This window comes from Streptomyces brasiliensis, assembly GCF_014647875.1.
GTDB lineage: Bacteria > Actinomycetota > Actinomycetes > Streptomycetales > Streptomycetaceae > Streptomyces > Streptomyces brasiliensis.
The window spans coordinates 1-56709 of the sequence record NZ_BMQA01000036.1 but is presented as its reverse complement, the minus strand read 5'-3'; the positions used below and the strand labels follow the sequence as shown (position 1 = coordinate 56709).

Sequence of the window (56709 nt, the reverse complement as noted above, 5' to 3'; positions counted from 1 at the left end):
GATGTGGTCGTTGATCCATACACATCCCGCCTTGATCTCCCGGGTGGCACGGTTCGCCCGGTAGACGTCCCGGCTCCACGCGGAGGCAGCCAAACCATACGGGGTGTCGTTGGCCAGCTGGATGCCCTCGTCATCACTGTCGAACGGCAGGACGACCAGCACCGGACCGAAGATCTCGGACTGGACGACCTCGCTGTCCCGGGGCGCGTCGGCGATGAGGGTGGGCCGATAGTACGCGCCGTTCTTGAGCTCCTCCTGTGGGGCCTCGCCGCCGGTCACCACGCGCGCGTAGGCACGCGCACGGTCGACGAAGGCGGCGACCCGGTCGCGCTGGACGTGGGAGATCAGGGGACCGAGGTCGGTGCCGGGGGCGAACGGGTCGCCGAGCCGGACCGTGGCCATGAGGGCGGCCGTCTTCTCGACGAACGCCTCATAGAGCGGACGTTGCACGTACGCGCGCGTGGCGGCCGTGCAGTCCTGCCCGGTGTTGATGAGCGCGCCCGCGACCGCGCCGTTGACCGCCGCCTCCAGGTCGGCGTCGTCGAAGACCACGAAGGGCGCCTTGCCGCCAAGTTCCAGGTGGAGGCGCTTGACGGTGGCGGTGGCGATCTCGGCGACGCGCCTGCCTACGGCAGTGGAGCCGGTGAAGGAGGTCATGGCGACATCGGGGTGGCCGACGAGATGCTCACCGGCCTCCCTTCCGGTGCCGGTGACGATGTTGATCACCCCGTCCGGGATGCCCGCGTCCGTGGCCGCCTCGGCGAACAGGAGCGAGGTGAGCGGGGTCAGCTCGGCGGGCTTCAGCACGATGGTGTTGCCCGCGGCGATCGCCGGGAGGATCTTCCAGGCGGCCATCTGGAGGGGATAGTTCCAGGGGGCGATTGACCCGACGACACCGATCGGCTCACGGCGGACGTACGACGTGTGGTCCCCGGAGTACTCACCGGCGGACTGCCCCTGCAGATGCCGTGCGGCGCCGGCGAAGAACGCGGTGTTGTCGATCGTCCCCGGGACGTCGAACTCGCGCGTGAGCTTCAGCGGCTTGCCGCACTGGAGGGACTCGGCGCGGGCGAAGTCCTCGGCGCGGTCGGCGAGGACGGCGGCGAACCGGTGCAGCGCGTCCGAGCGCTCGCCGGGGGTGGTGGCGGACCAGCCCGGGAAGGCGGCGCGAGCGGCGGCGACGGCCGCGTCCACGTCGTCCGGGCCGGCCAGCTCGTACGTGAACACGTCCTCGCCGGTGGCCGGGTCGATCACGGCATGGGTGCGGCCGGAGGTGCCCTTGACCAGGCGTCCGGCGATGTACTGCGCGCCGCCCGCGAAGCGCTCCTGCGCCGGGAATCGTTCCGGGGTGGCGGTGCCCGGGTTGTGCATGTCGCTCTCCTCCGCCGTGCGTCCCGTCCGGGGGGCGGGTGGCGTGGCTCCAGCTCGATTTGAGTGCCGATCCTGACAGAGCCAAGGGACTCCAACAAGTGATTCCGTTGTTGCCTTTTGGTTACGCGACGGAATCTGTCGACCAGGTGTCGAGTCGGCGCGGAAAAGGGAGGACGGAGTGTCAGTGGTGACTGCGACACTGGCGTGCATGGGGAAGATCGATTCGGTGGAGTCCCTGATCAGGGAGGTCCACGCGGGGGAGCGCGTCAGGTATCTGCACTTCTGGGGGCACCGGCCGCGGCCCGACGGACGGGTCGGGGCGAGCTGTCTCAGCCAGTGGTGGCCGTCGCCGTTCACGGTCGACGGGGTGGAGTACGCGACGGCGGAGCACTGGATGATGGCCGGAAAGGCGCGGCTCTTCGGGGACGCGGAGGGGGAGCGCCGCGTGCTCGCCTCCGGTCATCCCGCCGAGGCGAAGAAGGCGGGGCGTCTGGTGCGCGGCTTCGACAACGCGGTGTGGGAGCGGGAGCGCTTCGGGATCGTCGCGGAGGGCAGCTTCCACAAGTTCGCGGCGCACGCCGGGTTGCGTGAGTTCCTGCTGAACACGGGCGAGCGCGTCCTGGTCGAGGCGAGCCCGGTCGACCGCGTGTGGGGCATAGGCCTCGCGGTGGACGACGACGCGGCGGAGACACCCGAGCGGTGGCGGGGGCTGAACCTGCTGGGGTTCGCACTGATGGAAGCGCGGCGGCGATTGCGGGAGGGCTGAGACGGGGGGGCGAACCGGGGGCCGCGTCGGCCGAAGGCGCGGGCCGCCCTCCGCACCGGTCGGAGGCCCGCGCCGTCCCCGTCAGTCCTGTGCGGGCAGCGGGGTCGAGATGCTGGGTGCCGAGTTGTAGTAGGGGTCGTCGTAGTCCGAGGTGTCGTCGCCGTGCCGGACGGCGTACACGATGCTGAAGACGATCAGGGCGATCGCGGCGAGACCGACGACGATTCCGATGATGCCGGTGACGAGGCCCGCCTGGGCCTGGCCGCGGTTGGTGGCCTCGCCGCGCTCGGCCCGCTTCTTTCCCTTGACGCCGAGGATCACGGCGATGACACCGAGCACCACGGAGACCACGCCGTAGAGGCAGAACAGGCAGATGGACAGGATGCCGAGGACCATCGCCGCGGTGCCCATGCCGTTCTGCGGCGCCATCGGCATCCCCGGCCAGCCGTAGCCCTGCGGGTAGGCGGGGTAGCCGTATCCGCCGGGTCCCGGTGTGCCGGGGCCGGCGGGGCCTATCGGCGGGGGCGGCACCGCGCCCTCGGCCCAGCCCTGGACGGGCGCCTGTCCCTGGGGCGGGGTCCCGGCCGGCGGGCCGAAGCCGGGGGACGGCATGGCCGCCATGGTCGCCTGATCGTGCACGGAGGGAGGCTGCTGCGTCGGGATCTGCTGGTCCTGCGCCGGAGGCTGCCACACGGTGGCCGACGGCTGGTCCTGCGGAGCGGGCTGCCACCCCGGCTGCGGGGACTTCTGCAGCGACGGCTTGTCCTCGGGGGCCGCCCACGGATCGAAGCCCGCTCCCCCGCTGCCACCCGGTGGCTGCGTCTGATCCGTCACGTCCCCATCCCCCTCCATCGACCGTCACGCCATCGTAAAGCGTCCTCGCCAGGCCTCTCCGTCCGGGACAGCGGCGACTCCCCGGACCGCAGCCGACGCAGATCGGAAGCCGACGCCGACGCCGGTCCGGGTGCGGCCTACGATGACTGCCGACTCACCGATCAGCCGATCACCCGCGCCCGGACTCCGGTCCGCCGGCGCCGTTCCGGGGAGGAACCCTTGACCGACTTCGCCGCCCGCGATCCGCACCCCTTCATCGCCGGACTGCCCAAGGCCGAACTGCACGTCCACCACGTCGGCTCCGCCTCCCCCCGGATCGTCTCCGAACTGGCCGCCCGTCACCCCGACTCCAAGGTCCCCACCGACCCCGAGGCCCTGGCCGACTACTTCACGTTCACGGACTTCGCCCACTTCATCGAGGTGTACCTGTCCGTCGTCGACCTCATCCGCACCCCGGAGGACGTACGGCTGCTGACGTACGAGGTGGCGCGCGACCTGGCCCGGCAGCAGGTGCGCTACGCCGAGCTGACCATCACGCCGTACTCCTCCACCCGGCGCGGCATCGACGAGCGCGCGTTCATGGACGCGATCGAGGACGCGCGGAAGGCGGCCGAGGCGGAGTTCGGGACCGTGCTGCGCTGGTGCTTCGACATCCCCGGCGAGGCCGGGCTGACGGCGGCTGAGGAGACGGCACGGCTCGCCACCGACGACCGGATCCGTCCGGAGGGCCTGGTCTCGTTCGGCCTCGGCGGACCCGAGATCGGCGTGCCCCGGCCGCAGTTCAAGCCCTACTTCGACCGGGCCGTCGCCGCCGGGCTGCGCTCCGTCCCGCACGCCGGTGAGACGACCGGTCCGGAGACGGTGTGGGACGCGCTGAACGACCTGCGCGCCGAGCGCATCGGGCACGGCACCAGCTCCGCGCAGGACCCGAAGCTGCTCGCGCACCTCGCCGAGCACCGCATCCCGCTGGAGGTCTGCCCGACCTCCAACATCGCCACCCGCGCCGTGCGCACTCTCGAGGAGCACCCGATAAGGGAGTTCGTCGGTGCCGGAGTCGTGGTCACGATCAACTCGGACGACCCGCCGATGTTCGGCACCGACCTGAACAACGAGTACGCGGTCGCCGCCCGCCTCCTGGATCTCGACGAGCGGGGTCTGGCCGACCTCGCCAAGAACGCGGTCGGGGCCTCCTTCCTGGACGCGGCCGGCAAGGCCCGGATCACCGCCGAGATCGACGCGTACACCGCCCAGTGGCTCGCCCCCTGAGAGCATGGGCACCATGCAGACCGTGACCGCCGTGGCCCACCGCGGCGACCCCTACCTTTTCCGCGAGAACACGATCGACTCACTGCGGTCCGCGCTCGACCGGGGCGCGGACGCGGTGGAGTTCGACGTACGGCTCACCCGTGACGGCGTACCCGTGCTGCTCCACGACGAGACGCTGAAGCGGCTGTGGGAGCAGGACCGGCCGCTGCGCTCCCTGTCCGCCGACGAGGTGCGTGGGCTCACGGAGGGCGGGGTGCCGACGCTGGCGGAGGCGCTCGCCGCGACGGACGGCGCCCGGGCGATGGTCGACCTGCCCGGGCGGGTCGACCGGCGCACCGCCCGGACGATCGTCGACACGATCGAGCAGTGCGGTGCCGCGGACCGCGTCTACTACTGCGCCGGCGCCGAGGCGATGCTCGCCGTCCGCGCGGCCGACCCGTCCGCCGAGATCGCCCTGACCTGGACGACGCTGGCGCCGCCGCGCCCTGCCGTGCTGGAGGCGGTGCGGCCGCGCTGGCTCAACTACCGCTTCTCCCTGGTGGACCGGGTCCTCGCCGAACGGGTTCACCTCGGCGGTCAGCTGCTGTCCGTCTGGACCCCGGACACGCGCCGCTCGATGCGCCGCCTGATCGACCTGGGCGTCGACTCGATCACCACGAACCGCATCGACACGCTCTGCGCGCTGCGCAAGGCCTGAGAGTCATCACGTAATTCACGTGACGTCCGATGGTGGGGCAGAACGCTCCGGCGTGGGCCTTGTGCCGCGTGGTCGCGGGTCGGGTCTCGTCCGGGGTTGTGCTGCTTCCCTGTCGGATGTGCCGGGCAGAGGCTGCTGTCACCGCAAGTGGAGCAGCTGCCGCGGCCGGCAGCCCGAAGGTGTGCCGTGGCATCGCGGTTGACTCGACGGGGCCTCTTGCAGCCCCGGAGAGATCCTACGGCGACCGTCGTCCGACTATCGGACACTTTCGCAATTACGTGACGACTCTCAGGCGGCTCTCGGCCCCGAGAACTCCAGGGGCGGCGCGATCGCCTGTGCGTCCGCGCCCTCCCCGACCCACAAACCGATCAGCAGTGCCGCCGTCGCCTCCAGCAGGCCGGCGCGGTCGAGGCCCCCGGCGGCCAGCGGTGTGCAGCCGAGGTCGCGGACGAGACGGCGTACGGCCTGCACCGCGTCCGCGTCGTCACCGCACACGGGTACCGCGAGCGGGCGGCCGGCGAAGACGGGCGGGGTCAGCCGCCAGACGTCCTCGTGGCAGAGGTTGAAGGCCTTGACCACGTGGGCGGTGCGCGCGGCGGCCGCGATGCGCTCGGCCGCGGAGGGGCCGCCCGACGTGAGGAGTGCGAAGCCGGGTCCGACCGGGTTGGTGCAGTCGATCAGCACCCGCCCGCGCAGCTCTGCCGCGAGCCCGGTGACCACCTCGACGACGGCCGGGTAGGGAACCGCCAGCAGCACCGCGTCCGTGCCGAACGCCGCCGCCTCACGCAACCCGCCGGACGAGCGGCTGCCGGCGAGGACCTCGTGCCCCGCCCGGCGCCACGCCGTGCCGAGCGCGTCCGACATTCCGCCCGTGCCAAGAATTCCGATGCGCACAAGTCCTCCCAATGGTCCGGCCGTTCGAACTCCGACGACAGTAGGCGTCCGCTCGGGCACCATTCGGTACGTGACCAGCGACCCCGTGTTCCTCGCCGACTGCCGCGCCCGGCTCGCCTTCGACCTGCTCGCCAACACCTGGAACTGCGTGGTGCTGTGGGCATTGAAGGACGGTCCCAGACGCCATGGCATCCTGCGTGAGCACATCGGCGGGATCAGTCAGAAAGTGCTGACCGAGACACTGCGGCGGCTGGAGTTCGACGGACTGGTCGCACGCCGGGTGTACGGCGGTTCGCCGCCCCGCGTGGAGTACGAACTCACCGGCCTGGGGCGGACGTTGCTCGTCCCGCTCGACACCTTCGGCGCCTGGGCGTTCGAGCACGGTGACGAGGTGATGGCGGCCCAGGACCGTTACATCCGCGATCACTGAGCGGCGGTGGTCGCGGGCGCCGTCCCGGTCAGCGCCTCCAGCCGCTTGATCTTCTTGCGTACGACGTACAGCGGGATCACGCCGAACACCCCGAAGGACATGTCGATCAGGGTCCACCAGAACGGGATGTCGCGAATCGGGCCCCAGACCAGGGCGAGCGGGATGATGCCTGCACAGGCGATCATCGCGAACTCGACGACCCAGATGTTGCGGACGGGGTCGCGGTAGGGGCCGTAGAAGGCGATCGCGATGACGAGGTGGGCGAACGCCAGCCAGTCCGTGCCGTAGAGGACGAAGGGGTACTGGGTGTCGGCGGCGTCCAGGCCCTGTCTCACGCGGGTGATCCAGGCCATCAGGGCCGGCAGGTGGTCCGGCACGCACAGGGACCTCAACACGTCCTCCGTCCAGCGGAGTTCGTGCACGAGCGGGAACGCGGTGGCGCCGCTGAGGACCAGACACACGACGAAGAAGACCAGCCAGACGCGGATGCCTTTGAGGAGGGCGGCTCTGTCGCTCATGGCAGGAGCGTACGCCTGGAATTGAACATGTTCAAAAGTGGTGGCCGGGGCGGGGTGGACACCGTGGAGACTGCGCATGTAAGGAAGTTGACGTCCCGGGCAGCGCGCGCACCGGTGGTCCGCAGGGGACCGCTCTGGCGGGGCTCGTCGACGAGCGGGACGAGCAGGGGCTCGTGTTGCCGCCGTATCTGCTGGACCTGGAGGCGGCCGGACTGTCCCGGCGGCCGGCGACCGGCCGCCGGTCTTCTGTCCCAACGCCGACCAGCCGCCGGGCGAAGCCCGTTCCGTCCCGCCGTGCTCCTGGAATCGGCAGGACGGCTGTCGCCGTTGCGACATGTCCCACCTGTGCCACGGGAATCCCTGGCACCCGGATCACGGTCACCGGATTCTGTCGAACGTGTGAACTGCACCCCGCGAACGAGAGAAGGCACGGGACTGATGAGACGTAGACGCCTGTTGGCGGCCATATCCACGGGCCTCGCGCTCACGGCGGCGGCCGTGGCACCCGTGTCCGCCCGCCCGGCTGCCGCGGGCGGTGCCGAGGCCGCCCCCGCCGGCAGCCCGGCGACGGTGCGGCTGATCACCGGTGACCGAGTGACCGTGACCAGGGAGTCCGACGGCCGCCAGCTGGCCGCCGTGGAACCCGGGCCGGGACGCAGGGGCATCGTGTTCAGGACGGTCGAGCGGAACGGACATGTGACGGTGCTGCCGTCCGACGCGGCACCGCTGGTCGCGGCCGGGCAGGTGGACCGGGCGCTGTTCGACGTGACCGCTCTGCTGGCACAGCGCTACGACGAGGCCCACACCGACGCGCTGCCCCTGATCGTGGGCCGGACGGGCAGCGCCTCGGCCAGGGAGGTCAACGCCCTGACGGCACTGGCCGGTGACGGCTCCCCGGTCCGCACGCTCGGCAGCATCGACGCGCGGGCCCTACGGGTCGCGCCGCAGGACCTCGGCCGCTTCTGGAAGGAACTCGCCCCGGCGGACGGGCAGTTCAAGGCCTCCTCGCTCTCCGCCACCCCGCGCGTGTGGCTGGACGGCCGGGTGGACGCGGCGCTCGACCGCAGCACCGCGCAGATCGGCGCGCCGGATGTCTGGGAGAAGGGCTACCGCGGCGAGGGCGTCAAGGTGGCGGTCCTCGACACGGGCGTCGACCAGACGCACCCCGACCTCGCCGGCCGGATCGCCGAGGCGAAGGACTTCACCGACAGCTCGGGCACGGGTGACGTGTTCGGGCACGGTACGCACGTCGCGTCGATCGTCGGTGGCACCGGCGCCGCCTCCGCGGGCAGCCGCAAGGGCGTCGCGCCCGCCGCCGAGCTGCTGGTCGGCAAGGTGCTGGGCGACGACGGCTTCGGCACCGAGTCGCAGGTCATCGCCGGCATGGAGTGGGCGGCGGCGCAGGGCGCCAAGGTCGTCAACATGAGCCTCGGCTCCGACGACGCGACCGACGGCACCGACCCGATGAGCCTGGCGCTGAACGAGCTGAGCAAAAGCAGCGGCGCCCTGTTCGTGGTGGCCGCGGGCAACAGCGGTGAGGCGGGCACGGGCACCGTCGGTTCGCCGGGCGCGGCGGACGAGGCGCTGACCGTGGGCGCGGTGGACCGTGACGACTCCCTCGCCCCCTTCTCCAGCCGTGGCCCGCGTCTGGGCGACGACGCGGTCAAGCCCGACGTGACCGCGCCCGGCGTCGGCATCGTGGCGGCCCGCGCGGCCGGGACCACGCTGGGCGACCCGGTCGATGAGCACTACACCGCCGCGTCCGGCACCTCGATGGCCACCCCGCACGTGACCGGTGCGGCGGCGCTGATCGCCCAGCGGCACCCCGACTGGAGCGGCGAGCGGATCAAGGACGCGCTCGTCAGTACCGCGCACACGGTGACCGGTCAGCTGGTGACCGAGCAGGGCGGCGGACGCATCGACCTGCCGGCCGCGGCCCTCGGTCCCGTCACGGCCACCGGCGGCCTCACCCTCGGCTCCTTCGAGACCGGAGCGGCCGCGCGCACCAGCACGCTGACGTATTCCAACTCCTCGGACAAGGACGTCACGCTGACGCTCCAGGCGCACCTGGCCACCGCGGGCGGTCAGACCGCTCCGGCCGACGCCGTGCGGCTGGGCGCCGCCTCGGTGCGCGTTCCCGCGGGCGGCACGGCCGAGGTGCCCCTCACCGTGGACCCGGCCAAGGCCGGGCGCGGCAAGTACTACGGCTACGTCACCGGCACGGACGCTGCGGGCACGGTCTCGGTCCACACCACGCTCAGCCTGGTGGTGCACGGCCCGGTGCACCGGCTGACCGTGAGGACGTACGACAAGGACGGCAACCGGATCCAGGCCCTGCCGACCATCTGGGGACCGGACGGCTTCGTCGGCTACACGGACGCCGACGCGGCGGTGGCCGAGGTCGAGGAGGGCACCTACCAGCTGAACGAGACGTTCCTGGACACCGCGAGCGACGGCCAGGAACTGCGCGAGGTGGTGCTGCCCGAGGTGAAGGTCACCAAGGACACGACCGTCACCCTGGACGCCCGCGCCACGCGTCAGGTCCAGATCCGCACGCCCGAGCCGGCCGAGCAGCGCGGCATCCTCAGCTACCAGACGTACCGCGAACTCGACGGCCAGAGCCTGCTCCAGGGCACGATGTACTTCGACCTCGCGAAGCGGCTGTACGTCAGCCCGACGTCCCGAGTCCACGACGGCACCTTCGAGTTCGTCTCGCGGTGGCAGCTCGTCGCCCCGCTCCTCGATCTGACGTCCCCCGACGGCAAGCTGAACGCCTACTACATGCCGGCGTCCCCACTGCTCGACGACGGCGCGCGGACCCTGACCGCGGTCGACGCGGGCGACGCGAGCGCGCCCGACTTCACCAAGGCGCGCGGCCGGGTCGCCGTGCTGACCAACGAGCAGAACGTGTACGAGAAGGACGTGATGGCACAGGCCGCGGCGGCCGGTGTTCGAGCGGTCGTCCTCGTCCACTTCGCCGACATCTCGTGGACACGCTGGAGCCCCGACGGCGACCGCTGGGCGGTCCCGGCGATCCGCATCGGCAACAGCGCGGGGGCCGCACTCCTCGACAGGATCCACCACCGGACCACCGAGCTGACCTTCCGCACCACGGCCCGCAGCCCCTACCTGTACGACGTCGAGCAGGTGGCCAAGCAGCAGATCCCCCAGCAGGTCGTGTACACGGTGTCCGAGCGCAACAGCACGGTCGTGCACACCACGTACGCCGACAACGGCGGCACGGGCTGGGCGAGCGAGCAGCGCTTCGGCTGGCGGCCGAGCCAGCAGACGGCCTGGCTGCAGTACACCCGCTACGTGCCGACCGGCTTCGAGCGCACCGAGTACGTCACCGCCGGCGACACGACCTGGCAGCACCTCGTCCACCACACGACGACGTTCGACGTCGACATGCCGCTCAACGCGGGCATGCGGGACGAGCCGCGCAGCTACCGGGCGGGCGCCCAGGAGCACGAGACGTGGCAGGGCTCGGTCGTACGGCCGTCGATCCCGGCCGGTACCGCGACCCCGACGGTGCGCAACGGCGACGTGCTGCGCCTGCGGATCCCGGAGTTCACGGACTCGCAGCCGGGCCACTGGTCGCGCCTCGAGGCCGGGAGCGGGGACGGCGGCGTCGGCGGCTTCGGCGGCCGGGCGGCCGAGCCCGCCGGTGACTCAGCCACGGCCACGCTGTACCGCGACGGCACCCGGCTCGCGGATCTCGGCAACGCCTGGACGGACGCCCTGGTGCCGTCGGCCGCGGCGAACTACCGCCTGGAGCTGACGACTTCACGCAACCTCCCGGGCTGGACGTACGGCACGGCCACCGAGACGTCGTGGTCGTTCCGCTCGGCCAGGACCGACAAGGCCATGCCGCTCCCCCTCCTCCAACTCGACTACGCACTCCCGGTCGACGCGCACAACACGGTCGGCAAGGAGGGCGGGTACGGCCTCGACGTGTCGGTCCGCGCCCAGCAGGGACTGCCGGCTCCGCGAGGGCTCCACGTCCAGGTGGAGACGTCGTACGACGACGGGAAGACCTGGCACACGGCGTCCGTGCGCGGCCGGGACGCCGACTCCTTCCGGGCCTCCGTGCAGGGGCTGCCGAAGGGCCGTAGCAGCGCGTACGTGACGCTGCGCGTCACCGCCGAGGACGGCTCGGGCAACAGCGTCCGGCAGACGGTCCGACGGGCCTGGCTGCAGCGGTCGTGATCCGGTGAAGTCCGGTGGGCGGGCGGGCCGTACCCGGCCCGCCCGCCCGTCGGCCTCCCCCTGTAGTACCGTCTTCAACCGCCCGGGCCATGGCGGGCGGGGAGGACGGCCGAGATGCTCGAAGCAGCTGGGGTCTCGCATGTGCAGGAGTCGGTGTACCGGCTCCTCGTGACGTCCGGCCGGGCGACGGTCGACGACATCGTCCAGCGCACGTCCCTGTCCCGCGACGAGACCGTACGGGTCCTCGACACGCTCACCACGATGGGCCTGGCCAGCCACACCGACGGCGCGCCGCGCGTGTTCCGTGCCGTACCGCCCGACGTGGCCCTCCTGCCCCGCATCAAGAGCGGCGCCGACGCGCTGGACCTCGCGCGCGTGGAGGCGGCGCGGCTCATCGAGACGTACCAGGACACGATGCGGCGGCACGACGCCGGGCAGCTCCTCGAAGTCATCACGGGCGCCGAGGCGCTGCGCCGGCTTCTGCGGCAGATCCAGACGAACGCGCGGGACGAGATGCTCTGGTTCTGCAAGGCGCAGTACGTCGCGATGCCGTCCGGCACCAACCGCGAGGAGTTCGAGGCGCTGGCCCGGGGCGTCACCTACCGCGTGCTGTACGAGAAGGCGTTCTTCGACGACGAGGGAGCCGTTGACAACGTGGTCGCGGGCGTCCGCGCGGGTGAGGTCGCCCGCTCCGTCCCCCATCTCCCGCTCCGCCTGGCCGTGGCGGACCGCTCGGTCGCGATCTTCCCGCTGGTGCCCGGCGGCCCCAACGGCAGCCCCGACGAACCGACCACTGCCCTGGTCCGCGACAGCAACCTCCTCAGCGCCCTGATAGCCCTGTTCGAGAGCCACTGGGACGACGCGGTCCCCCTGGACGTCGACGACACGGGCAGGTTGGAGGCGGACGACACCAACCCGTCCGCGCCGCTCTCCCCGACCGACCGCAAGGTGCTGTCCCTGCTGGTGGCCGGAGTCGCCGACAAGGCGATCGCGTCCCAGATGGGCCTCAGCCGCCGCACGGTCCAGCGCCACATACAGCGCATGATGGAACACGCCGGAGCGGGCACCCGCATGCAACTGGCCTGGCAGGCCGCGCGGCGCGGCTGGCTGTGAGACTGCTCGGTCCGCCCCGTCGGCGGCTCCGCCGCGTTCGACCGCCGGCCGGGTCAGTTCGACCCGGGAGTTGATGCCGAGCTTGGTGAAGATGTGCTTCATGTGCGTGTTGACCGTGTGCACGGACACGTAGAGCCGGTCGGCGATGGCCCGGTTGGTGAGGCCGTCCACGACGAGCGGGATCAGTTTCCGCTCGGATTCGGTCAGGTTCGCCCACTCCGGGTGGCCGGTCGTGGGGTCCCGCAGTGCTCTGGGGGCGCCGAGCCGCCCGGCGAAGTCGAAGAGACCGCTCGCGGCGTCGTCACCCGGCAGCGCCCGCGCGATGCGCGCCATTGCTTCGGGGGCCGCGGGTGCGTTGTGGGCGACCACGTGCGGCAGGACGACCGCGTGGGGTTCCGACGTGCGAAAGCCCGAACGTGCCGCCCAGGACATGGCACACCTCGTGGTGCAGGGCCATGCCCACCGTGCCGAGGCACGTGCCCGCCGGCCACGCGCCGTACAACGCGTCCGCCCGCGCCTCGGCGTCGTCCGGACGCCGCGCGACGATCGGAAGGGACCGCACGAGGGAATCGAGCGCTTCGCCGGCCATCAGGAAGGCGACCGGGTCCCGGTCCTGTGCGTAGAGGGCCTCGACGGCGTGCGCCATCCCGTTGATGCCGCTGACCACCGACGTCGCCGCCGGAAGCGTGAGCGTCAGATCGACGTCGTGCACCCTGTGCTCGCCGTGGTGAACATCGGCGAGCCGGGCGAGAACGCATGGTTCCAACGACTGCCACGCCTCGCGTACGACGAGGTGTTCACGACGGAGTGAATGCGGACGCTGCCCTCCGGTCCCGTTTCGGCGGTAGAACCGCGATCCAGGGAACCGACGGCCCGCCGGGCCGCCCCGTCCGCCGCAAGAGTTACGGCAGCCCCCTTCCCCTCCGAACCGTGACAAACCACTGCTAAATTCCACAACCGGCGAGCGCGTGGTCTCCGACCGCCGCTTCGGGATGTCACCGGCGGACGGGGCAGAGGATGAGCACGGACGGGCGTGTCACGGCGACGACCGACATCGCACGGCTGCACGCGTCGCCCGGTCCCGCCGGGCCTGGCCGGCTCGAGCCGGCGACCCACTCGACGACCGATCGCACGACGCCATCCGGGGCCGGTATGCGTGGCTTTCGCGTGGGTGACGGCCCGCGGCTGGTGGAGGCATGGCGCAGGAGCGCGCCGGCCGATCCCCTCTCCCCGGACCGCTTCCGCTCCCTGGTGCTGCTCGACGCCAACTTCGATCCGGAGGGGCTTCGGGTCGCCGTCGACGGCGACCGTGTCCTCGGCGCCGCCTACGCGGTGCGCCGGCTGACGCCGATGACCGGCACCGACCTGGAGCCGGACCAGGGCTGGATCCCGTTCTTCTTCGTCGACCCGGCCGCCCGCGGGCGCGGCCTCGGCCGTCGGCTGCTGACCGACGCCCTCGACTGGCTGCACGGCCACGGCCGCACCCGGGTGGACTTCTCCTCGTACACCCCGAACTACATCCTCCCCGGCCTGGACGCCGAGGCGTACCCGGAGGCGGCCGGGCTCCTAGAGTCCCTGGGCTTCCGCACGCTCTACGAGGCGGTGGCGATGGACCGTGGACTGGTCGGTCATCGCCTCCCGGAGGATGTCGCGCTCCGTCTGGACGAACTGACGGCACGGGGCTACCGGTTCGCCACCCCGTCCGACGACGACCTGGTGGACCTGGTCGCGCTCGCCGGAAACCACTTCAACCCGGACTGGGCCCGCGCGATCCGGGAGTGTCTGGCCGCTGGAACGCCGCTCGACCGGGTCGTCGTCGTCCGGGACCCCTCTGGCCGCCTGGTCGGCTGGGCGATGCACGGCGCGTACGAGTCGGTGGACGAGCGGTTCGGTCCCTTCGGCGTGCTGGACGAGATGCGCGGCACCGGACTCGGCAAGGTTCTGCTCCACCTGGTCCTGGAGCGGATGCGGGCGCGCGGTGCGCACTCCGCGTGGTTCCTGTGGGCCGGCGAGCGGTCTCCGGCGGGCCACCTGTACCGCAAGGCCGGTTTCACCACGACCCGGGTGTTCCGCGTGCTGCGGCGGGAGGCCGCCCGGTGACACCGCCACGACGCGGCACGGCAGCAGGCGGCCTGAGCCGCCGTCACTTCGCGCTCACCCTTCCCTCGGCGCTGCTCGCCTCCGGATGCGCGGCGCCGCACCAGGGCACCGGGCGGCCCGGCGACCCGGTCGTCCTCACCCTGCTCTCCCACTACGCCAGCGGGGAGCTCAAGGAGGCACTGCAGGGCCCGGTCGACGAATGGAACGCCACCCACGACCGGGTCAAGGTGCGAACAAAGGCCGTCGAGTTCACGGATCTGCTGACCACGTTCATGGTCCGGCAGGCCGCGGGCCAGGGCGCCGACATCATTCACCCGTACTGCCTGTGGAACGGCCAGCTCGTCCGGGCCGGCGTCCTGCGGCCCGCTCCGGCCGAGCACGCGGAGGAGATCAGGCGCGGCTACGGCAAGGCCGCGGTCGGCGCCGCGTCGGTGGGCGGCAACGTCTATGGCTACCCCACCGAGGTGCAGACGTACGCCCTCTACTACAACAGACGCCTGCTGCGAGGGGCCGGCATCGGCAGCCCTCCCCGCACCTGGCGGGAGCTGGAGGAGGCGGCCCATCGCACCACCAGGCGGGACCGGTACGGCAACACGCTGGTCCAGGGGTTCGGGCTGTCGACCTACGACGACTCCACCACCGTCGGCCAGACGCTCGCCCTGCTCAACGCCGCCGGCGGAACGTTCGTCTCCGCCGACGGCAGGAGCACCGCCATCGACTCACCGGCCGGCCGGGCCGTGTTCGATCTGGAGCACCGCCTCGTCACCCGAGGCGCGAGCGCGCCCGGCGTCAACGTCTACAAGGCGTTCCCGTCCGGGCAGGTCGCCATGGTGATCAGCGCCGGCTGGTGGACCGGGAGCCTGCAGCCCCTGATGGGCAAGGACTACGGCGATGTCGGCGTCGCGCCCGTGCCGGTCCCCGAGGCGGGCGACCGGCACGCCACGCTCTCCACCGGCTTCATGCTCGGGGTCAACACGGCCAGTGAACACCCGCGCGAGGCATGGGAGTTCCTGCACTGGCTCAACACCGAGAAGGTGAGCGCGAAGAAGGGCACGACGGCGACCCGGATGAGCGCCCTGCAGGTGTCGGTCGGCTCCCTGACCGGCCGCGCCGACGACATGCGGACCCTCCTGGGCAAGGGCGGCGATCCGAACCTGCACCCGTTCCTGGACGCGCTGGCGTACGCGGTGCCGGAGCCGAACGTGCCGGGCGCACAGCGGGCCAAGTCGCTGCTGCGCAAGAACATCGAGGCGCTCTGGACCGGTCAGCAGTCGGTCGACGAGGCGCTGCGCACCACCCGCCGTCAGGTGGATCAGGAGGTGTCGCGGTCATGGTGAACGTGCTGACCCCGGAGGCGACCGAGCGGGCGCACGGCGCCCGGTCCGCCGCACCCGCCCTCGACAGCGGCGGCAGGGCCCGGCGCCGCCAGGCCGTCGTCGCGTATCTCTTCCTGGCACCGACGCTGCTCTTCTTCGCGGTCTTCCTGATCCTGCCGCTCGGCTTCGCGCTGCTGCTGTCGATGTCCCGCTGGGCCGGGTTCGGCCTCGGCGACATCGAACCGGTCGGCCTGGACAACTTCACCGGCCTCTTCGCGGACGGATCGACGTTCCTCACGCCGATCCTCACCAACACGCTGCTGTTCGCCCTGGGCACCGTGACCCTCGCGCTCGCCGGCTCCGTGCTCGTCGCCACGTGCATCGACAAGCTGCGGTTCCAGGGGCTGTGGCGCACCCTGTACTTCCTGCCGATCGTCACGACCGTCGTCGCCGTCGGCAACGTATGGAAGTACATGTACGAGCCGGGCGGTCTGGTCAACGGCGTCCTCAACGCCCTCGGGCTCGACTCGGTGGCGTTCCTGCAGGACCCGGACACCGCGCTGCCCTCGGTCGTGGTCGTGCAGGCCTGGGCCTCGGTGGGTTCGGCGATCCTGATTCTGACCGCCGGGCTGAAGTCGGTTCCCGGGTCGTACTACGAGGCCGCCGCGCTCGACGGCGCCGGGCCCGTGACCGTCTTCTGGAAGATCACCCTGCCCCTGCTGCGGCCGTCCCTGCTGTTCGTGTGCGTCACCCAGTTCCTCGCCGGCCTGCAGTCGTTCGCGCTGATCACCGTGATGACCGGCGGCGGACCGGGCGACGCGACCGATGTGGCCGCGCTGGAGATGTACCGGCAGGCCTTCTCCTACGGCGAGTGGGGCACCGCGAGCGCCGCCGCCTTCGTACTGTTCGTGGTGGTCCTCGTGGTCACCCTGGCGCAGTTGTGGATCTTCCGGCGCAAGGGGGAGGACGCGTGATCCGCCGCCGTTTCCCGTGGCTGTCGTATCTGCTGGTGGTGACCGGCGCCGTACTCACGGTGGTGCCGTTCCTCGACATGGTGATGACGTCCTTCAAGGGGCCCGGCGAGTCCGGCACGCTGCCGTACCGGTTCCTGCCCAAGTCGTTCGACCTGTCCAACTACCGGGCGGCGATCGACCAGTTGGATCTGCCGGTGCTCTTCCGCAACAGCGTCGTCGCCACCGCCCTGATCACCGGATCGGTGTTGCTCACGTCGTCGCTCGCCGGCTACGCGCTCGCCAAACTCCGCTTCCCCGGCCGGGACTTCGTCTTCCGCCTGGTGCTGTCGACGATGATGTTCCCGCCGTTCCTCTTCTTCATCCCGCACTTCCTGATCCTGGTGCACTGGCCGCTGGCGGGCGGGAACGACCTGCTCGGGCGCGGCGGCGCGGGCCTGACCGTCAGCATCGCGGCGCTCGCCATGCCGTTCCTCGTCAACGGCTTCGGGATCTTCCTGATGCGCCAGTTCATGGTCTCGATCCCGGACGAGGTCCTGGAGGCCGCCCGCATCGACGGGGCCGGCGAGTTCACCGTGTGGTGGCGGATCGTCGTACCGCAGACCAAGCCGGTCCTGGTCACGCTCGGGCTGCTGACCTTCGTCGACGCCTGGAACGAGTACATCTGGGCCCTGCTCGTCTCGACCGCCGACCCGGACGTGATGACCGTTCCCGTCGGCATCCAGCTCCTGCAGGACTATGTCGACCCGACCCGCACGATGCCCATCGTCATGGCCGGCCTCGTGCTGAGCATCCTCCCGGTGCTGATCCTCTTCCTGCTGCTGCAGAAGTACTACATCCGCGGCGTCATGCTGAGCGGCCTCAAGTAGCCACGACGTCTCCGCCGGGCTTTACAACCCCACGATCCCGTTCCAGCGCTTGGCGAACTCCACGCGCTCCGTGGACGTGATGTCCCTTGCGATGGCGAGGCGTTCGCGCATGACCGAGTCGGGGAAGATCAGGGGGTTCTCGGCGAGGGCCGCCGTCTCCTCGTCGTCGGACCCCGCCAGGACCGCCTGGGCCGCCGGGACCGGGCAGACGTAGTTGACCCAGGCGGCCAGCTCCGCGGCGACCTCGGGGTCGTAGTAGTGGTCCACCAGGCGCTCGGCGTTGGTCTTGTGGCCGGCGCGGTCGGGGATCATCAGGGAGTCCGACCACAGCTCCGCGCCCTCCTCGGGGACGACGAAGCGGATGTCGGGGTTGTCGGCCTGCAGCTGGATGACGTCGCCGGAGTACGCCTGGCAGGCCAGGACATCGCCGCTGACCAGGTCCTTGGTGTAGTCGTTGCCGGTGAAGCGGCGGATCTGGCCTCGGCGGACCTCCTTCTCCACCCGGTCGCACATGGTGTGGAATTCGTCCGCGGTCCACTTCGTGATGTCCACCCCGTCGCCCTGCATCAGCAGCGCGAACGCCTCGTCGAGTCCGGAGAGGAGGGTGACCCGGCCCTTGAGGTCGCCCGCCCACAACTCCTGGACGCCACGGATCTCGCGGCCCAGCTTGCGGCGGTTGTAGGCGATGCCGGTGATCCCCGACTGGTACGGCACCGAGAACCTGCGGCCCGGATCGAAGGCGGGCGAACGCAGCAGCGGGTCAAGGTACTTCGCGACGTTCGGCTGGCGGCCGCGGTCCATCTCCTGGACCCAGCCCAGGCGGACGAACCGCGCGCACATCCAGTCGCTGATGACAACGAGGTCGCGGCCGGTCGACTGGTGGTTCATCAGCGCGGGGCTGATCTTGCCGAAGAACTCGTCGTTGTCGTTGATCTCCTCGACGTAGTCGACGGAGATCCCGGTGCGCTTCTCGAACACCTCCAGCGTGGGCCGCCGGTTGGGGTTGTCGTCGTCGGTGTCGATGTAGAGCGGCCAGTTCGCCCAGGTGAGCCGCTTGTCACGGGCGGACACGTCGGCGGCGGCACGATCGCCGGGCTCGACGTACGCGGCGGGCACCCCGCAGCCGGCGAGACCGCCGGCCACGACGGCACCACCGAGCACACGCAACAGGGAACGCCGGGAAACGAAGCGGGGAAGCGCAGATGTCGGGGGCACCACCGCAGCATGCAGCGATGCCCCCTGAACGGACAATCGACGGTGCGTCGAGCGCATCACACGGGGCCCGACACCTTGTCGACGAACTGCCCGGGCGATCAGCCGTCGAGCGACGTCATCACGTGCTTGATCCGCGTGTAGTCGTCGAACCCGTACGCCGAAAGGTCCTTGCCGTAGCCGGACTTCTTGAAGCCGCCGTGCGGCATCTCCGCGACCAGCGGGATGTGCGTGTTGATCCACACACAGCCGAAGTCGAGCTTCTTGGACATCCGCATCGCGCGCGCGTGGTCCTTGGTCCACACCGAGGACGCGAGGGCGTACTCGACGCCGTTGGCCCACTCGACGGCCTGGTCCTCGTCCGTGAAGGACTGGACGGTGATGACCGGGCCGAAGACCTCGTTCTGGATGATCTCGTCGTCCTGCTTGAGGCCCGAGACGACGGTCGCGGCGTAGAAGTAGCCCTTGTCGCCGACCCGCTGACCGCCCGCCTCGACCTTGGCGTGCGCGGGCAGCCGCTCGATGAAGCCGGAGACCTGCTTGAGCTGGTTCGGGTTGTTGAGGGGGCCGTACAGCACGTCCTCGTCGTCCGGCCGGCCGGTCTTGGTCTCGGCCGCCGCCTTCGCCAGCGCCGCCACGAACTCGTCGTGGATGGACTCCTGGACGAGGACGCGCGTCGCCGCCGTACAGTCCTGGCCGGCGTTGAAGTAGCCCGCCACGGAGATGTCCTCGACGGCCTTGGCGATGTCGGTGTCCTCGAAGACGACGACCGGCGCCTTGCCGCCCAGCTCCAGGTGGACGCGCTTGAGGTCGCGCGACGCCGACTCGGCGACCGACATGCCCGCGCGGACCGAACCGGTGATGGACGCCATCGCCGGGGTCGGGTGCTCGACCATCAGCCGGCCGGTGTCGCGGTCCCCGCAGATGACGTTGAAGACGCCGGCCGGGAGGATCGAGCCGATGATGTCGGCGATCAGGACGGTGGAGGCCGGGGTGGTGTCCGAGGGCTTCAGGACGACCGTGTTGCCCGCGGCGAGCGCCGGGGCGAACTTCCACACGGCCATCATCATCGGGTAGTTCCACGGCGCCACCTGCGCGCAGACGCCGACGGGCTCGCGCCGCACGATGGAGGTCATGCCCTCCATGTACTCGCCGGCCGAGCGGCCCTCGAGCATCCGCGCCGCGCCGGCGAAGAAGCGGATCTGGTCGACCATCGGCGGGATCTCCTCGGACCGCGTGAGCCCGATCGGCTTGCCGGTGTTCTCGACCTCGGCGGCGATGAGGTCCTCGGCGCGCTCCTCGAACGCGTCGGCGATCTTCAGGAGGTACTTCTGGCGCTCGGCCGGCGTCGTGTCGCGCCAGGCGGGGAACGCCGCCGCAGCGGCGGCCATCGCGGCGTCCACGTCCGCCTGCCCGGACAGCGGCGCGGTCGCGTACGGTTCGCCGGTCGCCGGGTTGACCACCTCGGTGGTCCGCCCGTCGGCGGCGTCCCGGAACTCACCGTCGATGTAGTTGCGCAGACGACGCAGCTCGGTGCTCACTGCCGGCCTCCTGTGTGGGGTCAGAACTGTCCAATCGCTGAGACACCCACCCTAATCCGCGAGCCGACGTTTTCAACACCCCCATCGCCATCACCGCTGCGAAATCCGCAGCAGTCGACCACATAAACAACGAATTTCATCGATACGGCCTTGCGGAACTGTCGAGACGTCGTGCACAGTGAGGGCGTGGCCAGTCGAAGCGCAGACCAGAGGGACTCCGCCCGCGAGTCCAGGAACGGCACCCCGCAGTTGGATGCCGTCTCCCTCGCCATCATTCAGCAGCTCCAGGAGGACGGCCGCAGGCCGTACGCCGCGATCGGCAAGGCCGTGGGCCTGTCCGAGGCGGCCGTGCGCCAGCGGGTGCAGAAGCTGCTGGACCAGGGCGTCATGCAGATCGTCGCCGTCACGGACCCGCTCACCGTGGGCTTCCGCCGGCAGGCGATGATCGGCATCAACGTCGAGGGCGATGTCGAGTCGATCGCGGACGCGCTGACCGCCATGTCGGAAGTCGAGTACGTGGTGATGACCGCGGGCTCGTTCGACATCCTCGCCGAGGCCGTCTGCGAGGACGACGACCACCTGCTGGACGTCATCAACAGACGCATCCGGGCCCTGCCCGGCGTGCGCTCCACCGAGAGCTTCGTCTACCTCAAGCTCAAGAAGCAGACCTACATGTGGGGAACCCGATAACCGTGAGTTCAAAGGACCTCAGCCAGACCGCGTACGACCACCTGTGGATGCACTTCACCCGCATGTCCTCGTACGAGAACTCTCCCGTGCCCACGATCGTCCGGGGCGAGGGCACCTACATCTACGACGACCAGGGCAAGCGCTACCTCGACGGTCTCGCGGGCCTGTTCGTGGTCCAGGCCGGTCACGGCCGCACGGAACTCGCCGAGACCGCCTTCAAGCAGGCCCAGGAGCTGGCGTTCTTCCCGGTGTGGTCCTACGCCCACCCGAAGGCCGTCGAGCTGGCCGAGCGCCTGGCCGACTACGCCCCGGGCGACCTGAACAAGGTCTTCTTCACCACTGGCGGCGGCGAGGCGGTCGAGACCGCCTGGAAGCTCGCCAAGCAGTACTTCAAGCTGACCGGCAAGCCCACCAAGTACAAGGTCATCTCCCGCGCGGTCGCCTACCACGGCACCCCTCAGGGCGCCCTGTCCATCACCGGCCTGCCCGGCCTCAAGGCCCCGTTCGAGCCGCTCGTCCCCGGCGCGCACAAGGTCCCGAACACCAACATCTACCGCGCCCCGATCTTCGGCGACGACCCCGAGGCCTTCGGCCGCTGGGCCGCCGACCAGATCGAGCAGCAGATCCTCTTCGAGGGCCCGGACACGGTCGCCGCGGTCTTCCTGGAGCCCGTGCAGAACGCCGGCGGCTGCTTCCCGCCCCCGCCCGGCTACTTCCAGCGCGTGCGCGAGATCTGTGACCAGTACGACGTCCTGCTCGTGTCGGACGAGGTCATCTGTGCCTTCGGCCGCCTCGGCACGATGTTCGCCTGCGACAAGTTCGGCTACGTCCCGGACATGATCACCTGCGCCAAGGGCATGACCTCGGGCTACTCCCCGATCGGCGCCTGCATCGTCTCCGACCGCCTGGCCGAGCCGTTCTACAAGGGCGACAACACCTTCCTGCACGGCTACACCTTCGGCGGCCACCCGGTGTCGGCCGCGGTGGGCCTCGCCAACCTCGACCTGTTCGAGCGCGAGGGCCTCAACCAGCACGTGCTGGACAACGAGGGCGCGTTCCTCTCGACGCTCCAGAAGCTGCACGACCTGCCGATCGTCGGCGATGTCCGCGGCAACGGCTTCTTCTACGGCATCGAGCTGGTGAAGGACAAGAACACCAAGGAGTCCTTCAACGAGGAGGAGACCGAGCGCGTCCTGTACGGCTTCCTCTCCAAGGCGCTGTACGACAACGGCCTGTACTGCCGTGCCGACGACCGCGGCGACCCGGTCGTCCAGCTCGCCCCGCCGCTGATCTCCGACCAGGAGACGTTCGACGAGATCGAGCAGATCCTGCGCGCCACGCTGACGGAGGCGTGGACCAAGCTGTGATCAGCTGACGGTGTGATCAGGCCCGGCCCCGGCGCCGTCCGTTCGAGTGAGAACGGCGGCCCGGGGCCGTGTGCTGTCCGGCCTCCCGCCGGGACCTGCCTAGCGTGCCCAGTGACCGATCGGCCCAGTCTTCGTTCCCCCGGAAGGGGGATCAGGCGCCGGGAAATACTGATCAGAACCGAGGTGTACGCCCATGGAGGCCCCGCCGGACAACGACGTGCTCTGGGCCCGCGCCCTGCACTTCAAGCACCACGACGGCTCGCCCGCCCTCGCCGGTGTCTCGCTCGGCGTGCGCGAGGGCGAGATCCTCGCCGTCAGCGGCCCGCGCGGCAGTGGCAAGACGACCCTCCTGCAGTGCCTGGCCGGGCTGCTGCCGGTGCAGCGCGGCGAGGTCTGGTTCAACAGCACGCCCGTGCACAACATGGGCCCCGTCACCCGTGAGCGGCTGCGCCGCGACCGCTTCGGCTGGATCGACCCGGCGCCCCTGCTCATCCCCGAGCTGAACGTCTGGGAGAACACCGCGCTCCCCCTGATGCTCCGGGGCACCAGCCGCCGGCGGGCCAAGGTGGCCGCCCTGGAGTGGCTGGAGCGGCTCGACGTCGGCGACCACACCCGCAAGCGGCCGCACGAACTGCTCCAGGCCGAGCGCCAGCGCGTCGCCATCGCCCGGGCCCTCGCTCCGGCCCCCACGGTCCTGTTCGCGGACGAGCCGACGGCGCCCCTGCACCGCGCCGACCGCGCCCAGGTGCTGCGGACCCTGACCACCGCGGCCCGCTCGCACGGCATCACGGTCGTGCTGGCCACCCCCGAGGCGGAGACGGCGGCCCTCGCCGACCGTACGGTGCCGCTGCTGGACGGGCGGCGCGTGAACACCATCCACCTGCCCGAGGTGCCCGAGACGGAAGGCCGGACGGCCGCGTGCTCGCTCTCCGTCTGATCCGCGTCGCCCACCCGGCCGTCCATCTGCGCCGCCTTCTGGTGGCCGCGGCCGCGGCGGGCACCGGCTTCCTGCTCCTGTCCGCGCTCGGCTACGCCCTGGGCCACCCCGAGACACCGGCCACCTCGGCACTACGGCTGGCCTGGTGCGCGGTGCCCCTGGCGGCCACGGTGCACTTCGCGGCGGCGGTCGCCCGCACGGACCCCGGCACGAAGCCCCGCCCCGGCCTTTCCGCGATCGGCCTGGGCCCGGCCCGCCTGATGGCCCTCTCGGCCTTCACGACGGCCTTGGCCACCGCCCTGGGCTCCCTGCTCGCGCTTCTGGTCTTCCTCCGCCTGCGGGGCGACCTGACGGGCATGCCCTTCGACGGAGCAACAGCAGACTTCCTGGCCTCGGACACCCCTCTGCCGATCCCGGCCACGCTGACGCTCCTGGCCATGACTCCGGCGACGGCATCACTGACGGTGGCGCTGACACTGCGCCCCCGCGACCTGCACCCCACCCGCCCCACCGCGGGCGACCACGCACCGGACCAACCCCGTCCCACCGCGGGCAGTCGTACCGCCGGGGCAGCGCCCGTCCCACAGAAGGGCAGCACCCCGCAAGCGGCGGGCGGCGCGACCGACCCCCGCGCACCGGCCGACGCCACCGACTCGACCGACCCCGGCCCAACCCCCGGCGCAGCCCTCCCCTGGGGCATCGCCGCGCTGGCCGCAGGCCTGGCCGTACAGGCCTACGTCGGCCACTCCGCCGAAAACCCCCCCGTCCTCCCCGGCGAAGCGGCCGGCCCCGCAGGCGTGTTCATCGGCTGGCTCCTCACCGCCCTCGGCCTGGTCCTCGCCGCCCCCGGCCTGGCCCACCTCGCCGGCCGCATCCTGCAGGCAGGCCGGCCCGGCGCACTCAGGCTCCTCGCCGGCCGCGGCCTCATGGCGGAAGCCACCCGGCTCGGCCGCCCCCTCGGCATCCTGTCCGCGGTCGCCTCCGGCGCGTACGCCATGACCGCGCTCTACCCGCTGTACCACGCCGACGCCCCCGTCTTCGGCCCCCTCACCACCCTCGGCGCCCTCGTGGTGGCCGGCTGCGCGCTGGCGACCCTGCTCACGACCGCCGTCGAGTCCCGCCAGTCCCGCGCCGACACGACCGCAGCGCTCGTACGCCTCGGCGCCCCCGCCACGATGCTGCGCAGCGCCGCCGCCCTGCGCGCCGGGGCTCTGCTGGCCGTGTTCACCCCGCTCACCCTGGTGATCGCCGAGCTGGCCGCCCTCCCGCCGACCCGCTGAAGGACCTACGAGCCGTACGAGCCGTACGAGCCCTGCGAAGAAAAATCGCACGGCCGCCGATGAGTTCTGCGGCGGCCCCCGGTCTACCCCCCGAACCGAACGCACCGCACCCTGACGGGAGACCCGGCATGTACCAGCAGATGATCTTCGTGAACCTGGCCACGAACGACGTCGAGGCGTCGAAGGAGTTCTTCACACGGCTCGGCTACACGATCAACCCGCAGTTCAGCACCGACGACTGCGCCTGCGTCGTGATCAGCGACACGATCATCGCGATGCTGCTCGGCAAGCAGCGCTACGCCGACTTCACCAAGAAGGAGATCGCCGACTCGACGAAGACCAGCGAGGTGCTGATCTGTCTGAGCGCCGAGAGCCGCGCGAAGGTCGATGAACTGGTCGACAACGCGATCGCGGCCGGCGGTAGCGCGACCGGCGAGACGCAGGACCAGGGCTTCATGTACGGCCGCGCCTTCGACGACCTGGACGGCCACACCTGGGAGGTCATGTGGATGGACCCGGCGGCGGTCCAGGGCTGACCCGCCACCGGCCCACCGGGGCGGCCCATCGGGCCCGAACTGCTGTGCCAGCATGGGCGGGTGCATTCGACACCCGCCCAGCCCCGTCGCGCCACCCACGACCACGAGATCGAGTCGCTCGCCGAGTTCGACGAGATCGTCGCCGCGCACGGCACACTCGCCCGGTTCCGCGTCCAGGGCATAGACCTGACGGACCGCACGGACGCGCTGCTCTCGCTCGAGACCGAGGGCGCCGTCTTCCTCGGCTGCCCCATGGAGCACGACGCGGCCGCCCGCTTGCGCGCCGCCGGGGCCCTGGTCTTCCCGCCCGTCCCGGGCCTGCCCTTCGACCCCTACCGGGGCTTCGTCTACGCACCCGACGAGCTGTTCGAGTCGCTCGACGAGGGATACGAGGCGACACCCGACGCGCAGGCGTACACCTGGTTCGTCCGGACCAAGGCCGATGGTGACATCTTCGCATCGATGCTGCGCGCGATCCACGACGACGTCGTCTCCGACGCGCTCGACGAACTCCTCGTCGGCGCCCGGGTGGTGGGCGTCATGGGCGGCCACGCCATGGCCCGCGGAACGGAGGCCTACGCCAGTGCGGCGCGCCTCGGCCGGGAACTGGCGCGCGCCGGGCTGACCGTGGCGACGGGCGGCGGTCCCGGCGCCATGGAGGCGGCGAACCTCGGCGCGTACGCCGCGCCGTTCGACGACGAGATGCTCGTCGAGGCGCTCCGACTCCTCGCGAAGGCGCCGTCGTTCCGGCCGTCCGTGACGGACTGGGCGCGTGCCGCGTTCGAGGTGCGCGGCCGCTGGCCGGGCGGCGGTGCGTCGGTGGGCATTCCCACCTGGTTCTACGGCCACGAGCCGCCGAACGCCTTCGCCGCGCACATCGCCAAGTACTTCGCCAACGCCACCCGCGAGGACGGCCTGCTGGCCCGCTCGAACGCGGGTGTGGTGTTCCTGCCGGGCGCCGCCGGCACCGTACAGGAGATCTTCGACAACGCGACGCCCAACTACTACGAGTCGCGCGGCGAGCCCACGCCGATGGTGCTCGTGGACCGGGAGCACTGGACCCGGATGCTGCCGGCGTGGCCGCTGTTGCAGTCGCTCGCGGGAGGCCGGGTGATGGAGTCCCGAATCGCACTGGTTGACCGGATCGAGGAGGCTCCGGAGGCGTTGAAACGTCTCGGCGGTTAATAAGCGAGCAAAGCCAACGCCCGTAGGCGGCACATGCATTGACATGTCTTACGGAGCGCTTATAGACCTGTGAGTCTCATGGGGGTGGTGTTGCTTCAGGTCTTCGTTGCCTCATCTCCCCCTCAGCCCCCCGCAGTTATTGCATCCGTGAAGGACAAACGTGTCCATATCTCGCCGCAGCGCACGGCGTTCCGTGCGCATCCTGGGTGTTGCCTCCGCCACCGTGGCGCTCGCACTAGGCGTCACGAACACGGCCCTGGCCTGCAACATCCGTGAATTCTCCGCCGAGGCCACGTGCGTCGGCGACAAGGGCCAGATCGTCGTCACCGACGAGGACTCGTCCGGCACCCCGGCCGTCATCACCGTGTTCCTCAAGAGCCCCGCGGGTGTCGAGACTCCGGTCGGCCAGCCGCAGAACGTCAAGGGATCGAAGGAAGGCACGACGGTCACCTTCGACGAGGACTGGAAGCCGAACGCGACGTACCGGATCCACGTCAAGGCCGGCAACATCGTCGACGAGGACATCAAGCCGGACCTGACGACCTCGTCGACGGCTTGCAAGACCGAGGAGACCCCGACCCCGTCGGCCACCCCGTCGCCGTCGGAGTCGGAGTCCGCCCCGGCCGAGACGCCGGCCCCGTCGGCCTCGGAGAGCAGCACCGCCCCGGCGGACACCTCGAGCAACGCGCCGTCCCCGGCGGCCGGTGACTCGAACCTCGCCGAGACCGGTGCAAACTCCAACACCGGCCTGATCGCCGGCATCGCGGCCGCCCTGGTCGTGGTCGGCGGCGGCGCCGTCTTCTTCGGCATGCGCCGTCGCGGGGCGAACAGCTCCCGCTGACGCCTCACTTCGTACACCGACGTGGCCCGTCCCCGTATCCCCGGGGGACGGGCCACGCCCATTCACCCGAACGAGGCCCGCGCCAGCCAGGATTCGAGCACCACACGGTCCCCGAGCACCTCGAGCCCGGGCGCGTCCAGGGGGAGCCGACGGTAGAAGGCGAGCAGGACGGAGGCAAGCGGGCCGCGCAGGGCGACGGTCGCCTTCTCATGACCGCGCCGCCACCCGAATCCGTCCCCGTCGAACTCGACGATCCACTCGGCGTTCAGCCCGGGAACGGTGTCGGTGGCGTGAAAGTGGATGCTGCGCGTCGGCCCGTGCAGTCGCAGCGCCGCCTCGTTCTCCCGGTGCCGCTGGACCCACTCGACGGTCTCCAGCCACTCGTCGAGCGCGTCGGCGGCCACGTCGGGTGCGACATCGTAGGACAGTCCGGCGGTGAGTGCGGCGTCCGCGCGGTGGACGGTGATCTCATGGGTCATTCGGCGGGCCCAGAATCCCGCGCTGGGGTCGCCCCTCCAGCCCCACACCCGGGCATCCGGGCCGGCCTCCCGCAGCGCGGCCACGCCAGTTCGCCCGTCTCCGCCAGCCACGCGTCCAGCGCGCCGGCGTCACCCCGTTTCCCGGCACAGTCGTGGAGCGGGACCCGCTCTTCCGGGATCTCCTCCTCGGCTCGGGTCCGCACGAGCGTGTCGACCCAGCGCAGGGCTCCGCCCATGTGCCGGACGAGGTCCTCCAGGCTCCAGTCGGGGCAGGTCGGCACGGTGGCCCCCAGATCGGTCCCGGAGATCACCACCGCCCTCAACTGCGCCACCTGACGGGCGATTTCGTCGCAGTAGCGGTCATGCGCGAGTGATGGCATGACCGTCACCCCAGGGCAGCGTGATCAGCCGAGCACGACGATTTCCGTCGGGTCGAACTCCACCCCGACCTCGCTTCCCGTCTCCGGGGCCTCCCGCAGCGCGCACGCCGCCTCCAGGCGTGGGCCGTCCTCGGGGCGGAGGTGGACGGCGACGTGGGTGCCCTTGAAGGTGCGGGCCGTCACCGTGCAGCGGAGGCCCTCCGGGGCGGGTACGAGGCGTACGCCTGCGGGGCGTACCAGGAGGGTGCGGGTGCCCTGGGGCGCGGTTTCGGGAACCGGGAGCTTGCCCCACGGTGTGACCGCCGCTCCGTCCGTCACCGTCGCCGGGACGACGTTCTCGAAGCCCAGGAAGCGGGCCACGAACTCGTCCGCCGGGCGCTGCCACACCTCAAGTGGCGTACCGGACTGGGCGATCCGGCCGTCCCGCATCACCACCACCCGGTCGGCGAGCGCGAAGGCCTCGCCCTGGTCGTGTGTCACCGCGAGCACGGTCGTGCCCAACCGGCCGAACAGCTCACGGAGTTCGACCACGAGACGTTCGCGCAGAGAACGGTCGAGCTGGCCGAGGGGTTCGTCCAGCATGAGCAGACGGGGACGGGGGGCGAGTGCGCGGGCCAGCGCCACTCGTTGCTGCTCACCGCCGGAGAGTCCGGCGACCGCCCGGCGGGCAGCTCCCGGTAGCCCCACCATCTCCAGCAACTCCCCGACCTCAGTGGCCTGTTCCGCCTTGGACGCCTCCTGCATCCGCAGCCCGAACGCCACGTTGGCGCCCACGTCCCGCTGCGGGAACAGCTGGTGGTCCTGGAACATCAGCCCGACGCCCCGCTTGTGCGCGGGCACCCCCGACTGGTCCCGGCCGGAGAGCAGAATCCGCCCGCCGGACAGCGGCTGGAGTCCCGCCACCGCCCTGAGAAGCGTCGACTTGCCGCTGCCGCTCGGTCCGAGCACGCACACGATCTCGTGCTCGGCAACCGAGAGGTCCACCGCGTCGAGCACGGCCCGGCCGCCGAAGCGCACGGTCGCGACCTCCAGGCTCAGCAGCATCAGAACTCTCCCGTCCGGTCGGTCCGCAGCCGCTCCAGCACCAGCAGTGCCACCGCGCACACCACCATCAGAATCGTCGACAGGGCCATCGCCTGCCCGTAGTTGAGATCGCCGGGCCGTGCCAGCAGCCGCGCCACCGCGACGGGCAGCGTCGGGTTGTCCGGCCGCGCGATGAACACGGTCGCCCCGAACTCCCCCAGCGACACGGCGAAGGCGAACCCGGCCGCGACCAGCAGCGCCCGCCGCACCATCGGCAGGTCGACCTCCCACCACACCCGCCAGGGCGACGCCCCGAGCACGGCCGCTGCCTCCCTGAGCCGCCCGTCCACCGCGCGCAGCACGGGCAGCATGGTCCGTACGACGAAGGGGGCGCCGACCAGCGCCTGGGCGAGCGGTACGAGGATCCAGGACTGCCGCAGATCGAGCGGCGGCTCGTCCAGCGCGATCAGGAAACCGAAGCCGACGGTCACGGCGGAGACGCCGAGCGGCAGCATCAGCAGCGCGTCGAAGCCCCGCGCGAGACGGCCTGCGTCCCGGCGGGCCAGCGCGGCGGCGGCGAGAGAGCCGATCAGCACGGCGATGGCGGTGGCGGCGACGGCGTACTCGAGCGAGGTCGTGACGGCCGTGAGGGGCGCGACCAGGAACGTGCCGCCGTCGTCTCGCGTGAGCGCCCGGTAGTAGCCGAACCCGGGCGCGTCCAACGACCGGCCGACCAGCACGGCGAGCGGCAGCAGCAGGAGTACGGCGATGGTGACGAGGACCCCGGCCAGGACCGCCCACTGCCCGGTCCCGCGCGGCCGACGTGCCGTCACCGACGCGTCCACCAGCCTGAGCACGCTCTCGCGTCGCCGTACGGTCCAGGCGTGCACGGCGAGGATCGCGCCGACCGCGACGAACTGCACGAGCGTGAGTACGGCGGCCGTGGAGAGGTCGAAGATCTCGGAGGTCTGCCGGTAGATCTCCACTTCGAGGGTGGAGAAGGTGGGGCCGCCGAGGATCTGCACGACACCGAAGGAGGTGAAGGTGAACAGGAACACCATCAGCGCGCCGGCGGCCAGGGCGGGGGCGAGTGCCGGGAGGGTGACCTTGCGCCAGGCGCCGAGCGGTGAGGCGCCGAGCATCCGGGCGGCCTCCTCCTGGCGCGGGTCGAGCTGCGCCCACAGGCCGCCCACCGTCCGTACGACGACCGCGTAGTTGAAGAAGACGTGCGCGAGCAGGATGGCCCACACGGTGGTGTCGAGGCGTACGCCCCACCACGCGTCCAGGAGTCCGCCGCGTCCGACGAGCGCGAGGAACGCCGTACCGACGACGACCGTCGGCAGCACGAACGGCACGGTGACGACGGCCCGCAGCACCTGCTTGCCAGGGAAGTCCAGGCGCGCGAAGACATATGCGGCGGGCAGCGCGACCAGCAGGGTGAGCGCGGTGGAGGCGAGCGCCTGCCAGGTGGTGAACCACAGCACGTGCCGGATGTCGGACCGCGCCACGACGTCGGCGATCCGCCCGAACTGCCATGTCCCGTCCGTCTTCAGACCGCGGGCGACGATCGCGGCCACGGGGTAGGCGAAGAAGACGGCGAAGAACGCGACGGGCCCGGCCATGAGGGCGAGCCGCGCCGCGCTCCCGCGCGTCCGCGTGCCTACTTCAGTACGAGCGACGTCCACGACTTGACCCACTGGTCGCGGTTGGCGGCGATCTTGTCGGCGGGCAGGGTCTCGGGGTCCTTGGCCTGCGGGCCGTACTTCACGAACTCCGTCGGCACCGCCGCGGTCTCCCGCACCGGGTAGACGAACATGTTGAGCGGCATGTCCTCCTGGAACTCCATGCTGATCAGGAAGTCGAGGAGCGCCTTGCCGCCCTCGCTGTTCCGGGCGTTGCTCAGCAGCCCCGCGTACTCGACCTGGCGGAAGCAGGTGCCGGTGGCCACGCCGGTCGGGGCGGTGGTGGGCTTCGGGTCGGCGTAGATGACCTCGGCGGGCGGCGAGGAGGCGTACGACACGACGAGCGGCCGGTCGCCATGGGCCTTCTTGCCGCCGGCCGAGCCGGAGAACTCCTCGTCGTAGGCCTGCTCCCAGCCGTCGACGACCTTGACGCCGTTGGCCTCGAGCTTCTTCCAGTAATCCTGCCAGCCGTCACCGAAGTGCGCGGTGCTGCCGAGCAGAAAGCCGAGCCCCGGCGAGGAGGTGGCGGCGTTCTCGGTGACGAGGAGGTTCTTGTACTCGGGCTTGACCAGGTCGGCGAAGGTCTGTGGCGGGGTCAGCTTGTGCTTGCTGAAGTACGCCTTGTCGTAGTTGACGCAGATGTCGCCGGTGTCGATGGGCGTGACGCGGTGCTTGTCCTGGTCGACGCGGTACTTCTGCACGATCTGGTCGGAGCCCTTGGGCTCGTACGACTGGAACAGCCCGTTGTCGAGGGCCCGCGACAGAAGGGTGTTGTCCACACCGAAGAAGACGTCGCCCTGCGGGTTGTCCTTGGTGAGGATGGCCTTGTTGACGGCCTGTCCGGCGTCGCCGTCCTTGAGGACCTTCACCTTGTAGCCGGACTGCTTCTCGAAATCGCTCAGCACGTTCTTCGAGACGGCCCACGAGTCGTGGCTGACGAGGGTGACAGTCTTGGAGTCGGCCGCCGATCCCTTGTCGTCCGTCGAACCGCACGCGGACAGCGTGACGAGGCCGAGCCCGGCGGCGACGGCCACGAGGGTCTTGTGGTGCACTGGTTTTCCTCCTGGGGTTGACCAGGAAGAGACGCGGCCCTGCCCAGGATCCGCGCGGGATGCCCGGGCAGGGCGCAACAGCTCGAGTGATGACCGAACTTCCTACCCAGAATGACCTGGGCGAGGTTCAGAGGGTCTGCGGCCGATGCCGCACTCTCAGCGCTGTGGCGCTCCCCTGTCGGAATATGAAGGTGTGGTGGTACGACACCAAGACGTACCGACGCTCAGACTACCGCTCGGTGGCCGCGAGCTGACCACAGGCTCCGTCGATCTCCTGACCTCGGGTGTCCCGGACGGTCACCGGCACCCCGTGGGCGGCGATGGCCTCGACGAAGGCCTTCTCGTCCTCGGGCCGGGAGGCGGTCCACTTGGAGCCCGGCGTCGGGTTGAGCGGAATCAGATTGACGTGCACGGGCTTGCCCTTGAGCAGCCGGCCGAGCCGGTCACCGCGCCAGGCCTGGTCGTTGATGTCCCGGATCAGCGCGTACTCGATGGACAGCCGGCGCCCGGACCTGGCGGCGTACTCCAGCCCGGCGTCGAGCACCTCGCGGACCTTCCAGCGGGTGTTCACGGGGACAAGGGTGTCGCGCAACTCGTCGTCGGGCGCGTGCAGGGAGATGGCGAGCCGGCACTTGAAGCCCTCGTCGGCGAAGCGGTGGATCGCCGGGACGAGGCCGACGGTCGACACCGTGATCCCGCGCTGCGACAGCCCGAGCCCGTCCGGCTCGGGGTCGGTGAGGGCGCGGATGGCGCCGACGACCCGCTTGTAGTTGGCGAGCGGCTCACCCATGCCCATGAAGACGATGTTGGACAGCCGCGCGGGCCCGCCCGGGACCTCGCCGTCCCTCAGCGCCCGCATCCCGTCCACGATCTGGTGCACGATCTCGGCGGTCGACAGGTTCCGGTCGAGACCGGCCTGCCCGGTCGCGCAGAACGGGCAGTTCATACCGCACCCGGCCTGCGAGCTGATGCACATGGTCACCCGGTCCGGGTACCGCATCAGCACCGACTCGACGAGCGTCCCGTCGAACAGCCGCCACAGCGTCTTGCGGGTGGTGCCCTGGTCGGTCGACAGATGCCGGACGACCGTCATCAGCTCCGGCAGCAGCGCCTCCCGCAGCTTGCCGCGCGACCCGGCGGGGATGTCGGTCCATTCGGCCGGGTCGTGCGCATACCGCGCGAAGTAGTGCGTCGAGAGCTGCTTGGCACGGAACGGCTTCTCGCCGATCGCGGCCACCGCTTCCTTGCGCTCGGCGGGCGACAGGTCGGCGAGATGCCGCGGCGGCTTCTTGGCTCCGCGCGGCGCGACAAAGGTGAGTTCTCCGGGCTTAGGCATGGCTGTACCAGTGTCGCAGATCGAATTCTTCTTCCTCGTCGCCGTCGATTACCGCAATCTCGGCCTCTGGTTCTACGACTACCTGGACTGAATGAGCTCAGCTGCGGGCAACCCGAGGATGACTCCGGCTCGCTGCAGGTTGGTGGCGGGGCGGATCGGGCCGGACCTGATGAAACTCGCGGGGCGCTCCCCGACGTTCCCCGTGGCTTCCCGTCGGTCGTCGCGGGATCGGGCTCACCAGGTCACGGGCAGCGTCCTCGGTCCGCGGATGAGGCACTGGCGCTGGGACTCGACGTCTTCCGGGGCCACCGCCAGGCGGATCTTGGGGAAGCGGACGAGAACGGCGGAGGTCATCACCTCCGCCTCCATGCGGGCCATGATCGCGGCCAGGCAGTGGTGCGGACCGTGCCCGAAGGCCAGGTGGGCGGCGTTGGTGCGGCCGAAGTCCAGGGAGTCGGGGTCGGGGAAGGCTACGGGATCGCGCTTGGCTGCGACGTAGGCGTTGTAGACCACGTAGCCGGCCCGGATCAGCTGCCCGCCGACCTCGACGTCCTCGGTGGCGACGCGCGGAATGCCGACGCCGTTGCGGTGCGGGACGTAGCGGAACAGCTCGTCGACGGCCTTCGGCAGGAGGTCCGGTTCACGGCGCAGCTGGTCGAGCTGTTCGAGGTGGGTGAGCAGCGCGTACATCATCGAGCCGCTGTTGTTGCGGACCGCGTGGCCGCCGCTGACCTGGACGGCGATGGCGAGGGAGATCGCCTCGTCGTCGCTGATCTCCCCGTCGGCGACGGCCCGTGCCAGCACTCCGGCCAGGTCGTCGCGGGGCTCCGCACGGCGGCGTTCGAGGAGTTCGACGATCCGGGCTCGGGTGGCGTCGGCGGCGGCCTTCGCGAGCTCCTTGGACTCGGCGCCGGCGGACAGCAGGGCCTCGCCGGTCCGGGCCCAGCGGTGCCAGTCGCTCTCGTCCACGCCGAGGAAGTCACGGATCACGGCGCTCGGAAAGGGGCCGTGCAGATGCTCCATGAGGTCGGCGGGTGCTCCGGCCAGTTCCATCCGGTCGAGCAGTTCGGCGGCCCGGCGCTCGGCGAGCGGGCGCAGGCGCTGCATACTGCGGCCGGTGAACGCCCGGGCGACGACCCGGCGCAGCCGGTTGTGCCGGGGCGGGTCGATGTACTGCAGCCCGGCCGTCTGCGAGGCCACCGGTTCCGGGCGCATGCTGGTCACCAAGCGGCCGATCAGCCGCTCGCGGGAGAAGCGGGGGTCGGCGGTGACGAGGCGGACGTCGTCGTAGCGGGTGACGAGCCAGGCGTGGCCCTCGCCATGCGGCAGTTTGATCCGGGTGACCGGCTCCTCGCGCATCACTTCGTCGAGAAACGGATCGGGTTCCAGGGCGGGCAGATCGTCGACGGGCCAGAAGCGCACCGGCGGTGGAGGTGTGTCCGAGGCGGAGTCGAGGGCCATCGGAAGTCTTCCGCCGCCACCCGACCGCGGCCATTTGTGCTGCGGCATACGGGTTCCGGGATTCCCGCCGTACGACGACGTGCCCCGCCCTCGGGTGAGAGCGGGGCTCGTGCAGGCAGACGTACGACGCCTATGCGGACCCGACGAAGATCACCAGCAGCAGCCACACCACAGGAGCCGTGGGCAGCAGGGAGTCCAAGCGGTCCATGATGCCGCCGTGACCGGGGAGCAGCGTGCCCATGTCCTTGATGCCGAGGTCTCGCTTGATCATGGACTCGCCGAGGTCGCCGAGCGTGGCGCTGGCCGCGACGGCGAGGCCCAGCAGGAGGCCCTGCCACCAGGTGCCGTCGTCGATCAGGAACTGCATGCACAGCGCGCCCGCGACCATGGCGAAGCTGACCGCGCCGGCCAGGCCTTCACGGGTCTTGCCGGGGCTGATGCGCGGGGCGAGCTTCTTGCGGCCGAAGCGCCAGCCGACGGCGTAGGCACCGGTGTCGCTGACGACCGTCAGGAGCAGGAAGGTCAGTACGCGACGCGGGCCGTCGTCGGCGGTGAGCATCATCGCGACGAACGTCGCGAGGAACGGCACGTAGAACGCGGCGAAGACGCCCGCCGTGACGTCCTTGAGATAGCCCTCCGGCGGTTCCGTCATCCGCCAGACCAGCACCGCGAGTGCGGTGAGCGCCATGGCCACCCAGGCGCCCTCGGCCCCGCTCACATATCCGGCGACGACCATCGCGGCGCCGCCGACAGCGAGCGGGACCAGGGGTGCCTTGATGCCCTTGCGCTCCTGGAGCCGGCTGGTCAGCTCCCACAGGCCGACCACGACGGCGACCGCCACCACGCCGACGAAGACGGCCTTGACGATGAACAGGGACGCGACGATCACCACGCCGAGCCCGACGCCGACGCCTATGGCCGCGCCCAGGTCCCGGCCCGCACTCTTCTTCTGCGGTGCAGGCGCCGGCTGTGGGGCGTCGGGCATGGGCTCCGGATTCTGCGGCACCGCCCCATCGGGGTGCGCCGTCGGGGTCTCGTCTCGGAACAAGGGGCCGCCCAGCCGAGCGGCCCCCCGGTCGTCATCCTGGTCTCCGCCGTACGCGGGTACGTCGCCGGGCACGACGGGCATGGGGCGAGTCTGCTGCGCGTCTTGCGCATCGTACGCGGGATCCGCCGGACCGGGCCCGTGGACGTAGCCCTGAGCATGGCCCTGGCCAGGCCCTTGATGGGTGGGCCCCCAGTACCCGGTCTGTGGCGGCGCCCCCCAGGAAGAGTTGTTCATCAGACCTCGAGCAGCTCCGCTTCCTTGTGCTTGAGGAGCTCGTCCACCTGAGCGACGTACTTCGCGGTGGTGTCGTCGAGTTCCTTCTCCGCACGGCGGCCCTCGTCCTCGCCGACCTCGCCGTCCTTGATCAGCTTGTCGATGGCGTCCTTGGCCTTGCGGCGCACGGAGCGGATGGACACCTTGGCGTCCTCGCCCTTGCCCTTGGCGACCTTGATGTAGTCGCGGCGGCGCTCCTCGGTGAGCTCCGGGAACACCACACGGATGATGTTGCCGTCGTTGCTCGGGTTGACGCCCAGGTCGGAGTCGCGGATGGCCTGCTCGATGTTGCGCAGGGCGCTCTTGTCGAACGGGGTCACGACCGCCATGCGCGGCTCCGGAACTGCGAACGAAGCCAGCTGGTTGATCGGCGTCGGCGCACCGTAGTAGTCGGCCACGATCTTGTTGAACATCGCCGGGTGCGCACGGCCGGTGCGGATCGCGGCGAAGTCCTCCTTGGCGACCACGACGGCCTTCTCCATCTTCTCCTCGGCCTCGAGGAGGGTCTCTTCGATCACCACTTGCTCCTGCGTGTCTTGAGTAGGCCCGGCTGCGGTTCCCTGTCGGTGGCGGCGGCCGGCTGCGTCGCGTCTTCTTCCTGCACGGTTCCCGACCGGCAGACCATTGTCCATCCCCCGGTCAGGGTCCGTCCCGTCGGTCCCCCGGACAGGTGGCGCCCGGTGGCCGAAGCGGGTGTGCCGGTCAGTTCCGGCTGCCCTGGTCCCCCACGAGCGTGCCGATCTTCTCACCCTTGACGGCCCGCGCAATATTGCCCGCCGCCAGCAGCTCGAAGACGAGGATCGGCAGCTTGTTGTCGCGGCACAGCGTGATGGCGGTGGCGTCGGCGACCTTGAGGTCGCGAGTGATGACCTCGCCGTAGCCGAGGGAGTCGAACTTGACGGCGTCCGGGTTGGTCTTCGGGTCGGAGTCGTAGACCCCGTCCACACCGTTCTTGCCCATGAGCAGCGCCTCGGCGTCGATCTCCAGGGCGCGCTGGGCGGCGGTGGTGTCGGTGGAGAAGTACGGCATGCCCATACCGGCGCCGAAGATCACCACGCGGCCCTTCTCCAGGTGGCGCACGGCCCGCAGCGGGATGTACGGCTCGGCGACCTGGCCCATGGTGATGGCGGTCTGGACGCGGGACTGGATGCCCTCCTTCTCCAGGAAGTCCTGGAGGGCGAGGCAGTTCATGACCGTGCCGAGCATGCCCATGTAGTCCGAGCGGGCCCGGTCCATGCCGCGCTGCTGGAGTTCGGCGCCGCGGAAGAAGTTGCCGCCTCCGATGACGACCGCGATCTGCGCGCCGTCCCGGACGACGGCCGCGATCTCGCGGGCGATGGCGTGCACCACGTCGGGGTCGACGCCCAGGCCCCCGCCGCCGGAGAAGGCCTCTCCGGACAGCTTCAGCAGAAACCGGCCGCGTACTTTGCCGTCGTCGCTCTTCTGGGCCTTGGTGGTCATGGGGATCCCGCCTCTTTCACATGTTGCACATACGAAGAAGGCCATTGCCGGTGGGGTCGCTCTTCGCTCCCGTGCGCGGCAATGGCCTCCTCGTCAGATCTGCTGTCGTCCGTCACGCACGCGTACGCGGTGACGGCGTACGCGGACGACTCCCCTCGACCCTATCGGGGTCGGGCGTCGCTCGCGGTACGGACTCAGATGCCGACCTTGATGCGCGTGAAGCGCTTCAGGGTGACACCGGCCTCGTCCAGGATCTTCTGGACGGACTTCTTGTTGTCCAGCGCGTACGGCTGGCCGAGCAGCGTGGCGTCCTTGAAGAAGCCGTTGAGGCGCCCCTCGACGATCTTGGCGATCGCGGCCTCGGGCTTGCCCTCGGCGCGGGTGGTCTCCTCGGCGATACGGCGCTCGGACTCGACGACCTCGGCCGGCACGTCCTCCTTGGAGAGGTACTTCGGCGCGAAGGCGGCGATGTGCTGGGCGACGCCCTTGGCGACCTCGGCGTTCGGCTTGTCCAGCTCGACGAGGACACCGATCTGCGGGGGCAGGTCCGGCATCGTGCGGTGCATGTAGGCGGCGACGAAGCCCTCGGAGAACTGCGCGAAGCGGTCCAGGACGATCTTCTCACCAAGGTTGGCGTTGGCCTCGTCCACGAACGCCTGGACGGTCTTGCCGGGCTCGATCTCGGAGGCGAGCAGGGCCTCGAGGTCGGCCGGGGAGGTCTTGGCGACGTGCTCGGCGATGGTGGTGGCCACGGCCTGGAACTTCTCGCCCTTGGCTACGAAGTCCGTCTCGCACTTCAGCTCGACGAGGACGCCGGAGGAGTTGTCGTCGGCGATGATCGAGACCACGGCGCCGTTCTCGGCGGAGCGGCCCTCGCGCTTGGCGACGCCCTTCTGGCCCTTGATACGGAGCGCCTCGACGGCCTTCTCGACGTTGCCCTCGGCCTCGTCCAGCGCCTTCTTGCAGTCCATCATGCCGGCGCCAGTGAGCTCACGAAGCTTCTTGACGTCGGCGGCGGTGTAGTTCGCCATGAGTCTGTGAATCTTTCTGGAAGTCTGGAAGATCGAAGATCTACGGGGTCTACGGCCCCCATGTAGTCGGAGGCCGCTGACACCCCGCCGACCTACGGGTGAACGGCGGGAGCGGACTTCACCGCACCAAAGGCGCTAGTGGATGCAGCACCGCTCCCGCCGTCAACTCTGACGCTGACGGGTCAGGCCTGCTCGGCGTCCGCGGCGGGGGCCTCGGCGGCCGGGGCCTCGGCGGCCGGGGCCTCGGCGGCCGGGGCCTCGGCGGCGGGGGCCTCGGCCTGCTCGGCGTCGGCGACCTTCTCCGTCTCGGCGGAGGTCTGGACCTCGGGCTCGCCGGCCTTCTTCTCGCCCTCGAGCAGGTCGCGCTCCCACTCGGCGAGCGGCTCACCGGCGGCCTTCTCGCCCTTCTCACCGGCGGCGACGCCGGAACGGGCGATGAGGCCCTCGGCGACGGCGTCGGCGATCACACGGGTGAGAAGGGTGACGGAGCGGATCGCGTCGTCGTTGCCCGGGATCTTGTAGTCGACCTCGTCGGGGTCACAGTTGGTGTCGAGGATGGCGACGACCGGGATGTTGAGCTTCCGGGCCTCGCCGACCGCGATGTGCTCCTTCTTGGTGTCCACGATCCAGACGGCGCTGGGCACCTTCTGCATCTCGCGGATACCACCGAGGGTCTTCTCCAGCTTGGCCTTCTCGCGCGAGAGCACGAGAAGCTCCTTCTTGGTCAGACCGGAGGACGCGACGTCGTCGAAGTCGATCTGCTCGAGCTCCTTGAGGCGCTGCAGACGCTTGTAGACGGTCGAGAAGTTGGTGAGCATGCCGCCCAGCCAGCGCTGGTTGACGTAGGGCATGCCGACGCGGGTGGCCTGCTCGGCGATGGCCTCCTGCGCCTGCTTCTTCGTGCCGACGAACATGACCGTGCCGCCGTGGGCGACGGTCTCCTTGACGAACTCGTAGGCGCGGTCGATGTACGACAGCGACTGGAGCAGGTCGATGATGTAGATGCCGTTGCGCTCGGTGAAGATGAAGCGCTTCATCTTCGGGTTCCAGCGACGGGTCTGGTGACCGAAGTGGACGCCGCTCTCCAGCAGCTCCCGCATCGTGACGACGGCCATGGCCGTATCTCCTTGAATTTCTCGGTTGTGCCGCGGCTGCCGGACGGCTTCCGCGCCTGACGCCCGCGTTGCGCCGTTGCCACGAAGGACCGAGGAGCGCTGACACCGGCCGGTGAGGGCTCGATGTCGGGGCGTGCGAAGTCGACCCGGTGACCCGGATCGCCAACAGAAGTGTACGGGACCGCCGACCCACCGGGTGACGCCACTGTCCACAACCGGTGAGTAGTCCACAGATCCCGGCCATGATCGACGGGATACGGGACGGTTCTCGCATGAGGACGAGGCTGAGCACGAGGCGCACGGCGACGACATGGGCGGCATTGCTGCTGGCCCTGCTGGGGCTGGGGCTGCTGCTGACGCCGGCCATGGCCGGCGCGGCCCCACCGGGCCCACCTGCCCCAGGCCCGCCGGTCCCGGTGATCGCCCGCGCCTGGCCGGTGGGCACGCACCCGACAGTGGTACGGGGCTGGGACCCCCCGGCGACGCCGTACGGCCGAGGCCACCGAGGCGTGGACCTGGCGGCCCCACCGGGCACTCCGGTACGAGCGGTGGCGCCGGGAAGGGTGTCGTTCGCGGGGCAGGTGGCGGGAAGGGGTGTGGTGTCGGTGACCCTGACGGGCACGGACCTCCGCACGACCTACGAGCCGGTGCACCCGTCGGTGGAGAAGGGTGACGAGGTGGAGGCGGGCGAGGCGGTCGGAGTCGTCGAAGCCACGGGGGCGCACTGCGGGCGGGTATGCCTGCACTGGGGCCTGCTGAGGGGCGAGACGTACCTGAACCCACTGGGCCTGCTACCACCGTGGCTGCTGCACAGCGGCCCGTCGCGACTGCTGCCGGTACTGGGCATTCCACCTGCCACCCAGCCCGCGGGCACCTGACGGCCCTACCGCCGCGGCTGCGGGCAGTCGTGCCTCCCCCCAGTGCCTCGAGGGCCTGGGGAGGTTCCCAGGCCGCAGAGGTGGGCGATGGGGGTCCCCCCGCTCGAGCGAGGCCGAGAGTGGGGGAGGCACCTCCCGCAAGCGCGGGCAAGCGAAACCCACCCCCGCCCAGCCCCGGCGCGCCTCAGCCGGTAACCCCCCGCAGCGCCATCACAACGGCCGCATCAGTGATCACCGCGGGATCCTCCGCCGCCCCCAACTCGATCCGCCGCGCAGCCGTATCCACCACGCCCTGCACCAGCATCGCCGCCAGCCGAGGCTGCCCGTGCCCCATCTCCTCCAGCGCCTCGACGATCATCGCCACGAGCCCGCCATGGGCGGCCCGGATCTTCTCCCGAGCCCCGGCATCGAGCTCACTCGCGGAGATGGCGACCACGGCCCGGTGCCGACGGTCCCCCACCAACCCCAGTTGTCGTCGCACATACGCCTCGACCTTGCCCTCGGCCGAGTCCACCCGCTCCACCGCCGCCGCGACCTCCGCCGCCCACACCGGGAAGTCGACCTCGCACAGCTCCTCGACCACGGCGGCCCGGGACCGGAAGTACTCGTACACCGACGACCGTGCGAGCCCCGTCCGCTCGGCGAGGGCCGGGAAGGTCAGCGCCTCCGTACCGCCCTCGGACAGGAGGGACCGCGCCGCGTCCAGCAGGGCGGCTCGCTGCATCGATCTGTGCTCGGCCACGGAGGCCGCTCGAATCCTTGGCACGTCAACCACTGTACGGACGCACCACCCGAGGCGGGAGACGGTCCCGGCAACCCGGGCGTTTCCGCGGGCACGGCCCCCGGGGGCTCAGCGCCCGAAGCTCGCCAGCTTGGCCCGCAGCTGGAGCACCGACTTGGTGTGGATCTGGCTGACCCGGCTCTCGGTGACCCCGAGCACGTTCCCGATCTCGGCGAGCGTGAGGCCCTCGTAGTAGTACAGCGTGACGACGGTCTTCTCCCGCTCCGGCAGCGTGTTGATGGCCCGCGCCAGGAACCGCCGAAGCTCCCGGTCCTCGGCCACCTCCACGGGGTTGTCCGCGGCGGTGTCCTCCAGCGTGTCCATCAGGCTCAGCCGGTCGCCGCCCTCGCCTCCGACGTGCAGCAACTCCTCCAGGGCCACCACGTTGGCCAGCGACAACTGGCTGAACACCGCATGCAGTTCGTCCACCTCGATGCCCAGCTCGGCGGCCACCTCACCCTCCGAGGGCGTGCGCCTCAGCCGGGCCTCGAGCGTCGCATAGGCCCGCTCGACGTTGCGCGCCTTCTGCCGCACCGACCGCGGGATCCAGTCCAGCGCCCGCAGCTCGTCGATCATCGCGCCCCGGATGCGGGTGATCGCGTACGTCTCGAACTTGATCTCCCGCTCGATGTCGAACTTCTCGATCGCGTCGATCAGCCCGAACACTCCCGAGGACACGAAGTCGGCCTGTTCCACGTTCGGTGGCAGACCGACGCTGACCCGTCCCGCCACGTACTTCACGAGCGGCGAGTAGTGCAGGATCAGCTGTTCCCGCAGTCGCTCGTCCCCTGTCGCCTTGTACGACCGCCACAGCTCGTCGAGCGTCGAGGGAGCGGGCGGCCGCACGCTGCCACCGTCGCGGGCGGCTGGGGGGAGCGCCGCCCGGTCGGACCCGGAGGTGTGCTGGGGCATTCGTCGCCTTGTGCCGTTCTGCCGTGAAGTGCCGAGAAGTGGAGTGCCTGGGTGAGCTGTCGGTCTGATGTCGAGTTGGCGCGGTCTGCGTCGGGGTCCTCGTGAGCGTAGCGTGACTGAGGTGTCGCGGTGTGCGAACGGTGCGGCTCCACCCTCGCGCGGACCGCCTCCATGGCGCGCGCCGCCCCACCCAGCGGGTTGCTCAGCGTGAGGGCCAAGGGTGCCAACTCCGGGAATTCCCAAGGGTGTCGGGGGTTCCCCCGGACGGCCGAACACGTTCGGTCAACACGGACCGTGACGACCCCGGACCGAGATCATCGCCTGGCGTGTCAACTTCCAGCTGTCGTCGTGTCGTTCGACGTACCCAAGTGCTCGCAGTTCGTACAGCCTCGCGATCACCTCGTCCTCCGTGGTCTGTGCGCCGTGCGCGATCTCCCCGGGTGCTGCCGCCCGGTGTCCGGGCAGCGCGGCCAGGACCCGTCGGACGGCGGGTTCCAGCAGGTCACGGGGGAGGACGGGGCCATGCTTGGCCGGGGCCAGCTCTCCCATGTCGCCCACCAGTTCGACGACTTCCGCGGGGTCGGTGACCAGGACGGCCTCGCCGCGCAGCAGCTCGTGGACGCCTGCGGAGAGGGCGCTGGTGGCGGGGCCGGGGACGCCCATCGTGAACCGCCCGAGGCGCTGCGCCGCCCGCGCCGTAACCAGCGAGCCGCTGCGGTGGGCGGCCTCCACCACGACGGTGCCCCTGGTGAGCGCCGCGATCACCCGGTTCCGGAGGATGAATCTGCTCGGGGTCGGATGATCACCGGGCGGCAACTCCCCCACCACCAGTCCCTGTTCCGCGATCCTGGTGATCAATGCGGTGTGTCCGCGCGGATAGGGCCGGTCGACGCCGCAGGCCAGGACGGCGACGGTGGCGCCGCCGGCGCCGAGGGCGCCCCGGTGGGCGGCGCCGTCGACGCCGTAGGCCCCGCCGGAGACCACGACCCAGCCGCGCTCGGCGAGCCCCGCGGCGAGGCCGGCCGCCATGTGGGCGCCGTACTCCGTGCAGGCGCGGGCGCCGACGACGGCGACCGACCGGAGCGCCCACATCCGCAGACTGGGCAGGCCGCGGACCCACAGTCCCGTGGGCCGGGCGTCCCCCAGGTCGTCGAGCTGGGCGGGCCACTCGGCGGCTCCCGGGCACACGAACCGCATGCCGGCGTTCCGTGCGACATCGAGGTCCCGTCGCGGGTCGGCACGCCCGGCGCGAGCCAGCAGCCCGTCCCACCGCGTCGCGCTCACCCCCGGCAGGGCCTCCCCGCTGTCCCGCAGCCGCCGCACCACTTCCCCCACCCCGAACTCACGCAACCACCGCCCACCGATCTCGTCCCCGGGCTCGACGACCCGGGCAAGAAAGACCCGCCCCAGCAGTTCGGGGTCCGGTTCGTGGTCTCCGGTCACGTCAGCGCCCCGATGGCCATCGGCACGCCCCTCGGGACTCCGGTGCGCAGCTGCAGGGCGAGGGCCACGTCGGTGGCGTCCGGCCGGTCGTGGCCGACGAGGTCCGCCACCGTCCAGGCGACGCGCAGGACGCGGTCCAGCCCGCGAGCCGTCAGGACACCCCTCTCCAGGTTGCGCTCGGCGTCGTCCATCGCGCCGGCTCTGGCGGACCAGCGGCTGCGCAGCTCCCTGCCGGGCACTTCGCTGTTGGTCCGCCACGGGGTTGCGGCCAGGCGGGCGGCCGCGCGCTCCCGGGCCGCCAGCACCCGGTCGGCGACGGTCGCGGTGGACTCGCCCCGGGCTCCCGGCTCGGTGAGCTGGGCCCGGGTGACGGGGTCGACCTCGATGCGGAGGTCGACCCGGTCGAGCAGGGGCCCGGACAGTCGCGCCTGATAGCGACGGATCGCCGAGGGGGGACACTCGCACCGGGTGTCGCGCTGCGAGAATCGGCCGCACGGGCACGGGTTGGCCGCCAGCACCATCAGGAACCTGGCCGGGAACCGCACCACCCCCGCACTGCGTGCGATCACGACATGACCCGCCTCCAGGGGCTGTCGCAGGGCGTCGAGCGTCTGGCTGTGGAACTCGGGCGCCTCGTCCAGGAACAGCACGCCCCGGTGAGCGAGCGAGACGGCGCCGGGTCGTGCGACGCCCGGGCCGCCGCCGACCAGTGACTGCATGGTGGCCGAGTGGTGCGGGGCGCAGTACGGCGCGACGTCGATGAGGGGCTTGCCCGGTGGCAGCAGTCCGGCGACCGAGTGCACCGCCGTGACCTCCAGCGAGTCCTCCCGGCTGAGCCGGGGCAAGACGGTGGGCAGCCGCTCCGCGAGCATGGTCTTGCCCGCGCCGGGCGGTCCCTCGAGGAAGAGGTGGTGTCCGCCCGCAGCGGCCACCTCGACGGCCGTACGCGCCGAGGTCTGGCCCACGACGTCGGCCAGGTCATGGTCGTGGTCGCGCTGCGCGGCGCCCGTGCTGTGCATGCCCGTGGCCGCGCCCGTGCCGGGTACGCGCAGGCCGGCCAGGAGCGGATCCGGGCGGCCGAGCTCGTCGGGTTCCTCCTCGGGCACGGGCTCGTCGGTCAGGACGGCGACCAGCTGCCTGAGGCTGCGGACGCCGAGCACGGACACTCCGGGCACCAACGAGGCTTCCGCTGCGGCGCATTCGGGAACGACCACCTGCTCGTAACCTGCGTCCGCGGCGGCCAGTACCGCCGGCAGGATGCCCCGGACCGGGCGCACCCGCCCGTCCAGTCCCAGCTCGCCGATCATCACGATGTCGGCCAGGACCCGTGGGTCGATCCGCTCGGCGGCACCCAGCACCGCACAGGCGACGGCGAGGTCGAAGCCGCTGCCCGCCTTCGGCACCGATGCCGGGCTGAGGCCCACCGTGAGTTTCTTCTGCGGCCACGCGCCGCCGGAGTTGACGACGGCCGCCCGCACCCGGTCCCGGCTCTCCGTCAGACTCTTGTCCGGTAACCCCACCAGCGTGAACGCCGCCACCCCCGGTTCCAGGTCGGCCTGGACCTCGACCACCACGCCTTCGACGCCCACCAGCGCCACCGAGCACGTACGCGCGAATCCCATCAGGCCACCCCCCGCGCGTGCTCGACCACGGGGGCGCCGCGGTCGGGGACGACGACGCCGACCAGGTCGATGCGGACGCCGCCGGGCGGGGCGCCGCCGTGGGTCTGGATCCAGCGTTGCGCCAGGTCGCGCAGGCGGGACGCCTTGTCCGGGGTCACCGCGGCCATCGGATGCTGGTACGCACCGCCCCGCCGGGTCTTCACCTCGCAGACGACGAGCGTGCTCCCGTCCCGCGCCACGATGTCGATCTCACCGGACCTGCCGCCGCGCCAGTTGCGCTCCAGGACCGTCATCCCGGCCTCGGTCAGCCGCCGGGCGGCCAGGTCCTCGCCGTACTTGCCGAGTGCGCTGCGCGCCTGCTGCGTGTTCATGTCGGCACCACCTCCGGCGCCAACCGTCACGCATCCCAGCGAGCGAAGTGGATCTTGGTGGACTACTCGCCGGTTGTGGACAACTCCGTCACCCGTTCGTGGGCCTTCAGCCGCCCGGCAGCTCGAGGTCGCTCTTGTTCAGCTCCTCGATGTTCACGTCCTTGAATGTCAATACGCGTACCTGCTTCACGAAGCGGGCCGGGCGGTACATGTCCCAGACCCAGGCGTCCGCCATGGACACCTCGAAGAACACCTCGCCCTGGACCGAGTGCACCTGCATCTCGTAGTCGTTGGTGAGGTAGAAGCGCCGCTCGGTCTCGATCACGTATTTGAACAGACCGACGACATCGCGGTACTCCCGGTAGAGCTTCAGCTCCATCTCGGTCTCGTACTTTTCGAGGTCCTCGGCGCTCATGGCATGTTCCCCTTCAGCCGTGCGATCCCACCATTGTGCGCCAGTCCCGCGCGCCCCTAGACGATTTCCGTGTCAAGGGTTACGGGTCCGGCCGGGGGACCATCGTCGAGCAGCCGGTGCAGCAGCTCGGCGAGTCTGGTCGGATACACCGTCTCATGCGCCCGGGCCAGTTCCTGACACGTCCACCACCTCGCTCCGGCGACGCTGCGTCGCTCCAGCTCGGTCAGGGCCGTGGCCTCGGGCACCGTCTGGACCGTATCGGCCGCCCGGGCCAGGTAGTACCACTCGTCCTGGTCCCAGCGACGGCCCGCGAACGGGAAGGAACACCGCCGCCGCCACAGGACCGGGCCGAGTTCGACGTCCGTGATACCGGTCTCCTCGGCGAGTTCCCGCAGTGCGGCCTCCTCGCGCGTCTCGTCGCCCTCCAGACCGCCGCCGGGCGTGAACCACCAGTCGTCGGCCGGGTCGTCCGGCTCGTGGCCGTGCAGGAGCAGGATGCGGTCGTCGGGGTCGAGCAGGACCACCCGGGCGACCTTGCGGAGGCCGCCGCCGTACGCCTCCTCGCTCGCGTCCGTGGCCTCAGCGGGCACCGACGGGCTCCGTCCGGGTACGCCCGCGGGAGCCGCCCAGGCGCTTCGCGATCGGGCCGTAGGCGCCGCCGCCGAGGACGAGGACGGCGCCGGCGACGATCAGGACGAGGATGGTGCGCAGCGGGCCCGGCTGGGACAGCGGGCCCAGGGTCTCGAAGCCCGTGGGGCGCCCCAGCATGCCCTTCATGGGCCAGGCGACGGCGTCGACGCGGGCGCTCACGGCGGCGGTGGACACGGTGCCGCTGGCCGCGTCGGTGAGGTGGGCCGTGGAGTCCAGGGAGCCCTGGCGTTCGTCGCCGAGCAGGAACAGCCGGCCCTGAGGGACCTTGACGGTCGGGAAGTTCGTGATCTCGGCGAGGCTGCCCTCGGGCAGGTAGGGCTCGTCGATCTGCTTGCCGTTCACGGTCAGCTTGCCGTCCGTGCAGCAGGCGACGGTGTCGCCGCCGACCGCGACGACGCGCTTGACGACGTCCGCGTTGGTGACCCAGCTCTTGTCACGGAAGACGACCACGTCACCCCGGCGAATCTCGCTGCCGTCGACGCGCTGTGCCAGGACACGGTCGCCGACGTCGATCGTCGGCGTCATAGAACTGGTGGGCACGGTGTAGGGCCGGTACTCCACCGCTCCCCACCCGAATCCGCCGAGGAACAGCACCAGGCCCAGCGCCACGGCCACCCCCGACAGCCGCTCTCCGAGCCGGCTGCCGACCTGCGCCGTGCTGGTGCCGCCGCTGCGCGGGGCCGTACGTGTCGTGCTCTCGCCACCCATGGATCCGCACCCTACCCGGCGGTACCGAACGGAGGGAGCCCTTCTCCCGCGACCAGGATCACAAGCTACCCAAGGTCTTCACAGAAGCGGATCGCGCGCACAGCGAACCCCCACCGCTCCGGTCGGTGCGGTGGGGGTGGGAGTTGCGGGACTGCTCGGGCGGCGGGGCCGGATACCGTGGCGGCGGTGTCAGCGCCGGCCGGTCGCCACCGTCGTCTGCGTCTCCGGCTTCGCGGTCAGGGTGATCACGCGCCTGCGGCGCCACACCGCCAACGGCAGCACGCCTGCGAGGGCGAGCCCCTCCGGGGCCACCGTGAGCGACGCGGCGGCGGAGGACTGCTGATCCAGGCCGGGCTGGTCGAAGGTGTCCGGGACCGGGAGCGTGCCCCAGCGGTTGATCGGCCAGGCCTTGACGATGGCACGGCCGACGACCTTGTCGACCGGGACCATGCCGTGGTTCTTGTCGCCCTGGTTGTAGCGCGAGTCGCGGGAGTTCTGGCGGTGGTCGCCCATCACCCAGATGAAGCCCTCGGGGACCTTCACCTTGAATTGACCGCCCTGGTCGTCGACGGTGCAGGGGGTGTTGCCCGGGTACACGTACGGCTCGTTCAGCGCCTTGCCGTTGACCGTCAGCGGGCCGGTCCCGTTGCACGCGACGGTGTCGCCGCCGACGCCGATGACACGCTTGATGAGGTCCTTCTCCTCGGCGGACGGCATGAGGCCGATCCAGCTGAGGATCTTCTGCACCGCGTTCGGGTTGGCCGTCGGCTCGCCCGCCAGCCAGTTGTCCGGGTCGTGGAAGACGACGACCTCACCGCGGTCGGGCTCGGAGCCGAACCACGGGGTGAGCTTGTCGACCAGGACGCGGTCACCCTGCTGGAGGGTGTTCTGCATCGAGTCGGACGGAATCGAGAACGCCTGCACCAGGAACGTCTTGATCAGCAGCGCCAGCACCAGCGCGATGACGACCAGGATCGGCAGTTCCTTCCAGAAGGAGCGCGGCTTGCTCGGCCCGGCGGCCGCATCGCGCGATCCCTGTTCGTCCGCCCGCGACTGTCCGCCGGCCGTACCGTCGTCGGCCCCCCCGGTGTCACTCCCGGAGGTCACGGTCCCGTCCCCGGCGGGGACACTCGCTTTTACGGGGCGCCCGCGGTGCTCCTCGCCGTCGTGCCCGGACCGTGCGCCAACCGCCACATCCCCCACGCCAACTCCTTACTCCGTGCCGCCGCCTGCCCCATGCGCGGCGCAGGCCCACCACTCCCATAACGAGCGGGAGTTCCGCAGGGGTCGGGAGCTGGACGGATCCGTTCGGATCGTCTGGGGCAACCCTATCCGGCGGCCGCGTGGCCACGGTCGTCCCCGACACGGAGTTCAACACGCTTGCGAAGGTTTTAGGTTCCTTCAAGGTGCTCCAATGGCCGATCGGCCAGCCGATGAGCATGGCGCGGCCCACCACGGAGTCCACGGAGACCGTGCCGCCGTAGCCGGTGTCCTGGTGCGCGCGGGAGTCCGCGGAGTTGCCCCGGTGGTCGCCCATCACCCACAGCCGCCCCTGGGGGACGGTGATGTCGAAGGGAGCGCTGGACGGGGCGTCGCCGGGATACACGTAGTCGCCCTCGGTCAGCGGTACGCCGTTGACGGTCACCCGCCCCTGCGCGTCGCAGCACTTGACGTGGTCGCCGCCGACGCCGATGACCCGCTTGATGAGGTCCTTCTCGTTGTCGGAGGGCAGCAGACCGATGAAGGTGAGGCCTTCCTTGACCTGCTTGACGCCCACGGGATCGTTCTTCTCCGCCGTCTGCTCGTCGGCCAGCCAGCCGCCCGGGTCGTGGAAGACGACGACGTCGCCGCGCTGCGGCTTGGCGCCGAACCACGGGGTGAGCTTGTCGACCAGGACACGGTCCCCGATCCGGATCGTCTGCTCCATCGAGCCGGACGGGATCACGAAGGCCTGCACGAGGAAGGTCTTCAGGACCAGCGCTATCAGGACGGCCACGCCCACCAGGAGCGGTATCTCGCGCACGGCGCCGCGGCGGCGCCTGCGCTTGACCTTGCGCTGGAGCTTGCGCCGCTCCGCACGCGTGCGGCCACCGGCCGGCTGCGCGGCACGCCGGTTCCCGGTGGGCAGCAGGTTCTCGGCGGCGCTGCCGGGCACACCGCGCGGCTTGCCGCGATTACCCATGCGTGCCCTCCGCGGAAACGGACGGTGCGGGCACACGCGCGTGGGGAGAGGTGACGGGCACGCGCGCGTAGCCGGAAGCGGCGGGCACGCGCGCATAGGCAGTGGGGCGGTGCAGGCGGGTCCAGTGGGCGGAAGGCCAGACGATCCAGTCGGCCCGCCCGATGACGTCGCCGACCGGGATCATGCCGCCGCCCGGCGAGCCCAGGTGGTCGCGGGAGTCGCTGGAGTCGCTGCGGTGGTCGCCGAGGACGAAGAGCCTGCCGTCGGGCACGACGACGTCGAAAGGCACGCCGGACGGGCTGTCCCCGGGGTAGAGGAACGCCGTCTCGTCGACCGGCCGGCCGTTCACCTCGAGTCTCCCCTCCTTGTCGCAGCACACCACGTGGTCGCCCCCCACCCCCACAACGCGCTTGATGTAGTCGGCGTCCCCGAAATACCCGGTTCCGTCGAACACGACGACATCGCCGCGCCGCGGATCGGCACCGAAACGGTACGCCAACTTATTTACGAGAACGCGGTCCCCGATCCTCAATCCCCGCTCCATGGATCCGCTCGGGATCTCGAACGGTTGCACCACGAACGTGTTGAGGAGCAGCAGGAAGAGCAGGCAGGTGAAGGCGGTGAGGGTGATCCGGCCGCCCGGCAGCCACTCGGTGATCCGCGGCACCAACGCGAAACGCGACCGTCCCTCCACGGCCTCCGGGGGGAGACGGGAGGAGCGGTCGCGCTCCGTCGGCTGTGCTTCGGTGTCCATCGGAGCCAGATGCTATCCGGCCTTCCCATGAACCCCGGAGAGCGCTCAGCTCTCGCGCTTCTCCTTGATCTTCGCGGCCTTGCCGCGCAGGTCGCGCAGGTAGTACAGCTTGGCGCGACGCACGTCACCGCGGGTGACGAGCTCGATCTTCTCGACGATCGGGGTGTGCACCGGGAAGGTGCGCTCGACGCCGACGGAGAACGAGACCTTGCGGACCGTGAAGGTCTCGCGGACACCGGAGCCCTGGCGGCGGATCACAACGCCCTTGAACTGCTGCACACGGGAGCGGTTGCCCTCGATGACGCGGACGTGGACGTTGACCGTGTCACCCGGGCGGAAGGCCGGGATGTCGCTGCGCAGCGACGCGGAGTCGACGGAGTCGAGCAGGTGAGACATGTCGTCTGCTTTCTTCGCTGATGCCACAGGTCATCAACGGGAACTAGGTTTCCTTGAGGTCTGCCGTGCGGGTCGGGGCGGGCGTCGTGTCCCCCCGTGGCAGGGGCGCACACCAGACGGACGCACAACAGCGGTTTATTCTTCCACGCCCTCTGGCCTGCGCCAAAATCGGCCGTACGGCTCCCCGTCGGGATCCGGTGCCCAGCCCAGGATGGAGAGCATCTCGCGGTCCTTCTTGTCGAAGGCCTTGGGGTCGCAACGCTCGACGAGGTCGGGCCGGTGGGCCGTCGTGCGCTTGAGGGCCTCGTCGCGGCGCCAGCGGGCGATCTTGCCGTGGTGCCCGCTGAGCAGCACCTCGGGGATGTCCCGGCCGCGCCAGACGGGCGGCTTGGTGTAGACAGGGCCCTCCAGGAGGTTGGCCATCGCGCCGGGCGCGAAGGAGTCGTCCCGGTGGGACTCGGCGTTGCCCAGGACGCCGGGCAGCAGCCGCGCCACGGCCTCCGTGATCACCAGTACGGCCGCCTCACCGCCGGCGAGGACGTAGTCGCCGATGGACACCTCGTACACCGGTATGCGGGTGGCGTACTCGTCCATGACGCGCCGGTCGATGCCCTCGTAGCGGGCCGGCGTGAAGATCAGCCAGGGGCGCTCGGACAGTTCGACGGCCAGTTCCTGGGTGAAGGGGCGGCCGCTGGGGGTGGGGACGATCAGGGCGGGCGCGTGCGAGCCCGTCTCGTACCCGTCGGCGAGGACGGAGTCCAGGGCATCGCCCCAGGGCCCGGTCTTCATGACCATGCCGGGGCCGCCGCCGTACGGCGTGTCGTCGACGGTGCTGTGCCGGTCGTACGCCCACGCGCGCAGGTCGTGCACATGGACGTTCAGCTGTCCACGCGCGCGTGCCTTGCCGACGAGGGAGACGTTCAGCGGTTCGAGGTACTCGGGGAAGATCGTGACGACGTCGAGGCGCATTACGACTCGTCCTCCGAGGAGTCGATCTCGGCCCGGTCGTCGATCAGGCCGGGCGGCGGGTCGATGACCGCCCGCTGTTCCTCCAGGTCGATCTCCACGACGATCTCCTCGACGAAGGGGATCATCACCTCGCTGCCGTCGGGCCGCTCGACGATGAAGAGGTCCTGGGAGGGCAGGTGCGAGATCTCGGTGATCCGGCCGACCTCCACCCCGTCCTTGGTGACGACGTCCAGGTCCATCAGCTGATGGTCGTAGTACTCGTCCTCCGCCTCGGGCAGCTCGTTCGGGTCGACCTCGGCGATCAGGAGGGTGTTGCGCAGGGCCTCGGCGGCGTTGCGGTCGCCCACGCCCTCGAACCGCAGGAGCAGGCGCCCGCTGTGCACCCGGCCGGTCTCGATGGTGAGCGGGCCCGCCGAGGCGGGGTCCGTGGCCAGGACGGCGCCCGGCGCGAGCCTCAGCTCCGGCTCGTCCGTACGGACCTCGACGGTGACCTCGCCCTTGATGCCGTGGGCGCGGCCGATCCGCGCGACTACGAGCTGCACTTCTGAAGATCTCCTGTCCTGACGACTACGGGCCGGGGACGGCCCAGTGGCCCTCCCCGGCCCGAGCCGGTTGCGATGAAGCGTCAGCGGACGTGGTCCACGTCGACGAGGTCGACGCGAACACCGCGGCCGCCGATGGCGCCCACGACGGTGCGCAGGGCGCGCGCGGTGCGGCCGTTGCGGCCGATCACCTTGCCGAGGTCGTCGGGGTGGACCCGGACCTCCAGCACACGCCCGCGGCGCAGGTCGCGCGAGGCGACCTGCACATCGTCAGGGTTGTCGACGATGCCCTTCACGAGGTGCTCAAGCGCCTCTTCGAGCATGCTGCTCAGGCCTCGGTCGACTCGGAGGACTCGGCAGCGGCCTCGTCCTTCTTCTCAGCCTTCTTCTTCTGGGTGATCGCCTCACCCTTGCCCTCGTCGTCACCGCCGAGAGCCTCGAACGACGGACGCACGGCCTTCGGCTCGGCGACGAGCAGCGGCGCCGGGGCGGGCTCGCCCTTGAACTTCTGCCAGTCGCCGGTCTTCTTCAGGATGGCGAGGACGGGCTCGGTCGGCTGGGCGCCGACGCCGAGCCAGTACGCCACACGGTCGGCGTCCACCTCGATGACCGACGGGTTGTAGGTCGGGTGGTACTTGCCGATCTCCTCGATCGCACGGCCGTCACGGCGGGTGCGGGAGTCGGCGACGACGATGCGGTAGTGAGGCGAACGGATCTTGCCCAGACGCTTCAGCTTGATCTTGACTGCCACGGGAGTGGGTTCTCCTGGATTTGACGTGGTTGGGCACGGCGAGACTGCCGCGTGGGGTTGCGGTACCCGAGTGCCCGATGGACGCGTCAGCCGGAGGAGAGAGGGGTCCTGTGCGGCTGTCGAGTACAGCTAGCCATTGTGCCATACCCTGCGGGTCCCTTCTGGCCGAGGGGGGAGCTGCGGCCGGGCACGCCTGACGAGCACCCGGCGTAGAGGTGACCTCCGTCGGATGCGCTGCCCGGCGCCACGAGGTGCCGCTCCCCCGCCCTCACCCACGCTCGGCTTCGCTCACGCAGGGGCGCCCCCGTCGCCCCAGCGGCACGACTGCCCGCAGCTGCGCGGCAGACAAAGACACCCGACGCTCGGTCGACCGCTCCGGCACCCACGAGATGCCGGTGGCTCGCGGTTCGTGTTATGCGGCGCCGGCGACTTCCGGGATGCGGAACGGCTTGCCGCAGCCGCCGCAGACGATCGGGGCCTGGGCCAGGACCGACGGGACCACCCGGACGTTGCGGCCGCAGTCGCAGACCGCCTTGACGCGAACGCCGCCGCCGGAGGAGCCGTGGCGGGCGGCCGGGCCGCGGAAGGTGCGGGAGGTATCGGCGGACGTGGCTGCCGTGTGCGCCTTCAGGGCGCGCTGGAGCCGCTCGATGGTCGGCCGGTAGCGCCGCTTGGCCTCGGGGTTGAGCGTGACCAGTGAGAAGCCGCTGCTGGGGTGCGGTTCGTCGGGGTGGTCCAGGCCCAGCTCCTCGGCGACGGCGAGGAATCTGCGGTTGTGGTAGCGGCCGGCGCGGGAGGTGTCGCGGACCCCGCGGGAGGCTGCGATGCCGTGGACTGCCTCATGGAGCAGTCGCTCGAAGGAGAGCTCGTGTCCGCACGCGGACGACGACTCCCCGATCAGGGACTCTGGCGCGGCGAGGTCCGGCAGCTCGGGGTGGTACCGCTGAATGTCGGCCCACGCCTGCGCCAGCTCCGCTGCGAGTACAGGTGGTGTCTGTGTCGTGCTCACGTAATGACAACGAGCCGGAGCGCCTCTGTGTTCCGATTCCGGGCCATCCCAATTAATTTGCACGTACCCGTCAGTTGCCGCTGATGTGTCCTGACGAGGGCGGGTGCGCTGATCTGCGGAGAAGCCTCACAGCTCGTACCAAGCCGGTACGTAGGCCGACGTACGACCCGGCGCGTAGATCCCGTCCGCGCGGCGGGGTACGTGTGTTCGGCGGATGCGCAAGAGGCGTTTCGGTCGCTCTCGGGGCGGAACCCCGTACCTCAGTAAGCGCGCGCGACGACCGCGACGTTACCGGGCGCGTCCTCGGCGTCGGGCACCGCCCCGTCCTCCGTGACCAGACACCGTACGGTCACGGCGTGCTCGGCCAGTTTGACCTCGCCTTCTTCGCCGAGAGCCGCCCACGGGACCCGCGCCCAGCCACCGGCCGTCGCGGCCTCGACGGCCTCGTCGACCGTCGACACCTCCGTGGTGCGGGACTCACGGCGCTCGCGGGCCTGGCGCAGCAGCAGCGCCTGGTCCTCCTCGAGGACGGCGGGGAGCTGCTCGACCAGGGTGTCCAGGGACACCGGTGCCTTGCCGCCGGGGATGCGGCGGGCCAGCATCGCGGTGCCGCTCTCCAGGTCACGGGGACCGACCTCGATGCGCACGGGCACGCCCTTGAGCTCCCAGTCGACGGCGCGCCGGCCGAACGGGACGTCCGTGCGGTCGTCCACGTGGACGCGGATCCCGGCCGCCTTCAGCCGGTCGCCGAGTTCGCGGACCTTGGCCAGAACCGCCTCGTCCCCCTTGATCGCGAGGACGACGGCCTGGATCTGCGCCAGCCGCGGCGGCACGCGCAGCCCGTTGTCGTCGCCGTGCATCATCACCAGGGCGCCGATCATGCGGGTGGTGGAGCCCCAGGAGGTCTGCCAGACCAGCTCCTGCGTGCCGTCCTTCGACAGGTACGACGTGTTGAACGCCTTGGCGAAGTTCTGGCCGAGTTCATGGCTGGTGGCCATCTGCAGGGCCTTGCCGTCGCCCATCATGCCCTCCAGCGTGAGGGTGTTGATGGCACCGGCGAACCGCTCCTTGACGGTCTTGCGGCCGGGTACGACGTCCATCGCAAGGACGTTCACCATGAAGTCCTCGTACACCTTGCGGTGGATGTGCGCGGCGAAGTCCCGGGCGTCCTCGTAGGTGGCGTGCGCGGTGTGGCCCTCCTGCCACAGGAACTCGGTGGTGCGCAGGAAGAGGCGGGGGCGCAGCTCCCAGCGGACCACGTTCGCCCACTGGTTGATGAGCAGGGGCAGGTCTCGGTAGCTCTGCACCCACTTGGAGAAGTAGTCGTTGATGATCATCTCGGAGGTGGGCCGCACGACCGCGGGCTCCTCCAGGTCCTTGCCGCCGCCGTGGGTGACCACGGCCAGCTCCGGCGCGAAGCCCTCGACGTGGTCCGCTTCCCGCGCGAGATACGACTGCGGGATCAGCAGCGGGAAGTAAGCGTTCTGGGTGCCCGTCTCCTTGATGCGGGCGTCCATCTCCGCCTGCATCCGCTCCCACAGCCCGTACCCGTACGGTCGGATGACCATGGTGCCGCGCACCGGACCGTTGTCGGCCAGTTCGGCCTTGTTGATCAGATCCTGGTACCAGCGCGGGAAGTCGTCCGCCCGCGGCGTGAGAACGGGTGCCTTTGCCATGGCGCGATGGTACGGGTCCACGTTGCCGGGATGTGAATTCTCGTCACAGGCACCGGGATGCCCCAAGCCGGGCCCCACGACCTATGGACGCGGTCGCGAGCCGGGAGTTACCTGGCATACGTGGGGAGTGCGAGCGCACGGCACGGGGGCCACGGAATGGGCACTCCTGCACCTCTCGGCGGATTGGGGCGCTTACCTATGACACCTACGCTCGTGCGGCAACACCTGTCTCACGCGGGAACCACGCCCCGCGTGAACCTGTGCGCACGCGCGCGTGACTGGTCCGAGATCCAGGAGCGGATGCTGGTGCCGCTCTACGAGACCGTCCACGAGCGACTCGAAGTGGGCCCGGCCACCCGGCTGCTGGGCCTCGGCTGCGGATCCGGGCTCGCCCTGCTGATGGCGGCCTCCAGAGGTGCCGCGGTCACCGGAGTCGACTCCGGCCGCCCCGAACTGCTGGCTCTGGCCCGGCAGCGGCTGTTGCCGGAAGGTGCGGGCACGCGTGCGCGCACCGCGATCGTCGACGGCTCACCCCGGGACGCGGCCGACGCGGAGACGCCCGCGTTCACGGTGGTGACCGCCTTCGAACCGATCGGGTGCCTCGCGGGCGACTCGGAGGGGCTCGGTGAACTGCTCGCCGAGGCGATACCGCTCGCGGAACGCGGGGCGCCCGTGGTGCTGGCGGGCTGGGGTCCGCCCGAGCGCTGCGCCACGTCGTCCGTGCTGCGGGTGGCGGCGAAACTTGCCGATCCGCTGCGCCGCGCGGGCAGCCCGCGCCCCGCCCGCCGGGACGACCTGGAGGAGGTCGCGCAGCGGGCCGGGCTGCGGCCGGACGGCTCCGGGCGGGTGGCCTGCCCGTTCGGGTACGCCGACCTCGACAGCGCCGTGCGCGGACTGCTGTCGACGGGACTGTTCGACGCGGCGATCGCGGCGACGGACCAGGAGCAGGTGGACAAGGAGGTGGCGGAGGCCCTGCACCCGTACCAGCGGCCGGACGGGACGGTGTGGATGCCGAATGTGTTCCGCTACCTCGTCGCACGCGTGCCCCAGGACTCCGGGGGTCCAGGGCTCCACGGGTCCACGGCCCGCCCTTCGTCAGGCGGGTGATCCCGGCGATCCGGTACGCGTCCGGCTCCCTCCAGCGTCTCCTTCTCCAGCGGTGCCTCGGCCAGGGCGCCCAACCGGCCGCGGCGGTCGCGGAGTTCGCGGCGTAGATCTCGGTGACGTTGCTGTCGGCCACCTGTGTACCGAACTCGGGACGTCACGACACCGGTCAGCCCCCGGCACCTGCAGAAACAGCGAGGGCGCCCCCCAATGCCGTTGCTTGATTCGGTCAAGGAGTTCGGTGTGAGGCGGTGACGGCAC

Annotated in this window: 54 protein-coding genes and 3 pseudogenes (1 of these 57 only partly in view); 20 read left to right on the top strand and 37 right to left on the bottom strand. The window is 70.8% G+C overall.

Annotated elements, in window-relative coordinates; genetic code table 11:
• Positions 1–1371, bottom strand: partial view of a gamma-aminobutyraldehyde dehydrogenase gene (locus IEZ19_RS35015; protein WP_189315413.1) — the 5' portion only. 165 nt of this gene lie to the left of the window's left edge; 1371 of the gene's 1536 nt are visible here — the first part of the coding sequence; it begins with the start codon at positions 1369–1371; its stop codon lies beyond the left edge, outside the window.
• A gap of 208 nt (positions 1372–1579) precedes the next feature.
• On the opposite strand from IEZ19_RS35015, the gene ybiA reads away from it, so the two are divergent.
• The gene (gene ybiA, locus IEZ19_RS35010; protein WP_189315412.1) at positions 1580–2137 is read left to right on the top strand and encodes a riboflavin biosynthesis intermediates N-glycosidase; all 558 of its coding nucleotides are present in this window, start codon (positions 1580–1582) and stop codon (positions 2135–2137) included.
• Positions 2138–2218: 81 nt separating this feature from the next.
• On the opposite strand, the gene IEZ19_RS35005 is transcribed toward ybiA, so the two are convergent.
• Entirely contained in the window at positions 2219–2971 is a 753-nt protein-coding gene (locus tag IEZ19_RS35005; protein ID WP_229841191.1) for a DUF4190 domain-containing protein, read from the bottom strand.
• A gap of 168 nt (positions 2972–3139) precedes the next feature.
• Here IEZ19_RS35005 and IEZ19_RS35000 point away from each other — a divergent pair, with 168 nt between their 5' ends.
• Positions 3140–4237, top strand: a complete 1098-nt coding sequence (locus IEZ19_RS35000; RefSeq protein ID WP_189315429.1) for an adenosine deaminase — start codon at positions 3140–3142, stop codon at positions 4235–4237.
• 13 nt (positions 4238–4250) lie between these two features.
• The gene (locus IEZ19_RS34995; protein ID WP_189315410.1) at positions 4251–4934 is read left to right on the top strand and encodes a glycerophosphodiester phosphodiesterase; all 684 of its coding nucleotides are present in this window, start codon (positions 4251–4253) and stop codon (positions 4932–4934) included.
• 288 nt (positions 4935–5222) lie between these two features.
• On the opposite strand, the gene IEZ19_RS34990 is transcribed toward IEZ19_RS34995, so the two are convergent.
• Positions 5223–5828, bottom strand: a complete 606-nt coding sequence (locus tag IEZ19_RS34990; RefSeq protein WP_229841190.1) for an NADPH-dependent F420 reductase — start codon at positions 5826–5828, stop codon at positions 5223–5225.
• 70 nt (positions 5829–5898) lie between these two features.
• Between IEZ19_RS34990 and IEZ19_RS34985 the strand changes: the two genes are divergently transcribed.
• Complete coding sequence (locus IEZ19_RS34985) at positions 5899–6258, top strand: winged helix-turn-helix transcriptional regulator (RefSeq protein WP_189315408.1); 360 nt, start codon at positions 5899–5901, stop codon at positions 6256–6258.
• Here the strand turns inward: IEZ19_RS34985 and IEZ19_RS34980 are convergent.
• A complete protein-coding gene (locus IEZ19_RS34980; protein ID WP_189315407.1) occupies positions 6252–6776 on the bottom strand; it encodes a hypothetical protein in 525 nt (174 codons plus the stop codon). The two genes, IEZ19_RS34985 and IEZ19_RS34980, sit on opposite strands and share 7 nt — an antisense overlap.
• Before the next feature lie 438 nt (positions 6777–7214).
• Between IEZ19_RS34980 and IEZ19_RS34975 the strand changes: the two genes are divergently transcribed.
• Both IEZ19_RS34975 and IEZ19_RS34970 read left to right on the top strand, forming a co-directional pair.
• Positions 7215–10985 carry a S8 family peptidase gene (locus IEZ19_RS34975; protein ID WP_189315406.1) on the top strand — a complete coding sequence of 1257 codons (3771 nt, stop codon included), beginning with the start codon at positions 7215–7217 and terminating at the stop codon, positions 10983–10985.
• A gap of 114 nt (positions 10986–11099) precedes the next feature.
• Positions 11100–12098, top strand: coding sequence for a helix-turn-helix transcriptional regulator (locus IEZ19_RS34970; protein WP_189315405.1), 999 nt, complete (start codon positions 11100–11102; stop codon positions 12096–12098).
• 108 nt (positions 12099–12206) lie between these two features.
• On the opposite strand, the pseudogene IEZ19_RS34965 reads toward IEZ19_RS34970, so the two are convergent.
• Together IEZ19_RS34965 and IEZ19_RS34960 are read right to left on the bottom strand one after the other, a co-directional pair.
• A pseudogene (locus IEZ19_RS34965) lies at positions 12207–12431 on the bottom strand (LuxR C-terminal-related transcriptional regulator); the annotation flags it as partial.
• Positions 12400–12810, bottom strand: coding sequence for a dehydroquinate synthase/iron-containing alcohol dehydrogenase family protein (locus IEZ19_RS34960; RefSeq protein ID WP_189315432.1), 411 nt, complete (start codon positions 12808–12810; stop codon positions 12400–12402). The gene IEZ19_RS34960 and the pseudogene IEZ19_RS34965, both read right to left, overlap by 32 nt.
• Positions 12811–12813: 3 nt before the next feature.
• Between IEZ19_RS34960 and IEZ19_RS51370 the strand changes: the two are divergent.
• The 5 genes and pseudogenes from IEZ19_RS51370 to IEZ19_RS34940 all read left to right on the top strand — a co-directional run.
• Positions 12814–12909 (top strand): annotated as a pseudogene (locus tag IEZ19_RS51370) (malonic semialdehyde reductase); the annotation flags it as partial.
• A gap of 356 nt (positions 12910–13265) precedes the next feature.
• On the top strand, positions 13266–14198 hold the full coding sequence (locus IEZ19_RS34955) for a GNAT family N-acetyltransferase (protein ID WP_229841189.1): 933 nt from the start codon (positions 13266–13268) through the stop codon (positions 14196–14198).
• Positions 14195–15535 (top strand): ABC transporter substrate-binding protein, encoded by a 1341-nt coding sequence (locus tag IEZ19_RS34950; protein WP_229841188.1) that lies wholly within the window; start codon positions 14195–14197, stop codon positions 15533–15535. The genes IEZ19_RS34955 and IEZ19_RS34950 overlap by 4 nt, the downstream gene beginning before the upstream one ends.
• A complete protein-coding gene (locus IEZ19_RS34945; protein WP_189315404.1) occupies positions 15529–16488 on the top strand; it encodes a carbohydrate ABC transporter permease in 960 nt (319 codons plus the stop codon). The genes IEZ19_RS34950 and IEZ19_RS34945 overlap by 7 nt, the downstream gene beginning before the upstream one ends.
• Complete coding sequence (locus tag IEZ19_RS34940; RefSeq protein ID WP_189315403.1) at positions 16485–17354, top strand: carbohydrate ABC transporter permease; 870 nt, start codon at positions 16485–16487, stop codon at positions 17352–17354. The genes IEZ19_RS34945 and IEZ19_RS34940 overlap by 4 nt, the downstream gene beginning before the upstream one ends.
• Before the next feature lie 21 nt (positions 17355–17375).
• Here IEZ19_RS34940 and IEZ19_RS34935 read toward each other — a convergent pair whose 3' ends face one another.
• Complete coding sequence (locus IEZ19_RS34935; RefSeq protein ID WP_229841186.1) at positions 17376–18569, bottom strand: ABC transporter substrate-binding protein; 1194 nt, start codon at positions 18567–18569, stop codon at positions 17376–17378.
• Positions 18570–18667: 98 nt separating this feature from the next.
• Positions 18668–20107, bottom strand: coding sequence for a gamma-aminobutyraldehyde dehydrogenase (locus IEZ19_RS34930; RefSeq protein ID WP_189315401.1), 1440 nt, complete (start codon positions 20105–20107; stop codon positions 18668–18670).
• A gap of 171 nt (positions 20108–20278) precedes the next feature.
• Between IEZ19_RS34930 and IEZ19_RS34925 the strand changes: the two genes are divergently transcribed.
• The 7 genes from IEZ19_RS34925 to IEZ19_RS34895 all read left to right on the top strand — a co-directional run bounded on the left by IEZ19_RS34925 (position 20279) and on the right by IEZ19_RS34895 (position 26943).
• Positions 20279–20797 (top strand): Lrp/AsnC family transcriptional regulator, encoded by a 519-nt coding sequence (locus IEZ19_RS34925; protein ID WP_189315400.1) that lies wholly within the window; start codon positions 20279–20281, stop codon positions 20795–20797.
• On the top strand, positions 20782–22164 hold the full coding sequence (locus IEZ19_RS34920) for an aspartate aminotransferase family protein (protein ID WP_229841184.1): 1383 nt from the start codon (positions 20782–20784) through the stop codon (positions 22162–22164). The genes IEZ19_RS34925 and IEZ19_RS34920 overlap by 16 nt, the downstream gene beginning before the upstream one ends.
• A 193-nt stretch (positions 22165–22357) precedes the next feature.
• Complete coding sequence (locus tag IEZ19_RS34915) at positions 22358–23101, top strand: ABC transporter ATP-binding protein (RefSeq protein ID WP_189315398.1); 744 nt, start codon at positions 22358–22360, stop codon at positions 23099–23101.
• The gene (locus IEZ19_RS34910) at positions 23083–24381 is read left to right on the top strand and encodes a YML083C domain-containing protein (protein ID WP_189315397.1); all 1299 of its coding nucleotides are present in this window, start codon (positions 23083–23085) and stop codon (positions 24379–24381) included. Before IEZ19_RS34915 ends, IEZ19_RS34910 begins: the two co-directional genes overlap by 19 nt.
• 128 nt (positions 24382–24509) lie before the next feature.
• Complete coding sequence (locus IEZ19_RS34905) at positions 24510–24917, top strand: VOC family protein (RefSeq protein WP_189315396.1); 408 nt, start codon at positions 24510–24512, stop codon at positions 24915–24917.
• Between the two features lie 60 nt (positions 24918–24977).
• Positions 24978–26102, top strand: coding sequence for an LOG family protein (locus IEZ19_RS34900; RefSeq protein WP_189315395.1), 1125 nt, complete (start codon positions 24978–24980; stop codon positions 26100–26102).
• A 160-nt stretch (positions 26103–26262) separates the two neighbouring features.
• On the top strand, positions 26263–26943 hold the full coding sequence (locus IEZ19_RS34895; RefSeq protein ID WP_189315394.1) for an LAETG motif-containing sortase-dependent surface protein: 681 nt from the start codon (positions 26263–26265) through the stop codon (positions 26941–26943).
• 62 nt (positions 26944–27005) lie between these two features.
• Here the strand turns inward: IEZ19_RS34895 and IEZ19_RS34890 are convergent.
• The 11 genes and pseudogenes from IEZ19_RS34890 to rpsB form a co-directional block, all read right to left on the bottom strand.
• Positions 27006–27802, bottom strand: a pseudogene (locus tag IEZ19_RS34890) (maleylpyruvate isomerase family mycothiol-dependent enzyme).
• A 24-nt stretch (positions 27803–27826) separates the two neighbouring features.
• Complete coding sequence (locus IEZ19_RS34885; RefSeq protein ID WP_189315393.1) at positions 27827–28846, bottom strand: ABC transporter ATP-binding protein; 1020 nt, start codon at positions 28844–28846, stop codon at positions 27827–27829.
• Positions 28846–30447 (bottom strand): ABC transporter permease, encoded by a 1602-nt coding sequence (locus IEZ19_RS34880; RefSeq protein WP_189315392.1) that lies wholly within the window; start codon positions 30445–30447, stop codon positions 28846–28848. The genes IEZ19_RS34885 and IEZ19_RS34880 overlap by 1 nt, the downstream gene beginning before the upstream one ends.
• 38 nt (positions 30448–30485) lie before the next feature.
• Positions 30486–31559, bottom strand: a complete 1074-nt coding sequence (locus IEZ19_RS34875; RefSeq protein ID WP_189315391.1) for a thiamine ABC transporter substrate-binding protein — start codon at positions 31557–31559, stop codon at positions 30486–30488.
• A gap of 229 nt (positions 31560–31788) precedes the next feature.
• A complete protein-coding gene (gene rlmN, locus IEZ19_RS34870; RefSeq protein ID WP_189315390.1) occupies positions 31789–32895 on the bottom strand; it encodes a dual-specificity RNA methyltransferase RlmN in 1107 nt (368 codons plus the stop codon).
• Between the two features lie 234 nt (positions 32896–33129).
• Positions 33130–34356, bottom strand: coding sequence for a cytochrome P450 (locus tag IEZ19_RS34865; protein ID WP_189315389.1), 1227 nt, complete (start codon positions 34354–34356; stop codon positions 33130–33132).
• A gap of 130 nt (positions 34357–34486) precedes the next feature.
• Positions 34487–35638: a phosphatidate cytidylyltransferase gene (locus IEZ19_RS34860; protein WP_189315388.1), complete on the bottom strand. Its 1152-nt coding sequence runs from the start codon at positions 35636–35638 to the stop codon at positions 34487–34489.
• Positions 35638–36195, bottom strand: coding sequence for a ribosome recycling factor (gene frr, locus IEZ19_RS34855; protein ID WP_189315387.1), 558 nt, complete (start codon positions 36193–36195; stop codon positions 35638–35640). The genes IEZ19_RS34860 and frr overlap by 1 nt, the downstream gene beginning before the upstream one ends.
• Positions 36196–36379: 184 nt before the next feature.
• Positions 36380–37138, bottom strand: coding sequence for a UMP kinase (gene pyrH / locus IEZ19_RS34850; protein WP_189315386.1), 759 nt, complete (start codon positions 37136–37138; stop codon positions 36380–36382).
• Positions 37139–37332: 194 nt separating this feature from the next.
• Positions 37333–38169 (bottom strand): translation elongation factor Ts, encoded by an 837-nt coding sequence (gene tsf, locus IEZ19_RS34845; RefSeq protein ID WP_189315385.1) that lies wholly within the window; start codon positions 38167–38169, stop codon positions 37333–37335.
• A 182-nt stretch (positions 38170–38351) separates the two neighbouring features.
• Entirely contained in the window at positions 38352–39284 is a 933-nt protein-coding gene (gene rpsB / locus IEZ19_RS34840) for a 30S ribosomal protein S2 (RefSeq protein WP_189315384.1), read from the bottom strand.
• Between the two features lie 272 nt (positions 39285–39556).
• Here rpsB and IEZ19_RS34835 point away from each other — a divergent pair, with 272 nt between their 5' ends.
• The gene (locus IEZ19_RS34835) at positions 39557–40162 is read left to right on the top strand and encodes a murein hydrolase activator EnvC family protein (protein ID WP_189315383.1); all 606 of its coding nucleotides are present in this window, start codon (positions 39557–39559) and stop codon (positions 40160–40162) included.
• A gap of 184 nt (positions 40163–40346) precedes the next feature.
• Here the strand turns inward: IEZ19_RS34835 and IEZ19_RS34830 are convergent, their stop codons facing one another.
• The 18 genes from IEZ19_RS34830 to proS all read right to left on the bottom strand — a co-directional run bounded on the left by IEZ19_RS34830 (position 40347) and on the right by proS (position 55344).
• On the bottom strand, positions 40347–40904 hold the full coding sequence (locus IEZ19_RS34830) for a TetR/AcrR family transcriptional regulator (RefSeq protein WP_189315382.1): 558 nt from the start codon (positions 40902–40904) through the stop codon (positions 40347–40349).
• Between the two features lie 108 nt (positions 40905–41012).
• Positions 41013–41855 (bottom strand): RNA polymerase sigma factor WhiG, encoded by an 843-nt coding sequence (gene whiG, locus IEZ19_RS34825; protein ID WP_189315381.1) that lies wholly within the window; start codon positions 41853–41855, stop codon positions 41013–41015.
• 282 nt (positions 41856–42137) lie between these two features.
• Positions 42138–43298, bottom strand: coding sequence for a DNA-processing protein DprA (dprA, locus tag IEZ19_RS34820; protein ID WP_189315380.1), 1161 nt, complete (start codon positions 43296–43298; stop codon positions 42138–42140).
• Positions 43295–44920 (bottom strand): YifB family Mg chelatase-like AAA ATPase, encoded by a 1626-nt coding sequence (locus tag IEZ19_RS34815; RefSeq protein WP_189315379.1) that lies wholly within the window; start codon positions 44918–44920, stop codon positions 43295–43297. The genes dprA and IEZ19_RS34815 overlap by 4 nt, the downstream gene beginning before the upstream one ends.
• Positions 44920–45291, bottom strand: coding sequence for a YraN family protein (locus IEZ19_RS34810; protein WP_189315378.1), 372 nt, complete (start codon positions 45289–45291; stop codon positions 44920–44922). The genes IEZ19_RS34815 and IEZ19_RS34810 overlap by 1 nt, the downstream gene beginning before the upstream one ends.
• A gap of 106 nt (positions 45292–45397) precedes the next feature.
• Positions 45398–45706, bottom strand: coding sequence for a DUF2469 domain-containing protein (locus IEZ19_RS34805; RefSeq protein WP_003965949.1), 309 nt, complete (start codon positions 45704–45706; stop codon positions 45398–45400).
• Positions 45707–45762: 56 nt separating this feature from the next.
• Positions 45763–46296, bottom strand: a complete 534-nt coding sequence (locus tag IEZ19_RS34800; RefSeq protein WP_189315377.1) for an NUDIX hydrolase — start codon at positions 46294–46296, stop codon at positions 45763–45765.
• Complete coding sequence (gene lepB / locus IEZ19_RS34795; RefSeq protein ID WP_189315376.1) at positions 46286–47065, bottom strand: signal peptidase I; 780 nt, start codon at positions 47063–47065, stop codon at positions 46286–46288. The genes IEZ19_RS34800 and lepB (IEZ19_RS34795) overlap by 11 nt, the downstream gene beginning before the upstream one ends.
• A gap of 189 nt (positions 47066–47254) precedes the next feature.
• Positions 47255–48268 carry a signal peptidase I gene (gene lepB, locus IEZ19_RS34790; RefSeq protein ID WP_189315375.1) on the bottom strand — a complete coding sequence of 338 codons (1014 nt, stop codon included), beginning with the start codon at positions 48266–48268 and terminating at the stop codon, positions 47255–47257.
• The gene (gene lepB, locus IEZ19_RS34785; RefSeq protein ID WP_189315374.1) at positions 48156–49247 is read right to left on the bottom strand and encodes a signal peptidase I; all 1092 of its coding nucleotides are present in this window, start codon (positions 49245–49247) and stop codon (positions 48156–48158) included. The genes lepB (IEZ19_RS34790) and lepB (IEZ19_RS34785) overlap by 113 nt, the downstream gene beginning before the upstream one ends.
• Positions 49240–50001, bottom strand: a complete 762-nt coding sequence (gene lepB / locus IEZ19_RS34780) for a signal peptidase I (RefSeq protein WP_189315373.1) — start codon at positions 49999–50001, stop codon at positions 49240–49242. The genes lepB (IEZ19_RS34785) and lepB (IEZ19_RS34780) overlap by 8 nt, the downstream gene beginning before the upstream one ends.
• Before the next feature lie 45 nt (positions 50002–50046).
• Positions 50047–50397 carry a 50S ribosomal protein L19 gene (gene rplS, locus IEZ19_RS34775; protein ID WP_069778487.1) on the bottom strand — a complete coding sequence of 117 codons (351 nt, stop codon included), beginning with the start codon at positions 50395–50397 and terminating at the stop codon, positions 50047–50049.
• Positions 50398–50532: 135 nt separating this feature from the next.
• A complete protein-coding gene (trmD, locus tag IEZ19_RS34770; RefSeq protein WP_189315372.1) occupies positions 50533–51366 on the bottom strand; it encodes a tRNA (guanosine(37)-N1)-methyltransferase TrmD in 834 nt (277 codons plus the stop codon).
• Positions 51366–51908 (bottom strand): ribosome maturation factor RimM, encoded by a 543-nt coding sequence (rimM, locus tag IEZ19_RS34765; RefSeq protein ID WP_189315371.1) that lies wholly within the window; start codon positions 51906–51908, stop codon positions 51366–51368. The genes trmD and rimM overlap by 1 nt, the downstream gene beginning before the upstream one ends.
• 83 nt (positions 51909–51991) lie before the next feature.
• Positions 51992–52231, bottom strand: coding sequence for an RNA-binding protein (locus IEZ19_RS34760; protein WP_005479813.1), 240 nt, complete (start codon positions 52229–52231; stop codon positions 51992–51994).
• 5 nt (positions 52232–52236) lie between these two features.
• The gene (gene rpsP / locus IEZ19_RS34755; RefSeq protein WP_189315370.1) at positions 52237–52659 is read right to left on the bottom strand and encodes a 30S ribosomal protein S16; all 423 of its coding nucleotides are present in this window, start codon (positions 52657–52659) and stop codon (positions 52237–52239) included.
• Between the two features lie 412 nt (positions 52660–53071).
• A complete protein-coding gene (locus tag IEZ19_RS34750; RefSeq protein ID WP_189315369.1) occupies positions 53072–53668 on the bottom strand; it encodes a hypothetical protein in 597 nt (198 codons plus the stop codon).
• A gap of 260 nt (positions 53669–53928) precedes the next feature.
• The gene (gene proS / locus IEZ19_RS34745; RefSeq protein WP_189315368.1) at positions 53929–55344 is read right to left on the bottom strand and encodes a proline--tRNA ligase; all 1416 of its coding nucleotides are present in this window, start codon (positions 55342–55344) and stop codon (positions 53929–53931) included.
• A 198-nt stretch (positions 55345–55542) separates the two neighbouring features.
• Between proS and IEZ19_RS34740 the strand changes: the two genes are divergently transcribed.
• Positions 55543–56451: an SAM-dependent methyltransferase gene (locus IEZ19_RS34740; RefSeq protein WP_189315367.1), complete on the top strand. Its 909-nt coding sequence runs from the start codon at positions 55543–55545 to the stop codon at positions 56449–56451.
• The last annotated feature ends 258 nt before the right edge of the window (positions 56452–56709 follow it).

What these genes read in the sequence shown, in the direction of transcription:
- whiG (WP_189315381.1), bottom strand. Translation starts at nt 41,855, where the DNA reads ATGCCCCAGCACACCTCCGGGTCCGACCGGGCGGCGCTCCCCCCAGCC.
- IEZ19_RS34970 (WP_189315405.1), top strand. Translation starts at nt 11,100, where the DNA reads ATGCTCGAAGCAGCTGGGGTCTCGCATGTGCAGGAGTCGGTGTACCGG.
- rlmN (WP_189315390.1), bottom strand. Translation starts at nt 32,895, where the DNA reads ATGCCTAAGCCCGGAGAACTCACCTTTGTCGCGCCGCGCGGAGCCAAG.
- IEZ19_RS34885 (WP_189315393.1), bottom strand. Translation starts at nt 28,846, where the DNA reads ATGCTGCTGAGCCTGGAGGTCGCGACCGTGCGCTTCGGCGGCCGGGCC.
- rpsB (WP_189315384.1), bottom strand. Translation starts at nt 39,284, where the DNA reads ATGGCCGTCGTCACGATGCGGGAGCTGCTGGAGAGCGGCGTCCACTTC.
- IEZ19_RS34915 (WP_189315398.1), top strand. Translation starts at nt 22,358, where the DNA reads ATGGAGGCCCCGCCGGACAACGACGTGCTCTGGGCCCGCGCCCTGCAC.
- IEZ19_RS34860 (WP_189315388.1), bottom strand. Translation starts at nt 35,638, where the DNA reads ATGAACAACTCTTCCTGGGGGGCGCCGCCACAGACCGGGTACTGGGGG.
- ybiA (WP_189315412.1), top strand. Translation starts at nt 1,580, where the DNA reads ATGGGGAAGATCGATTCGGTGGAGTCCCTGATCAGGGAGGTCCACGCG.
- IEZ19_RS34905 (WP_189315396.1), top strand. Translation starts at nt 24,510, where the DNA reads ATGTACCAGCAGATGATCTTCGTGAACCTGGCCACGAACGACGTCGAG.
- trmD (WP_189315372.1), bottom strand. Translation starts at nt 51,366, where the DNA reads ATGCGCCTCGACGTCGTCACGATCTTCCCCGAGTACCTCGAACCGCTG.
- IEZ19_RS34980 (WP_189315407.1), bottom strand. Translation starts at nt 6,776, where the DNA reads ATGAGCGACAGAGCCGCCCTCCTCAAAGGCATCCGCGTCTGGCTGGTC.
- IEZ19_RS34975 (WP_189315406.1), top strand. Translation starts at nt 7,215, where the DNA reads ATGAGACGTAGACGCCTGTTGGCGGCCATATCCACGGGCCTCGCGCTC.
- rplS (WP_069778487.1), bottom strand. Translation starts at nt 50,397, where the DNA reads ATGTCTCACCTGCTCGACTCCGTCGACTCCGCGTCGCTGCGCAGCGAC.
- lepB (WP_189315376.1), bottom strand. Translation starts at nt 47,065, where the DNA reads ATGGGTGGCGAGAGCACGACACGTACGGCCCCGCGCAGCGGCGGCACC.
- IEZ19_RS34815 (WP_189315379.1), bottom strand. Translation starts at nt 44,920, where the DNA reads ATGGGATTCGCGCGTACGTGCTCGGTGGCGCTGGTGGGCGTCGAAGGC.
- lepB (WP_189315374.1), bottom strand. Translation starts at nt 49,247, where the DNA reads ATGGGTAATCGCGGCAAGCCGCGCGGTGTGCCCGGCAGCGCCGCCGAG.
- IEZ19_RS34760 (WP_005479813.1), bottom strand. Translation starts at nt 52,231, where the DNA reads ATGCTCGAAGAGGCGCTTGAGCACCTCGTGAAGGGCATCGTCGACAAC.
- proS (WP_189315368.1), bottom strand. Translation starts at nt 55,344, where the DNA reads ATGGCAAAGGCACCCGTTCTCACGCCGCGGGCGGACGACTTCCCGCGC.
- IEZ19_RS34995 (WP_189315410.1), top strand. Translation starts at nt 4,251, where the DNA reads ATGCAGACCGTGACCGCCGTGGCCCACCGCGGCGACCCCTACCTTTTC.
- IEZ19_RS34835 (WP_189315383.1), top strand. Translation starts at nt 39,557, where the DNA reads ATGAGGACGAGGCTGAGCACGAGGCGCACGGCGACGACATGGGCGGCA.
- IEZ19_RS34810 (WP_189315378.1), bottom strand. Translation starts at nt 45,291, where the DNA reads ATGAACACGCAGCAGGCGCGCAGCGCACTCGGCAAGTACGGCGAGGAC.
- IEZ19_RS34740 (WP_189315367.1), top strand. Translation starts at nt 55,543, where the DNA reads ATGACACCTACGCTCGTGCGGCAACACCTGTCTCACGCGGGAACCACG.
- pyrH (WP_189315386.1), bottom strand. Translation starts at nt 37,138, where the DNA reads ATGACCACCAAGGCCCAGAAGAGCGACGACGGCAAAGTACGCGGCCGG.
- IEZ19_RS34945 (WP_189315404.1), top strand. Translation starts at nt 15,529, where the DNA reads ATGGTGAACGTGCTGACCCCGGAGGCGACCGAGCGGGCGCACGGCGCC.
- lepB (WP_189315373.1), bottom strand. Translation starts at nt 50,001, where the DNA reads ATGGACACCGAAGCACAGCCGACGGAGCGCGACCGCTCCTCCCGTCTC.
- IEZ19_RS34880 (WP_189315392.1), bottom strand. Translation starts at nt 30,447, where the DNA reads ATGGCCGGGCCCGTCGCGTTCTTCGCCGTCTTCTTCGCCTACCCCGTG.
- IEZ19_RS34805 (WP_003965949.1), bottom strand. Translation starts at nt 45,706, where the DNA reads ATGAGCGCCGAGGACCTCGAAAAGTACGAGACCGAGATGGAGCTGAAG.
- IEZ19_RS34865 (WP_189315389.1), bottom strand. Translation starts at nt 34,356, where the DNA reads ATGGCCCTCGACTCCGCCTCGGACACACCTCCACCGCCGGTGCGCTTC.
- tsf (WP_189315385.1), bottom strand. Translation starts at nt 38,169, where the DNA reads ATGGCGAACTACACCGCCGCCGACGTCAAGAAGCTTCGTGAGCTCACT.